The sequence below is a fragment of the Streptomyces capparidis genome, assembly GCF_054782095.1.
Map to the genome: position 1 here is coordinate 56,855 of NZ_BAAGTD010000034.1, position 41,351 is coordinate 98,205.

At 75.6% G+C, this 41,351-nt stretch carries 39 protein-coding genes (1 of these 39 cut by a window edge); 19 read left to right on the top strand and 20 right to left on the bottom strand.

The window, feature by feature from the left end; translation table 11 throughout:
• Positions 1-772: the 5' end (the start) of a molecular chaperone DnaK gene (gene dnaK, locus ACYVO2_RS24840; protein WP_461010189.1), read on the bottom strand. It extends 1,124 nt beyond the left edge of the window; 772 of the gene's 1,896 nt are visible here — the first part of the coding sequence; its start codon is at positions 770-772; its stop codon lies off the left edge, out of view.
• A gap of 162 nt (positions 773-934) precedes the next feature.
• The gene (locus ACYVO2_RS24845; RefSeq protein WP_461010190.1) at positions 935-1,378 is read right to left on the bottom strand and encodes a J domain-containing protein; all 444 of its coding nucleotides are present in this window, start codon (positions 1,376-1,378) and stop codon (positions 935-937) included.
• Positions 1,379-1,755: 377 nt separating this feature from the next.
• On the opposite strand from ACYVO2_RS24845, the gene ACYVO2_RS24850 reads away from it, so the two are divergent.
• On the top strand, positions 1,756-2,847 hold the full coding sequence (locus tag ACYVO2_RS24850) for an acyltransferase family protein (protein WP_461010191.1): 1,092 nt from the start codon (positions 1,756-1,758) through the stop codon (positions 2,845-2,847).
• Between the two features lie 49 nt (positions 2,848-2,896).
• Here ACYVO2_RS24850 and ACYVO2_RS24855 read toward each other — a convergent pair whose 3' ends face one another.
• The 3 genes from ACYVO2_RS24855 to ACYVO2_RS24865 all read right to left on the bottom strand — a co-directional run bounded on the left by ACYVO2_RS24855 (position 2,897) and on the right by ACYVO2_RS24865 (position 6,033).
• Positions 2,897-3,916: a CNNM domain-containing protein gene (locus ACYVO2_RS24855; protein ID WP_461010192.1), complete on the bottom strand. Its 1,020-nt coding sequence runs from the start codon at positions 3,914-3,916 to the stop codon at positions 2,897-2,899.
• Positions 3,904-5,259, bottom strand: coding sequence for a hemolysin family protein (locus tag ACYVO2_RS24860; protein ID WP_461010193.1), 1,356 nt, complete (start codon positions 5,257-5,259; stop codon positions 3,904-3,906). Before ACYVO2_RS24860 ends, ACYVO2_RS24855 begins: the two co-directional genes overlap by 13 nt.
• A 282-nt stretch (positions 5,260-5,541) precedes the next feature.
• Positions 5,542-6,033, bottom strand: coding sequence for a MarR family winged helix-turn-helix transcriptional regulator (locus ACYVO2_RS24865; RefSeq protein ID WP_461010194.1), 492 nt, complete (start codon positions 6,031-6,033; stop codon positions 5,542-5,544).
• Between the two features lie 146 nt (positions 6,034-6,179).
• On the opposite strand from ACYVO2_RS24865, the gene ACYVO2_RS24870 reads away from it, so the two are divergent.
• A complete protein-coding gene (locus ACYVO2_RS24870; RefSeq protein WP_461010195.1) occupies positions 6,180-6,578 on the top strand; it encodes an HGxxPAAW family protein in 399 nt (132 codons plus the stop codon).
• Here the strand turns inward: ACYVO2_RS24870 and menE are convergent.
• Both menE and ACYVO2_RS24880 read right to left on the bottom strand, forming a co-directional pair.
• Positions 6,556-8,055: an o-succinylbenzoate--CoA ligase gene (gene menE, locus ACYVO2_RS24875; RefSeq protein ID WP_461010196.1), complete on the bottom strand. Its 1,500-nt coding sequence runs from the start codon at positions 8,053-8,055 to the stop codon at positions 6,556-6,558. The two genes, ACYVO2_RS24870 and menE, sit on opposite strands and share 23 nt — an antisense overlap.
• A gap of 128 nt (positions 8,056-8,183) precedes the next feature.
• Positions 8,184-9,662, bottom strand: a complete 1,479-nt coding sequence (locus tag ACYVO2_RS24880) for an aldehyde dehydrogenase family protein (RefSeq protein WP_461010197.1) — start codon at positions 9,660-9,662, stop codon at positions 8,184-8,186.
• Positions 9,663-10,101: 439 nt separating this feature from the next.
• Here ACYVO2_RS24880 and ACYVO2_RS24885 point away from each other — a divergent pair, with 439 nt between their 5' ends.
• Entirely contained in the window at positions 10,102-10,479 is a 378-nt protein-coding gene (locus tag ACYVO2_RS24885) for a DUF742 domain-containing protein (RefSeq protein WP_461010198.1), read from the top strand.
• A gap of 123 nt (positions 10,480-10,602) precedes the next feature.
• Entirely contained in the window at positions 10,603-11,523 is a 921-nt protein-coding gene (locus tag ACYVO2_RS24890; protein WP_461010199.1) for a DUF6807 domain-containing protein, read from the top strand.
• Positions 11,524-11,846: 323 nt separating this feature from the next.
• Here the strand turns inward: ACYVO2_RS24890 and ACYVO2_RS24895 are convergent, their stop codons facing one another.
• Both ACYVO2_RS24895 and ACYVO2_RS24900 read right to left on the bottom strand, forming a co-directional pair.
• Positions 11,847-12,368 carry an MSMEG_6728 family protein gene (locus ACYVO2_RS24895; protein WP_461010200.1) on the bottom strand — a complete coding sequence of 174 codons (522 nt, stop codon included), beginning with the start codon at positions 12,366-12,368 and terminating at the stop codon, positions 11,847-11,849.
• A 73-nt stretch (positions 12,369-12,441) separates the two neighbouring features.
• Positions 12,442-13,323: a carbon-nitrogen hydrolase family protein gene (locus ACYVO2_RS24900; protein ID WP_461010201.1), complete on the bottom strand. Its 882-nt coding sequence runs from the start codon at positions 13,321-13,323 to the stop codon at positions 12,442-12,444.
• 314 nt (positions 13,324-13,637) lie between these two features.
• Between ACYVO2_RS24900 and ACYVO2_RS24905 the strand changes: the two genes are divergently transcribed.
• Positions 13,638-14,504 (top strand): carbonic anhydrase, encoded by an 867-nt coding sequence (locus tag ACYVO2_RS24905; RefSeq protein WP_461010202.1) that lies wholly within the window; start codon positions 13,638-13,640, stop codon positions 14,502-14,504.
• Positions 14,505-14,691: 187 nt separating this feature from the next.
• Here the strand turns inward: ACYVO2_RS24905 and ACYVO2_RS24910 are convergent, their stop codons facing one another.
• The 5 genes from ACYVO2_RS24910 to ACYVO2_RS24930 all read right to left on the bottom strand — a co-directional run bounded on the left by ACYVO2_RS24910 (position 14,692) and on the right by ACYVO2_RS24930 (position 19,940).
• The gene (locus ACYVO2_RS24910) at positions 14,692-16,008 is read right to left on the bottom strand and encodes a glycoside hydrolase family 6 protein (RefSeq protein WP_461010227.1); all 1,317 of its coding nucleotides are present in this window, start codon (positions 16,006-16,008) and stop codon (positions 14,692-14,694) included.
• 871 nt (positions 16,009-16,879) lie between these two features.
• Positions 16,880-17,302 (bottom strand): hypothetical protein, encoded by a 423-nt coding sequence (locus ACYVO2_RS24915; RefSeq protein ID WP_461010203.1) that lies wholly within the window; start codon positions 17,300-17,302, stop codon positions 16,880-16,882.
• Positions 17,303-17,752: 450 nt separating this feature from the next.
• Entirely contained in the window at positions 17,753-18,598 is an 846-nt protein-coding gene (locus ACYVO2_RS24920; RefSeq protein ID WP_461010204.1) for an SDR family NAD(P)-dependent oxidoreductase, read from the bottom strand.
• 160 nt (positions 18,599-18,758) lie between these two features.
• Positions 18,759-19,388, bottom strand: coding sequence for a histidine phosphatase family protein (locus ACYVO2_RS24925; RefSeq protein WP_461010205.1), 630 nt, complete (start codon positions 19,386-19,388; stop codon positions 18,759-18,761).
• A gap of 141 nt (positions 19,389-19,529) precedes the next feature.
• Positions 19,530-19,940 carry a MerR family transcriptional regulator gene (locus ACYVO2_RS24930; protein ID WP_461010206.1) on the bottom strand — a complete coding sequence of 137 codons (411 nt, stop codon included), beginning with the start codon at positions 19,938-19,940 and terminating at the stop codon, positions 19,530-19,532.
• A 28-nt stretch (positions 19,941-19,968) separates the two neighbouring features.
• On the opposite strand from ACYVO2_RS24930, the gene ACYVO2_RS24935 reads away from it, so the two are divergent.
• Positions 19,969-20,766 carry a methyltransferase domain-containing protein gene (locus tag ACYVO2_RS24935; RefSeq protein WP_461010207.1) on the top strand — a complete coding sequence of 266 codons (798 nt, stop codon included), beginning with the start codon at positions 19,969-19,971 and terminating at the stop codon, positions 20,764-20,766.
• An 18-nt stretch (positions 20,767-20,784) separates the two neighbouring features.
• Here the strand turns inward: ACYVO2_RS24935 and ACYVO2_RS24940 are convergent, their stop codons facing one another.
• Positions 20,785-21,006 carry a three-helix bundle dimerization domain-containing protein gene (locus ACYVO2_RS24940; RefSeq protein ID WP_461010208.1) on the bottom strand — a complete coding sequence of 74 codons (222 nt, stop codon included), beginning with the start codon at positions 21,004-21,006 and terminating at the stop codon, positions 20,785-20,787.
• A gap of 273 nt (positions 21,007-21,279) precedes the next feature.
• On the opposite strand from ACYVO2_RS24940, the gene ACYVO2_RS24945 reads away from it, so the two are divergent.
• Entirely contained in the window at positions 21,280-22,707 is a 1,428-nt protein-coding gene (locus ACYVO2_RS24945; protein ID WP_461010209.1) for a nitrosuccinate lyase, read from the top strand.
• A 105-nt stretch (positions 22,708-22,812) separates the two neighbouring features.
• Here ACYVO2_RS24945 and ACYVO2_RS24950 read toward each other — a convergent pair whose 3' ends face one another.
• Positions 22,813-24,153: a M14 family metallopeptidase gene (locus ACYVO2_RS24950; protein ID WP_461010210.1), complete on the bottom strand. Its 1,341-nt coding sequence runs from the start codon at positions 24,151-24,153 to the stop codon at positions 22,813-22,815.
• A 415-nt stretch (positions 24,154-24,568) separates the two neighbouring features.
• Here ACYVO2_RS24950 and ACYVO2_RS24955 point away from each other — a divergent pair, with 415 nt between their 5' ends.
• On the top strand, positions 24,569-24,766 hold the full coding sequence (locus ACYVO2_RS24955; protein ID WP_461010211.1) for a hypothetical protein: 198 nt from the start codon (positions 24,569-24,571) through the stop codon (positions 24,764-24,766).
• Positions 24,763-25,029, top strand: coding sequence for a DUF4235 domain-containing protein (locus ACYVO2_RS24960; protein WP_461010212.1), 267 nt, complete (start codon positions 24,763-24,765; stop codon positions 25,027-25,029). Before ACYVO2_RS24955 ends, ACYVO2_RS24960 begins: the two co-directional genes overlap by 4 nt.
• Positions 25,030-25,115: 86 nt before the next feature.
• Here ACYVO2_RS24960 and idi read toward each other — a convergent pair whose 3' ends face one another.
• The 3 genes from idi to galE all read right to left on the bottom strand — a co-directional run bounded on the left by idi (position 25,116) and on the right by galE (position 28,255).
• On the bottom strand, positions 25,116-25,718 hold the full coding sequence (gene idi / locus ACYVO2_RS24965) for an isopentenyl-diphosphate Delta-isomerase (RefSeq protein ID WP_461010213.1): 603 nt from the start codon (positions 25,716-25,718) through the stop codon (positions 25,116-25,118).
• 153 nt (positions 25,719-25,871) lie between these two features.
• A complete protein-coding gene (locus ACYVO2_RS24970) occupies positions 25,872-26,813 on the bottom strand; it encodes a cation diffusion facilitator family transporter (protein WP_461010214.1) in 942 nt (313 codons plus the stop codon).
• A gap of 455 nt (positions 26,814-27,268) precedes the next feature.
• Positions 27,269-28,255: a UDP-glucose 4-epimerase GalE gene (gene galE / locus ACYVO2_RS24975; RefSeq protein WP_461010215.1), complete on the bottom strand. Its 987-nt coding sequence runs from the start codon at positions 28,253-28,255 to the stop codon at positions 27,269-27,271.
• Positions 28,256-28,599: 344 nt separating this feature from the next.
• On the opposite strand from galE, the gene ACYVO2_RS24980 reads away from it, so the two are divergent.
• The 7 genes from ACYVO2_RS24980 to ACYVO2_RS25010 all read left to right on the top strand — a co-directional run bounded on the left by ACYVO2_RS24980 (position 28,600) and on the right by ACYVO2_RS25010 (position 35,855).
• Positions 28,600-30,462: a DUF5941 domain-containing protein gene (locus ACYVO2_RS24980; protein WP_461010228.1), complete on the top strand. Its 1,863-nt coding sequence runs from the start codon at positions 28,600-28,602 to the stop codon at positions 30,460-30,462.
• Complete coding sequence (locus tag ACYVO2_RS24985) at positions 30,459-31,196, top strand: phosphocholine cytidylyltransferase family protein (protein ID WP_461010216.1); 738 nt, start codon at positions 30,459-30,461, stop codon at positions 31,194-31,196. The genes ACYVO2_RS24980 and ACYVO2_RS24985 overlap by 4 nt, the downstream gene beginning before the upstream one ends.
• Positions 31,184-32,254 (top strand): iron-containing alcohol dehydrogenase family protein, encoded by a 1,071-nt coding sequence (locus tag ACYVO2_RS24990; protein ID WP_461010217.1) that lies wholly within the window; start codon positions 31,184-31,186, stop codon positions 32,252-32,254. The genes ACYVO2_RS24985 and ACYVO2_RS24990 overlap by 13 nt, the downstream gene beginning before the upstream one ends.
• Entirely contained in the window at positions 32,223-33,017 is a 795-nt protein-coding gene (locus tag ACYVO2_RS24995) for a CDP-alcohol phosphatidyltransferase family protein (RefSeq protein ID WP_461010218.1), read from the top strand. Before ACYVO2_RS24990 ends, ACYVO2_RS24995 begins: the two co-directional genes overlap by 32 nt.
• A 196-nt stretch (positions 33,018-33,213) precedes the next feature.
• Positions 33,214-34,059, top strand: coding sequence for a glycosyltransferase family 2 protein (locus ACYVO2_RS25000; RefSeq protein ID WP_461010229.1), 846 nt, complete (start codon positions 33,214-33,216; stop codon positions 34,057-34,059).
• A gap of 91 nt (positions 34,060-34,150) precedes the next feature.
• On the top strand, positions 34,151-35,080 hold the full coding sequence (locus tag ACYVO2_RS25005; protein ID WP_461010219.1) for an ABC transporter permease: 930 nt from the start codon (positions 34,151-34,153) through the stop codon (positions 35,078-35,080).
• The gene (locus ACYVO2_RS25010; protein ID WP_461010220.1) at positions 35,073-35,855 is read left to right on the top strand and encodes an ABC transporter ATP-binding protein; all 783 of its coding nucleotides are present in this window, start codon (positions 35,073-35,075) and stop codon (positions 35,853-35,855) included. The genes ACYVO2_RS25005 and ACYVO2_RS25010 overlap by 8 nt, the downstream gene beginning before the upstream one ends.
• Before the next feature lie 82 nt (positions 35,856-35,937).
• On the opposite strand, the gene ACYVO2_RS25015 is transcribed toward ACYVO2_RS25010, so the two are convergent.
• The gene (locus ACYVO2_RS25015; RefSeq protein WP_461010221.1) at positions 35,938-38,097 is read right to left on the bottom strand and encodes an MMPL family transporter; all 2,160 of its coding nucleotides are present in this window, start codon (positions 38,095-38,097) and stop codon (positions 35,938-35,940) included.
• Between the two features lie 96 nt (positions 38,098-38,193).
• On the opposite strand from ACYVO2_RS25015, the gene ACYVO2_RS25020 reads away from it, so the two are divergent.
• From ACYVO2_RS25020 to hpnD, 3 genes are all read left to right on the top strand, one after another.
• Positions 38,194-38,817 carry a TetR/AcrR family transcriptional regulator gene (locus tag ACYVO2_RS25020; protein WP_461010222.1) on the top strand — a complete coding sequence of 208 codons (624 nt, stop codon included), beginning with the start codon at positions 38,194-38,196 and terminating at the stop codon, positions 38,815-38,817.
• A gap of 634 nt (positions 38,818-39,451) precedes the next feature.
• Positions 39,452-40,306 carry a squalene synthase HpnC gene (gene hpnC, locus ACYVO2_RS25025; protein ID WP_461010230.1) on the top strand — a complete coding sequence of 285 codons (855 nt, stop codon included), beginning with the start codon at positions 39,452-39,454 and terminating at the stop codon, positions 40,304-40,306.
• An 8-nt stretch (positions 40,307-40,314) separates the two neighbouring features.
• Positions 40,315-41,286: a presqualene diphosphate synthase HpnD gene (gene hpnD, locus ACYVO2_RS25030; RefSeq protein WP_461010223.1), complete on the top strand. Its 972-nt coding sequence runs from the start codon at positions 40,315-40,317 to the stop codon at positions 41,284-41,286.
• Positions 41,287-41,351: the final 65 nt, after the last annotated feature.

The following is a 41,351-nucleotide window of genomic DNA, read 5'->3' on the forward strand; positions in this document are numbered from 1 at the left end:
TGACGGTGGTCTCGGTGGCGGCCGACAGCTCGATCTTGGCCCGCTCGGCGGCCTCCCGCAGCCGCTGCGTGGCCATCTTGTCCTTGGTGAGGTCGATGCCGTGGCCGTCCTTGAACCGCTTGGCCAGGTGCTGGACGATCCGCTGGTCCCAGTCGTCGCCGCCGAGGTGGGTGTCGCCGTTGGTGGCCTTCACCTCCACGACGCCCTCGCCGATCTCCAGCAGCGACACGTCGAAGGTGCCGCCGCCGAGGTCGAAGACGAGCACCGTCTGGTCGTGCATCCGGTCCAGGCCGTAGGCGAGCGCGGCGGCCGTGGGCTCGTTGATGATCCGCAGCACCTTCAGCCCGGCGATCTCCCCGGCCTCCTTGGTGGCGGTGCGCTGGGAGTCGTTGAAGTACGCCGGGACGGTGATCACCGCGTCGGTGACCTCCTCGCCCAGGTACGCCTCGGCGTCCCGCTTCAGCTTCTGGAGCACCCGCGCGGAGATCTCCTGCGCCGTGTACCGCTTGCCGTCGATGGTGCCGGAGTCCGGGAAGCGCCACTGCGACTCGCCCATGTGGCGCTTGACGGACCTGGCGGTGCGGTCCACGTTGGTCACGGCCTGCCGCTTGGCGACCTCGCCCACCAGCACGTCGCCGTTCTTGGCGAAGCCCACCACCGACGGGGTGGTCCTGGCGCCCTCGGTGTTGGTGATGACGGTGGGCTCGCCGCCCTCCAGCACGCAGACCACGGAGTTCGTCGTGCCGAGGTCGATACCCACTGCTCGTGCCATGGTCCTCTCCTCACCCTGCGGTCCGCGTCCACGTGCGAAGGACCTGTGCGGGCGCGTGTCCCGTTCTTCCGGTGTGCGGGGGTGTGCGCCGTACTCCCATAGTGCGCAGTGCCCGGGGGAACCGCGCGGCGGAGCCTGCCCGCCGCCCCGCCCGGCCCCGGGTCACCGCCGCCGCGCCGCGTCCCGCAGCCACCGCAGGAGGTCGAGCAGTGTGACGCCCTCGAGCGGATCGTCGCCCCTGCCGGGTCCGGCGGGCCCGGCCCGGCCCGCGACGGTCAGGTCCACCAGGGGCGGCCGCGGCCCGCCCGGCCGCGCGGGGCGGTCCGCCGCGGTCCGGCGCGTGACGCGCACCGACACCCGCACCCCGCCGCGCGTCCGCCCGCGCCGCCGCGCGTCGTAGGCGGCCCGCCGCGCCGGGTCCCGCAGCACGGCGTAGGCCGCCACCACGTCCTCGAACTCCCGCCGCGCCCCGGGCCGTGACGGGCGGGCGTCCGGGTGCAGGGAGCGGACCAGCCCCCGGTAGGCCGCGGTGATCTCCCCGGGCGAGGCGGAGGGCGCCACCCCGAGCACCGCGTAGTGGTCCCGCGGGGGATCGGCTTCCGGCATCGCCGCCACCTCCTGCCGTGCGGGCGGGCGCCGGGCGCGCGGCGCGCCGCCCCTCGGACGACCGGCCACCCACCGGGGCCGGACCTTGGCAGTACCCCGCGGGGCCGCCGGTAACCGGCGGCCCTCGCCGCCCTCCGCGGCCCGGCCCGCCACCGGCGGCGGAGCCCCCGGACGGGGCCGCTCCTCCCGCTCCGGTGGGCGTGCTCATCCGGAACAGGGCATTCCGTCGCCGGTCTCCGTACCACTAGGGTGATTGCTCGAACGTACGCGCGGCAAGGAGTGGGCGGGACCGGAGAGCGAGGAAACCGGACGGCCGGAGCCCCCCGTCGCCGCGCGCGGAGGGCGCTGCCGGCCGTCCCCACCGAGGAGGCGGTTGGATGACGGCGGGCCCGGGGACGGCGCGCGAGACGGGTCGGGACCCGTTCTTCGACAACGCGAAGCTGCTGGCGATCGTCCTGGTGGTGATGGGACACGCCTGGCAGCCGCTGAAGGACAGCAGAGCGGTCTCGGCGGGCTACCTGTTCGTCTACACCTTCCACATGCCGGTGTTCATCCTGATCGCCGGACACCTCTCGCGCTCCTTCGAGTACCGGCCCGGCCAGACCAGACGCCTGATCACGGGCATAGCCGTGCCGTACGCGGTCTTCGAGACCGTCTACACCCTCTACGGCAACGCCGTGGACGACCGCGGCAACGACATAAGCCTGTTCCAGCCCTGGTACCTGACCTGGTTCCTGATGGCGCTGCTGGCCTGGCGCGTCACCGCGCCTGTGTGGCTCGCCATGCGCCGGCGCGTGGCGCTCGGCGCGTCCGTGGCCGTCGCGCTCGCCGGGACGGCCTCCGAGATCGGGTCCGCGTTCAGCCTGGACCGGGTGCTCCAGTTCCTGCCGTTCTTCGTCGCCGGGCTGCTGCTGCGCCCCGGGGACTGGGAGCGGCTGCGCGCCCCGGGGGCGCGGGCGGCCGCGGTGCCCGTGCTGCTCGGCGGCGTCGCGCTCGCCTACTGGGTGCAGGACAAGGGCGTCAGCTCCGAGTGGGCGGTGCGCTCGCGGAGCTGGGGAGAGCTGGGCGTGCCGTGGACCACCGGCCTGCCGGCCTCCCTCGGGCTGCTCGCGGGGTCGTCGCTGCTGGTGGCGGCGTTCCTGGCGTGGGTGCCGCGGCGGCGGACCTGGTTCACGGCGCTCGGCGAGGGCACCTTGTACACCTATCTGCTGCACGGCCTGGTCATCCGGACGGCGGCCTGGGAGGGCTGGTACGACCGCCCGTTCTGGCACACCCCGGCCGGCGAACTCGCCGTCACCGCCCTCGCCGTGGCCCTCGCCCTGGCCCTGAGCTCCCCACCGGTACGCCGCGCCCTGCGCCCCCTGGTGGAGCCCCGCCTGGACTGGGCCTTCCGCCGCACCCCGCCCGCCCCGCCGGCCCCGGCCGCCCCGGCTCCGGCTCCGCGGACGGCGGAGGCTGCGGGCCGGTGAGGCGGCGGGCCGGTGAGGCGGCGGGCCGGGGTGGCCCGCCGCCGGACGGTCAGGCGGGGTGGGGGGCGATCAGGCGGCCGGTCAGGTCGTCCAGGCTGATCAGGCCGGTGAGGCGGCCGTCGGGGGCGTGGACGACGGCCAGGGAGGCGCGGGCCCGCCGCAGGGCCTCCACGGCCTGGGCCGCGGTGGTCTCCGCGGTGAGCCGGGGCACCGGCCTGGCCAGCTCGCGGGCGGTGGCCGCGCGCCCGCGGGCACGGGCGGCCAGGGCGTCGCGGGCGTGCACCGAGCCCAGCACCGTCTCGCCGTCCCGCACCAGCAGCCGGGTGCGGTCGCTCGCGGACGCCGCCGCCAGGACGCGCTCCGGGTCCGCGTCGGCGGGCACGGCGGCGATCCGGCCGGCGGGGGTCAGCAGCCCGGCGAGGGGTGTCTGCGGCTCGGTGAGGGAGCGGGTGAGCAGGCCCGAGTCGGCGGGGCTGATCAGGCCCAGCCGCCGGGACTCCTGCACCAGGTGGGTGAGCTGCTCCCGGTCGTGCACGGTGGCCAGCTCCTCGCGCGGGGTGACCCGGCAGGCCCGCACCAGCGCGTTGCTCACCGCGTTCAGCGCGCGGATCAGCGGGCGCACCAGGCGCACCAGCGCCCGGAACGGCGGCGCCAGCAGCATGGCCGTGGACTCCGGGCGGGCCAGCGCCCACGACTTGGGGGCCATCTCGCCGACCACCATGTGCAGCATCACCACCACCCCCATGGCCAGCGCGAACGCCACGCCGTGGCTGAGCCCGGCGGGCAGGCCGGCGGCGCGCAGCAGCGGGTCCACCTGGTGGGAGACGGCGGGCTTGGACACGCTGCCCAGGCCCAGGGTGCACACGGTGATGCCGAGCTGGGCGCCCGCCAGCATCAGCGACAGCTCGCGCATCCCGGCGAGCGCGGCGCCCGCCCCGCGCCCGCCCTCGGCGGCCGCCCGCTCCACCCGGTGGCGGCGCGCGGCGACCAGCGCGATCTCGGCGGCGACGAAGAAGGCGCTGCCCGCGAGCAGCGCCGCGGTGACGGCGGCGGCGGTCAGCGGAGCCACGCGGCCTCCTCCCCGCGGACGGCGGCGGCCACGGCGGGCCGCGGCAGGTCCAGGCGCACCCGCTCGGGCACGCGCCGGTCCACGGCGAGCACCCGCAGCCGGGCCGGGCCGCCGTCGGCGAGCTCGAGCAGCACCTGGTCGCCCAGGCGCGGCAGCCGGCCCAGTTGTTCCATGACCAGGCCCGCCACCGTGTCGTAGCCCGGCCCCTCGGGCAGGGCCACGCCGGTGGCCTCGGCGACCTCGTCCACCCGGCGCCCGGCGTCCACCAGCCAGCCCGCGCCGTCGGCGACGGCGGGCTCGGTGACCTCGTCCGACTCGTCGGCGATCTCGCCCACCAGCTCCTCGGCGATGTCCTCGAAGGTGACGATCCCGGCGAGGCCGCCGTACTCGTCCAGGACCACGGCGAACTCCTCGTCCGCCGCCCGCATCCGCTCGGCCGCGTCCGGCAGGGGCAGGGTGTCGGGCAGCAGCAGCGCCTCGCGGGCCAGCTCACGGGCCGTGGCCCGCGCGGCCCGGTCCGCGGGCAGCCGCATCAGCTCGCGCACGCCGACCACGCCGAGCACGTCGTCGGGGCGCCCGCCGAGCACCGGGTAGTGCGAGTGGCCGTGGCGGGCGATCAGGTCGGCGACGTCGGCGCCGGTGGCGCGGGCGGGCACGGAGCGCACGTCCACGCGGGGCACGGCCACCTCGGCCAGTCGCCGCTCGGAGAACTCCAGGGCGTGGTCGAGCAGCCGCGCCGTCTCCCGGGGCAGTCGCCCGTGCCGGTGGGACTCGGCGATCAGGTGGTCCAGCTCCTCCAGGGTGGCGCCGCCGTGCGGCGAGGCCACCGGCTCCACACCGACCCGGCGCAGCAGCCGGTTCGCCGCCGCGTCGAACACCGTGACCAGGGGTCCGGCGACCTTCAGGTACACCAGGGTCGGCCCGGCCATGGCCTTGGCGAGCCGCTCGGGGACGGCCAAGGCCAGGTTCTTCGGCGCCAGCTCGCCGAGCACCATCTGCACGGCGGTGGCGAGCACGAACGCCAGCGCCAGCGCGATCCCGCCGACGGCGGCACCGGGGACGCCGACGCCGGTCAGCAGCGGGGTCAGCAGCGCGGCGACGGAGGGCTCGGCGAGGAAGCCGACGGCGAGGCCGGTGACGGTGATGCCGAGCTGCGCGCCGGACAGCGAGAAGGACAGGCGGTCCAGGACCCTCAGCGCGCGGGCGGCGCGCCGGTCCCCGGCCCGCGCCTGCCGGGAGAGGGCGCCGCGGTCGGCGGCGACGAAGGCGAATTCCTGCGCGACGAACCAGCCGGTTCCCGCGGTCAGGAGGAGGACGGCCGAAAGGCCGAGTGCGGCGTTCATCGGTCACCATCCCGCCGGGCGCCGCTGCCGGAGTTCTCTGGGCGGGATGGTCCGGGACTATGGCCGGGGGAGTCCGTCGATGTGGCGGACAACAGGGCTCCTGTCTTGCGGGCACCCGGGCGGGTGCGGTGACGGGCGCGGCACACGGCGTGAGCGCCGGCGCGCGCGGACGACGGGTGAACGCCGCGGACGGGCCGCGGTGTTCCCGGGGGTCTCCCGGGCGGGTCTCCCGGGTGGGGGCGGGGCCGGTTCGGGTGTTGCTGCTCCCACCCGGAGATGGGCTCAGGCGCCTCCGCCGTCCCCGCCCGCGTTTCTGATCTCCTCCAGGGACACCCGCATCTCGGCCGTCGCGCGGGTGAACCACTCGGTGAGGACGGCGATCTCGCCGGGCGTGTAGTCGCCGAACAGCCGGTACAGGCGCTCGTAGAACGGTGTGAAGATCGCGGTGACCCGTGCGGCGGCCGACTCGTCGGGCACCACGCGCACCCGCCTGCGGTCCTGCGGGTCGGTGGTGCGCCGCGCGTACCCGGCGCGCTCCAGGCGGTTGAGGACGCCGGTGACCGCGCCCGTGGTCAGGCCCGCGCGCCGGGCCAGCTCACCGGCGGTGAGGGGCTGCTCGGCGGCCATGACGTAGCCGAGGCAGGTCAGGTCCGTGATGTTGAGCCCCAGGCGCTGGGCGATCTCCTGCTGCCCGACGTGGCTGAGCGCGATGAGGTCGTCCATCGCGGCCACCGCCTGCTGCGGCGTCGCCTCGGGGCGGGGCTTGCGGTCCACTCCCCAACTCCTTAGCATCTAAGACAATAGTTTTAGCTTACGAACTAAGACTTTCTGGCCGTGGCCGAGCTCCGGCCACGGCCGCGCGGCCGGGCGTCCCCGGCCCGGCCCGGCCGCCGACGATACCGACCCGGTGAGGAGTCCCCATGAGCGGCAGCCACGCAGGACACGACCACGGCCACACCGTCGCGGGGTGGACCGGCACCGCCGTGGCGCTGGTGGGCTTCACCGTCTCGGGGGCGGGCGTCGTCGCGGGCTGGGTGCCCGGCGTGTGGCTCGGGCTCGGCGTCGTCGCCCTCGCCGGGCTCGTCACCTGGGCGCTGCACCTGACCGGATGGGGCAAGCCCGGCGGGCCCCGACCGCGCGGGGAGCGCCCCTGGCGCGTCCGCGACCCGGGGGCCGCCCGCGGGCACGCCGGCTGCGTCGGCTGCCGCATGGCGGGCCGCGGCCGCCTCCGCCCCGCCCCGGCGGGCGGGGGCGCTCCCGGCGGCCGGCTCCACGGCTCCCGCCCCGGCCGCCAGGTCAGTCCCGGTACAGCGCCCTGACCCGGGACTTCAGCAGCTTCCCCGACGCGGTGCGCGGCAGGGCGTCGGCGATCACCACGGACTTGGGGATCTTGTACTTGGCGAGCCGGCCGGCCAGTCGCGCCAGCACCTCGCCGACGTCGAGGGCCGCCCCCTCGCGCGGGACGACGACGGCGCGCCCGACCTCGCCCCACGTCTCGTCCGGCACCCCGATCACCGCGCACTCGGCGATGTCGGGGTGGGCCAGCAGGGCGTGCTCCACCTCGGCCGGGTAGACGTTCTCCCCGCCCGAGATGATCACGTCCTTGCCGCGGTCCACGATGGTCACATAGCCGTCCGCGTCGACCCGGGCCACGTCGCCGCTGCGGAACCAGCCCTCGGCGAACGCCTCCGCGGTCTCCTCGGGACGGCCCCAGTAGCCGCGCATCACGTTCGGCCCGCGCACCAGCACCTCGCCGGTCCCGCCCGCGGCCACCGGCGCGAGGCCGGGGCCGGCCACCCGCACGTCGGTGAAGAAGTGCGGCACCCCGGCCGAGCCCGCCTTGCTCACCGCGTGCGCGGCGTCCAGGAACAGCACGCCGGGCGCGGCCTCCGTCATGCCGTAGCCCTGGAGGAACGTCAGCCCCCTGGCCTGGTAGGCGGCGATCAGCGGCAGCGGCACGGGCGAGCCGCCGCAGGTCAGGATCCGCAGGCTGCTCAGGTCCGCCTCGGGCCAGCGCGGGTGCCGGGCGATCTGCTCGTACATGGTGGGCACGCCGAACATGAAGGTGACGCGGTGCCGCTCCACCAGCTCCAGGGCGGCGCCCGCGTCGAAGGCCCCCGCCAGCACGCAGGCCCCGCCCTTGAGCAGCACGGGCAGGGTGAGCATGCCGAGACCGGCGATGTGGAACAGGGGAGCGGCGACCAGGGCGACCTCGTCGCCGGTGAGGTCGGTGTCGACCAGGACGTTGCAGGCGTTCCAGGTGAGGTTGCCGTGGGTGAGCACCGCCCCCTTGGGCTGCCCGGTCGTCCCGGAGGTGTACATGATCACGGCGGGGTCGTCCAGCGCCACCGGCTCGTCGAGCGGCTCGGCCGGGGCCGAGGCCAGCAGCTCCTCGTACGCCCCGCCCCCCGCCGGGAGGCGGACCGTCGTCCCGGGGGCGTCCGCCGCCTCCGCCACCGCGGTGTGCGACGGCGCGCACAGCAGCGCGCGGGCGCCGCAGTCGGCGAGCTGGTGGCCGACCTCGACGCCGGTCAGCCGCGCGTTCAGCGGCACGAACACCGCGCCGAGCGCGCCCGCGGCGAACAGCGCCTCCAGGAACGACGGGTGGTTCGGGCCCAGGTAGGCCACCCGGTCGCCGCGGCCGACCCCGGCCGCGCGCAGCGCTCGGGCCAGGCGGGCGGTGCGCTCGTGCAGGTCGGCGTAGGTGTGCTCGGCGCCCCGGTGGACCAGGGCGGTGCGGTGCGGGCTCTTGCGGGCCCGGCGCGCCGGCCACGAGCCCAGTCCCTCGTCGCGCATCGTGACCTCCCGTCACGGTGGGTGCGCCCGGGCGGCCGGGCGGCGTCCCCCTCCAGGATTCCCCGCCGCGCCCCGTCCTCGAACGGCGGCCGCGCGAAACCGGCCGCCGGGGGTACCGCCCGCCGGGGTCAGGCGAGGGAGACCACCACGGACTTGACCCTGGTGTAGGCGTCCAGCGACTCCGGGCCGTACTCGCGGCCGTAGCCCGACTGCTTGACCCCGCCGAACGGGACCGCCGGGTCGAGCAGCGCCCAGTCGTTCACCCAGACGATGCCCGCCTCCAGTCGCGCCGCCACCCGGTGGGCGCGGGCCAGGTCGGTGGTGTGCAGGCCCGCCGCGAGGCCGTACGGCGTGCCGTTGGCCAGCTCCACCGCCTCCTCCTCGGTGTCGAACGGCTGCACGGTCAGCACGGGGCCGAAGACCTCCTCCCGCACCACGCGCGAGTCGCCGGGCAGGTCCGCGATCACGGTCGGCCGGTAGTAGTGGCCGCCGCCCAGCTCCAGCCGCTCCCCGCCGGTGAGGATCCGGCCGCCCTCCTCGCGGGCGATCCGCACGTACTCCTCCACCTTGGCCAGGTGCCGCTCACCCGCCATCGGCCCGACCACGGTCGCCGGGTCGAACGGGTCGCCGACCGGCACCCCCGCGACCGCGTCCGCCAGGGCCCGGAGCACCTGCTCGTACCGCGGGCGCTGCACCAGCAGCCGCGGGCCGCCCATGCAGAACTGGCCGGTGTTGAAGACGAAGCCCTTCACCGCCGAGCCGATCGCCCGCTCCGGGTCGGCGTCGGCGAAGACGATCTGCGCCGCGTTGCCGCCCAGCTCCAGCGTGACCGGCTTGAGCGCCCGGCCGGCCCGGCTCGCCGCGTGCCGCCCGACCGCCGTGGACCCGGTGAAGGACACCTTGTCCACGCCCGGGTGCGCCAGCAGCGCCCCGCCCACCACGGCGCCGCTGCCCGTGACCACGTTCACCACCCCGGCAGGGACGCCCGCCTCGGTGAGGATCTCCGCCATCAGCAGGGCGCTGAGCGGGGTGTCCTCGGCGGGCTTGTGCACCACGGTGTTGCCCGCGGCCAGCGCCGGGGCGATCTTGGAGCTGCTCAGGATCAGCGGGAAGTTGAACGGTGTGATCGCCGCGACCACCCCCAGCGGCTCGCGGCGGGTGTAGGCGTGCGCCGGGGCGGGGATCTGCCGGGTGGCGCCCTGAAGGCCCTGCGCCAGCGCCGAGCAGTACTCGTACTGCTCCGCCGCCGTCGCCACGTCCACCGCCCGGCACAGCGTGACCGGCTTGCCGACGTCCACGCTCTCCACCGCCACCAGGTCGTCCTCGCGGCGCCTGATCAGCTCGGCGACCCGGTGCAGCACCCGGGCCCGCTCCCGGCCCGGCGTGCCCGCCCACGGGCCCGCGTCGAACGCCCGGCGCGCGGCGGCCACCGCGTCGCCGACGTCGTCCGCGTCCGCCTCGGCGACCGTGGTGACCACCTGCCCGGTGGACGGGTCCGCCACCTCGCGGCGGCCCCCGGCGCGGGCCTCCCGCCACTCGCCGCCCATGAACAGCAGACCGGGCCGCGGGTTCGGCCGGCCGGGGCCGGCCGGTCGGGGACTGGACATGGGCGCGCTCGCCTTCCCGGCGCGGGCCTCGCCGCACCGCGTGCCAGCGCCGGGCCGCGCGGCGGCCCGGCGGAACTCGTGACGGCCTCGGGGCAACCCGGCCGCGCTCACACGGACGGGAACGGGGGCGACGTGGGGCGCGCCCACGCGCGACCAACAGGTTTCCCGATCGAGCGCCGCCTTGTCGCCCGCGACACAAGGGTTGGCCGGCAAACAGGGTTTTTCCCGTCATGTCCGACGATAGGGCGGAGGTGGCCCGCCCCGGGAGCGGCCCCGCCGCCCGGGCCCGTTCCCCGGACGCGGGAGCCGGCGCCCGGAGAGGGCCCCGCTGAACGCCGTCCCCCGTCCCGTCCGTATCACCTCGGCCGTACCCGACCGGAAAGCACACGATTGGAGGCCGGGGCGGGCCCCGGTGCCGCCGGTCCCGCCCCCACCCGCCATGGACGCAACGGAGCCCCACCTCGACCGGCCGGCGGAGAACGGACCGCTCGGGCCGTCCACCGCCACCGCCACCGCCACCCGGGGCCATGGCTGCTCCGAGGGCGGCGCGTTCGACCTCGTCACCCTGGTGGTGAGCGAGAGCGGACCCGAGCCGGGCATGCCGTCCGAGCACGCCCGGATCCTGCGGCTGTGCCGGCGCCCGACGGCCGTCGCGGAGCTGGCCGCCGAACTTGCGCTGCCGGTGGGCGCGGTGCGGAGCGCGCTCGCCGACCTGCTCGACGCGGGGCGGATCAGCGCCCGCCACCCCGGCCGCAGGCCCCCGCGGGACGACCCGGACACGCTCGCGGAGGTCCTCCTCGGACTGCGCAACCTCTGACCGCCCGGTGACCGCCGTCCGGATCCGCCGCCCGCTACCCGCCCCGCCCCGGCCGGTGAGAACGTAGCCTCCCCAACGGCACCAAACACCACACCGGCCCCACCGGCCCCAGGAGGTCCAGGCATGACCCTGCGCGTGACCCACGTCATCGGCGAGCGGATCTCGGTCGAGGACGAGGACAGCGGCGTGGAACTGCTCGCCTACGTCTACCGGCCCGAGGCCGCCTGGGAGGCGCCCAAGCCGTACGCGCACCCGATCCGCACCCGCGCCGGGCACATCGTCACCGGCTACCGCCCCAACGACCACCGCTGGCACAAGGGCCTCCAGATGACCGCCTCCCACCTGTCGGGCCAGAACCTGTGGGGCGGCAACACCTATGTGCCGGGGCAGGACTACCAGGCGCTGCCCGACCGCGTCGGCTCCATGACCCACGAGGGCTTCGAGGAGATCACCACCACCGCCGACGGCGGCGCCGTCATCGCCGAACGCCTCATCTGGCGCCCGCACAGCGGCGAGCAGTGGGCCACCGAGTACCGCAGGGTGGAGGTGCGGGACCTGGCCGAGGACAGTTGGGCGCTGGTGTGGTCCAGCTCCGTCACCAACCGCCGCGACGAGCCGCTGCGCTTCGGCAGCCCCACCACCGCGGGCCGCGAGATGGCCGGGTACACCGGCCTGTTCTGGCGCGGCCCCCGCTCCTTCCAGGGCGGCCGCGCGTTCGGCCCCGACCTGGAGGGGCCCGAGCTGATGGGCGCACGGTCCCCGTGGCTCGCCTACACCGGCGAGCACGACGAGGTGGACGGCCACGCCACCCTCGTCTTCGAGCACGCCCCGGAGAACGACCACACCGGCAAGTGCGGCGGCCACCCGGCGCACTGGTTCGTCCGCACCACCCCCACCGCCTCCGTCGCCCCGTCCCTGGCCTTCTTCGACGAACTGGAACTCGCCCCGGGCGCCACCCTCGACCGCCGCTACCGCATCGTCGTCGCCGACGGCGCCTGGGACCGGGCGCGCATCACCGCCCACCTGGAGGAACACACGTGGTGACGGCCCCTCCCGGGCGGGCGGCCCCTCCCGGACGAGCGCGACTGCGCTGGGCACCGCGGGCCCGGGCGGCGCACCGCCGGGCGGCCCGGCAGGTACAGGGCCCGGCGCGGCCGGCTGCCGCCCTCGAGGCTTCCTGGCCTCCCGGCCCTCCAGCTTCCTGGCCTTCCGGTCTCCCGGTCTTGCGGTCTTGCGGTCTTGCGGCCGTCTGGCCTTCTGGTCTCCTGGCCTTCCGGCCGCCTGGTTTTCGGCCTTCCGGCTTCCCGACCGTTCGGCTTCCCGACCGTCTGCCTTCCGGCCGTCCGGCGTCCCGGCCGCCCAACCGCCTAACCGCCTAACCGCCCAGCCGCCTGACCGCCCGCCTCCCCCTCCATCCGTCCGGCCGGCGCCCGGTCCGAGGGCGGCCAGACGTACGGCAGGTCGTCCGGGACGTCGGGGAACAGGGGGCCGTAGTGGTCGGGCGCCTTGCGGAGCAGGGCGGACTGGTGGCTGCGGTGGAAGGCGGGGTCGCCGAGCCACGGCGGGAGGTCGCCCGCGGCGGCCAGGGCCCGCTGGGAGCGCGGGGCGGGGCGGCCGGCGAGCGCGGCGAAGCCCGCCCGCAACTGGCCCTCGCAGGTGTCGCGGTGGCCCGCCTTCCGCCAGTGGCGGCAGATCACCGTGCCGTACGCCACCAGCGCCTCCTCGTACCCGGCCCACATCCGCACGGCCGGGTGGTGCCGCCAGCCGTAGCCGGGCACGGTCAGGCCGCGCAGCACCTGGAGGGCCTCGACCCGCTGCTTGCCCAGCCGGCGCACGTCCAGCGCGCGGGCCGTGGTGGCGAAGTCGGGGTAGGGGAGGAAGGTCTGCACCACTCCCCAGTGTCCGCCCGGGTCACCGCCGCCGCAGCACGGGATCCGGCCGGCCCGGGGCGGCGCGGCCGGTTCACCCCGCGGGCAGGCCGGCGCCGCGCGCGCCGAGGGTGCGGCGGATCCGGGGCGGGGCGCCGGCGGCGGGCAGGTGCGCCAGGTCGCGCAGCATGGTGTGGGTCTCGCGGGCGGCGCGCAGTCGTTCCGGGTCGAGGTCGGCGGCGACGAGCCCCGGCTCCGTCGGCCCGGCCTCCGCCACCAGCCGCCCGTCCGGCCCCCACACCGCGCTGCCGCCGCAGGTCCGCCAGCCCCCGGTGGTGCCGACGTGGTTGGCCAGCACCGTGTACATGGTGTTGTCGAAGGCCCGGGCCGGGAACCACATCCGGGACTCGTGGTAGCCGTTGCCGACGCTGAACAGGGCGCCGACCAGATAGGCGTGGCAGTCGTCCAGGGCGGCGGCGCGGGCGTGCTCGGGGAAGCCGGAGTCGTAGCAGACGCCGAGCCCGAGCCGCCACCCGTCGAGCTCCACGGTGCAGCCCGCCGTGCCCGCCCGGTAGACGGCCCGCTCCGGCGGAAAGAGGACCTGCTTGTCGTACCGGGCGGCGAGCGCGCCGTCGGTGTCCAGCACGAGCGCCGACACCCGCAGTACCCCCGCCTCGTGCGTGGCCGCGCCCGCGACGGCGACCACGCCGCCGTCCCGGCACGCCTCCGCCAGCGGCGCGAGCCGCGGGTCGTCCGGCTGGACGGCGCACCGCCCGGGGTCGGCGCGGATCAGCTCCGGCTCGTACCCGGTGAGGAACTTCTCCGGCAGGACGACCACCCGCGCCCCGTCCGCCGCCGCCCGCCGCACCATGGCCGCGGCGGTGGCGGTGTTCGCGGCGACGTCCCCGGGGACCGGCGTCGCCTGCGCGGCGGCGACCCGCAGGGGCCGGGACGGGAGCTGATCCGCAGGTTTCACGGAGAGCAACCTACCCCTGCCCCGGTCCGCCCGCCCGCACGGGTGGGAACCGCGGCGCCGGGCGACCGGAATGGGCGGGTTCGCAGGCATTGGCCACCGGCCTTGAACGGGCGATTACCTTCGTTTGCTGTTTCTTGTCCGTTGCTTGTCTACCCGGTGGCGGGCGAGGGCGAAAGGTGGTGCCCGGCACCCGCACGGGGTGCCCGGGCCCCTTCGGGGGCCGGTCGACGGCTTCGCCGTGCCCGCGTGCCGGCACGCGGGCACGGCGAAGCCGTCGACGCCTCTCACCCTTCACTCACCGAGGTGTACCAGCGATGTCTCGTGTCATGCGCATGACGGCCATAGCCGGAGTCGCCGCCCTGTCGGTCCTCACGGCCACGTCCTGCGCCGACGACGGCGACCAGAGGCACACGGCCGCGGCCCCCGCCGCGGGCGCCGCCGCGCCGTCCAGGCCCGCCGCCCAGGGCGACCCCGGCGACAGGGCCGCCGCCAAGAAGGACACCCCCCACTGGAGCTACGAGGGAGCCGAGGGCCCGGCGAACTGGGCCACCCTGGCCGAGGACTTCGAGGCCTGCGAGAAGGGGCGCGAGCAGTCACCCGTCGACCTGGACGAGAACACCGCGGTCGCGGTCGACAAGACCGTCACCGTCGATTACCGGCCGGTGACCGCGGAGCTGGTCAACAACGGCCACACCATCCAGGCCACCGTGTCCCCGGGAAGCCGCATCGTCATCGACGGCACCTCCTACGACCTCAAGCAGTTCCACTTCCACCTCCCCAGCGAGCACACCGAGGAGGGCCGGCACTCCGCCATGGAGATGCACTTCGTGCACGCCGACGCCAAGGGCGGACTCGCCGTCCTCGGCGTGCTGATGGACGAGAAGGCGGGCACGTCCGCCTTCGGGGACCTGTGGCGGCGGCTCCCCGGGAGGGAGGGCGCGACGACGAGGATCACCCGCGCCTTCGACCTGACCGCGTTCCTGCCCGGCGACCGCGACCAGTACCGCTACCAGGGCTCGCTGACGACCCCGCCCTGCACCGAGGGCGTGAAGTGGACCGTCCTGAAGAACCCCGTGCCGGTCTCCCCGGACCAGGTCGCCCGGTACAAGGAGCTGTTCCCGAAGAGCAACCGGCCCGTCCAGCCCCTCAACGACCGCGAACTCGACCTCGCCCGGCAGTGAGCCGGTGAGCCTCGGCCCGGCGGACCGCTCACCGGCACCGCGCCCCTCCCCGCCGCCCCGGCGCCGACGGCTCGTCACCGGCTCCGGCCGCACGACGACGTGCGGGCCGAGGGAGTCGTCCCTCGGCCCGCACGGGGCGGGTCTCCCCGCCCGTCACCGGGCGGGGGTCACCAGGGTCCTGCGACGATCACACCGGCGGGTACGCGTTCTTCAGCAGCTCCTGGAACTGCGCGGAGAACCAGTGCCCGGCCAGCGGGGCGTTCGCCAGGGAGCCCGACATGTTGAAGTTGTTGCGCACGTTGCCGGTGTACGTCGGGTCGCACATCCGGTCGAAGCCCTTGCCCTCGTCGTTGTCGATCTGGCGGCTGGCGCCGTCCGACTCACCCGGGGGCTTGATCCACGCGTAGGCGTCGATCCCCGTGGCCGGGGCCGCCTTCGGCCGCTCGCCGAGGCCGGCGCCGGACTGGTTGCACCAGTTGCCGAGGTGCAGGCGGCGGTCGTAGCGCCCGCCGTCCACGTAGGCGTTGGCATCGGTGCGCGGACCCGGGCCGGTCGGGCGGGCGGTGCCGCCCCAGCCGTTGCGGGAGGTGTCGATGATCACGCCGACGTTGCTGTTGAAGCCGGCGCTGACCGCCTCCTGCCGGAACGCCTGGGCGTACGACAGCTCGTCCGCGTACCGGTTCCAGTCGATCCACTTGGAGGCCTCGCGGACCGGGCGGCCGTTGATCACGTCGTTGACGGTGAAGTTGTTCTCCTTCAACGCGCTGTAGTTGGCCGTGTTGGCGACGAAGCCGTGGACGTTGTCCCGGGTGCTGCCGGAGGCGTTCGCGGCCTGGTAGAGCAACTGGGCGGTCGGGCGGAAGTTGTCGTCCCAGCCGATCCAGCCGTGGTGGCCGATGTCGACGTAGTTGTAGACGTTGCCGATGGCGCCGAACTTCGCCAGGGCGTAGCCCACGCCGTTGACGTAGTTGCCGTTCGCCTTCATCGTGTCGCACTGCGGTGTGGCCGTGGCGCGCGGCGACACGTTGGTGATCAGGTTCGGCAGCGAGTCGATCTCGACGACGTTCACGATCCGCAGGTTCGCGTACTTGCTGTCCCTGAGGATGTTCGCGATCGGGTCGATGAACTCGCTCTTGTACCTGCCGAGCTCCGTGGGCCCGAGCTCGCCGTTGGAGGCGAGGGCGGAGCAGTCGCGGCCGGGCAGGTTGTAGGTCACCATCTGGAAGACCAGCGGCTGGCCGGCGGCCTGCCGCACCGCCTCGTCCAGGTGCGCCCGCAGGCTCCTGGAGGTGGCGGTGCCGTTGATCGCCGCGATCCGGTCCAGCCACACGGCGGTGGGCTGGTTGGCGACCTTGCTGCCGTTCGGTTCCGCGCGGGCCTTCGCGGCCCAGTCCGGGTTCACGTAGACCTTGGCACCCTGGTACGGGTTGTCCACCCGGGCCTGGACGCCGACGTCACTGCCGGAGGCCGAGGAGGTCGCGGCGCCGATGAGGCCGCAGGCCATCGTGAGGGTGGCGGCGGTAGCGGTGAGACCACGGCGAAGGCGCCGGCTCGGCGTCTTGCGTGGGGGGTCGGATCTCACTTGGCTGTGCTCCTTTCAGCGTCCTCACGACGTGGGGGTGTCGGAGGGTGGTGCGCGCGATCGGTGGCACGTGCTGCGGGAGCGCTCCCATATGACATAGGACCGTAGCAGTGGTGTAACGCGGTTGAGAAGGGTCGGTAATGTACGTAGTTCCGGTCTCTGGGTGGCGCCGGGAGCCTGTGGGGCAGGAAAAGTGCTGGTGGGAGTGGTGTGGCAAGGGGAATAAGTCGTTCCGGGATTGTCGCGTGTGCATGCCTCGCGATGTGGGAGCGCTCCCAAACGGATTGTGGCCATCCGCCCACCAGGCGCCCATCCCACCACACCGCCCCTGCTCTGGCCACACCTCGGCGGCGGGTGTTTCGCGGCGCGGCGCGGGCGGGACGGGGGATCCGGCCGCCGGGGGGAGGGAGGGGCGCGGCGCGCGCCGGGGCGGGGTCGGGCGGAACCGGGTGAGGGCCGCGGGGGCCGCGCCCGGGCGATCGGCGCTCGCGGTGGGGGCGTTCGGCGGGCCGGATCCCGGGGGGACCGGTGGCTGGGTTCGATCGGTGTGCGGCAGGTGGCGCTGTGCCCGGCCGGTTCGTGTCCCGGTGGGGCTCGCCGGGGCGGCGGAGGACTGGTCCCCGTGCCGGCCGGCCGTGTCCGCGTCCGCCGGCGACGGTGCGAACGAGCCCTCCGGGCGACGGCCGTCCCGGATGCCCGCCCTGCCGCCGGCGCGCTCCGGGGCCGACCGGATCCTCTCCGGCCCGGCCGGCCCCGCCGCGCCAGGGCGTTCGAGGGTGCCGGGCCGCAGTGGTCAGAGGCGAAGCGGGCCGTAGGTGCCGTCGTGGAAGGTCAGGAGGGTGGGTTCGGCCTCGTACTCCTCGCGGAAGTACCCGCCGTAGCCGGGCTCCTCGACGTGCGGTGCGAGCAGGTCCAGGACGGTGACGAGCTCCCCCAGGTCGTCGTCGAGCCAGTAGTTGCGGCTGAACAGCCCCCAGGAGTGCAGCTCCCCCTCGGCCGAGAAGCCCCGGGGCTGCCGCAGCAGGGTCGCGAACTCCCCTCCGGGCAGGCGGCTGTCCGGGTCGGGGGCGAGCAGGGGGTAGGCGTGCTCCTCCGCCTCCGGCTCCGCCGGGCGCTCCGGGGTCAGGCCCAGGTGCCAGCGCAGGGCGCCAAGCACCGCGTCCGGGGTGTCGTCGCGGAGGAAGCAGGTGAAGACGACCTCGTAGTAGGAGCTCACGGGCGCATTCTGCACGGCGGGACCGACACGGCGGCGGGGGAGGGGGACGCGGCCGCGCTGATTCAGGGGTGGCCGCGACGCTTCACCCCGTGGCGGTGCGTGCCGCGGGCCGCTTCCCCGCCCCGGCCCGCTCCCGTCCCCAGCCACCCGCCGCCCCCCGGGCGCCGGGCGAGGGAGCCGGGCCGGTGGAGGACCGGTGGGCGAGCCGAGCAGAGCCCGAAGCCTCGCCTCCGGGGACGTCACCGCACCCGCCCCGCCCAGGGGGTGTCCGACCGTCCGCGTCGGATCGGCGCGCGGCGCCTCCTCCCGCGGCATCGCAGGGCGGGGGATCTCCCGCGCACCGGGCGTACCTGACGTGATCCGGCAACGCGGCGGGGCACCGTGCCGGGCGCCGCGCGCCCGGCGGGGACGGTCGGACGCCCCCGGGCCGTCCCGGCGCCCGGCCGCCCGTCAGATCATCCGTTTCCCGCCCCCCGCCAGAATGTTCTGCCCCGTCACCCAACGCCCCTGGTGGGACGCCAGGAACACGGCGATGTCCGCGATGTCCTCCGGTTCCCCCACCCGGCCGAGCGGGCTGAGTCCGCCGAGGGCGGTGGCCGTCCCGTCGTCGAGCCAGCCGGTGCTCACCGGGCCGGGGGAGATGATGTTGACGGTGATCCCGGCCGGGCCCATCTCCACGGCCGCCGACCGGCTCAGGCTCTCAAGGGCGTGCTTGGTCGCCCAGTACGACACCTCGTCGGGCGCCCCGGGCGAGGCGTCGCTGCTGATGTTCACCACCCGCCCCCAGTCGGCGCCCCGCGCCAGGTGCCCGCGGTGGAACTCGGCCATCAGCAGGGCGGGCGCCCGTGTGTTGACGGCGTGGTGGGCGTCGAGGGAGGCGGCGGTGAGCGGCCCGCCCTCCCGGCCGAGGGTGCCGCCGGGCTCGGGTGCGAAGGTGTCCGGAACACAGTGCGCGGCGTTGTTGACGAGGATCTCCACCGGGCCGAGCACCTCCTCCACCCGTCCGAGCAGCGCGGCGCAGGAGCCCGGGTCGGCCAGGTCCACCTCGAACAGCTCGGCGCGCACCCCGAGCCGCCGCACCTCGTCGCGGACCTCTGTGCCCGGGGACGCGGTCGCCTCCGCGTACCCGCGGGCCGCGCCCTCGTCGCCGGGTCGGGGCCCCGGCCCGGGCAGGGAGCAGAGGGCGAGCGCGACGCCCTCCCGGGCCAGGGCGCGGGCGATGGCGGCGCCGATGCCGAGAGGGCTGTTGGCCCCGGTGACCAGGGCGGTACGGCCGTGGAGCCGGGTGTCGGGCACGGGTGTCTCCTTTTCACCGGTCGACATGTCGATGAACCAACCGGGAGTCGGCGGGCGGTGGCGGGCGCGGCCGGAGAGGGTGGGGCCGCGGGCCGCTCGGGTCGTCGGCTCCTCGTGGCCGGGACGGCAGCCGCCCCGCCACCGGGCCGGCGCCGAGCGGTCAGGTGGCGAGGTGGCCGGTGTCGCCGAGGACGGCGACCTGGCGGTTGTGGAAGAAGTCGTCCTCGTGCAGCACGGTGATGCTGCCCGAGGGCGCCCGGAAGCTCACGGAGCCCAGCGACTCGTACGGCATCCCGATCCAGGCCGTCACGACGAAGGTCAGCGCGAAGCCGTGGGTCACCACGATCTGGTGCTCGCACGGGCGCCGCAGGATCTCCTCCGTGGCGTCGTGGACGCGCCGCGCGAGGTCCCCCCTGGTCTCGGCGCCCCGCACGCCCTCGTGGTGCCCCATCCGGTCCCCGTCGGCGGGCGGCGGGACGAACCGCCGGTCCAGCCACTCCTGCGGCCTCCCCTCCGCCTCGCCGTACGACTTCTCCCGCAGCCTGCGGTCCAGGACCGGCGCCACGCCGAACAGCCCGGCCACCTCCTCGGCCGTCTCCCGGGCGCGCCGCAGGTCCGAGGAGAACACCTCCACCTCGGCGCCTTCGGGGATCCGGGCCCGCAGCGCCCGGGCGGCCCGGGCCGCCGCGCGCCTGCCCGCGGGGGTGAGCCGGGAGTCGTGCCACCCGCCGACCACCCCCTCCACGTGGTGCGTGGCCTCAGGGTGGGTGACGACGTACACGCTGCGCATTCGGCGGGCGCCTTTCTCGGGACGGGCGGGCGAGCCGCCGGGCGGCGGCCGCGGGGGCACGTGGGGGTCACGCGCGCCGGGGCGGCCCGTCCCGGCGCGCGCCGGGCGCTTTCCGGTCCGGCCGGGCCGGACCCGCGGTCCTCAGCCGCGGGCGCCCGCCGCCATGGCCCGCCGGGCGTGCGGACAGGCGCTCAGGTCCTCGTGCGGGCAGGCCAGCGCGTGCTCGACCAGCCGCAGCGACGCGCGGGCGCCGGCGATGCGGCGGCGCAGCTCGGCGGCCTGGTGCTCCAGGGCGGCCCGGCGGGCGGCGGCGCCGCCGTCCCCGGTGAGCAGGCGGCGGATCTCCGCCAGGCCCAGGCCCGCCTCCTTGGCGCGCAGCACGGCCGCCACCCGGTGCGCGTCACCGGGCCCGTAGCGGCGGCGCCCGCCCGCGTCCCGCCGAGGGGAGAGCAGCCCGACGGACTCCCAGTGGCGCAGCACATGGGCGGGCAGGCCGAACCGGGCCGCCAACTCGCCGATGCCCGTCTCCGCGGGCCGGTCGCTTGACTTCATGTCGACATTAAGTCGCACCGTGGGGATCATGTCCACGCGACCGCAGACCCCGCGCGACCACGCGCACCACGACGCGCCCGACGGCGTCCCGCCCCTCGCCGCCCTGCTCGACGCCGCCGAGGCGGCACCGGGCGCCGCCACCCCGCGGGCCCGCTCCCTCGACCTGCTCGGCCTGCCCCCCGGCGCGCGCGCCGTGGACGCCGGGTGCGGGACGGGCCTGGCCGCCGCCGAACTGGCCGCGCGCGGGGTGCGGGTGACGGGAGTGGACGCCGACCCGCGGATGACCGCCCTGGCGGCGCGGCGCCACCCCGGGGTGCGGTTCCTGACCGGCGACGCCCGCGCGCTGCCGTTCGCCGACGGCGGGCTGGACGGCTACCGGGCGGAGCGGCTGCTGCACGACCTGGCGGACCCGGCCGCCGCGGTGGCCGAGGCGCGGCGGGTGCTGCGGCCCGGCGGGCGGATCGTGCTGCTCGGCCAGGACTGGGACGCCATGGTGGTGGACGCGGACGACGCGGAGCCGACCCGGACCATCGTCCGCGCCCGCGCCGACGCCGTCGCCTGCCCCCGCGCGGCGCGCGCCCACCGCAGACTGCTGCTGGACGCGGGCTTCGGGCAGGTGGTGACCGAGGCCCGGGTCGAGCTGTTCACCGACCCGGCCCCGGCCCTGCCCATGCTGGCGGGGCTCGCGAAGGCGGCGGCGGACGCGGGCGCGGTCACCCGCGCGCGGGCCGGCGCCTGGCTGGACGACCAGCGCGCCCGGGCCCGCCGCGGCGCGCTGCTCGTCGCGGTGCCGGTGTTCGTCGCGGCGGGACGCAAGGAGATGTGACCGCCGGGGCCGCCCGGCTCAGACGCCGACGGCCGTCCTCCGCCGCCCGTCCAGGCGCGCCCGCGCGGCCCGCTCCACCAGGATCGGCACGAAGTCGCGGACCGGGCGGCCCTCGAAGCGGCGGTGGGCGTCGGCGATGGCGCCGTCGATCTCGGCGGGGGTGCGGGTGTCGCGGTAGGCGGTGCGCAGGCGCTGGGCGACCTGGCGGATGGCCTCGGCCTCGTGGTTCTCGGCGCGCATGGGCGTCTCCTCCTGTCCGTTCCGTGGAGTGAGATCTGACGAGGAGTCCAGGGGCAAGCGTGCGCCGCGCGGGTTAAGGAAAGGTGAACACCGTGCGGGGAGGTGTGGGCGGGATGTCCGGATCGCGACGCGCGGCGGACGCGCCGAGGGAGTGTTCGATCTTCTCCGGACCGCCCTGGCAGAATGCTGGCGGGCGTGAGAGGGACTTCTCGGTCCGCCCCTGCGGCGCGCGGCGGAAGTCCGCGAAGCCGCCGGGAAGGAGCAGTGACCTCCATGACCACCCCTGCCACGGGAGCGGTGCCGGACATCGACGCCGCCCTGCTGTCGCCGGTGCGCGCCGCCGTCCCCGTCGAGGCGGAGCTGTCCGACCGGGCGTGGCTCCGGGCGATGCTCGACGCCGAGGCCGCCCTCGCCAGGGCGCAGGCCCGCCTGGGCGCCGTGCCCCCGGCCGCGGCCGCCGCCATCACCTCCGCCGCCCGGGCCGACGCCCTGGACCTGCCGGCCCTGGCCCGCGACGCCCGGGAGTCCGCCGACCCGGTGGCGCCGCTGGTGCGGGGCCTGACCGCGGCCGTCACGGCGGCCGACCCCGGCGCGGCCGAGTACGTGCACCAGGGCGCGACCGGCCAGGACATCCTGGACACGGCGACGATGCTGGTGGCGGCCAGGGCGCTGCGGCTGGTCCGCGCCGACCTCGCCCGCACCGCCGCGGGCCTGGCCGCCCTGGCCGGGCGCTACCGGGACACCCCGATGGCGGGCCGCGCCCTGACCCGGCACGCGGTGCCCACCACGTTCGGCCTGAAGGCGGCGGGCTGGCTCCAGGGCGTGCTCGCCGCGGACGGCAGGCTGGCCGCCCTGGCGCTGCCGGTGCAGCTCGGCGGCGCCGCGGGCACCCTGGCCGGGTACGCGGAGCGGGCCCGCGACGGGCTGCCGGGGCGGCCGGCCACCGCGGAGGAGTACGCGCTGCGGCTCATCGGCGCGTACGCCGCGGAGCTGGGCCTGGCGGAGCCGCTGCTGCCCTGGCACACCGCGCGCGGCCCGGTGGCGGAGCTCGCGGGTGCCCTGGCCGTGACGGGCGGGGCGCTGGGCAAGATCGCGGTGGACGTGCAGTCGCTGACCCGCACCGAGGTCGCCGAGGTGGCCGAGCCCGCGGCGGCGGGGCGCGGCGGCTCGTCGGCGGCGCCGCGCGGGCGCGACCCGGTGCTGGCCACGCTGGTGCGCTCCGCCGCCCTGCAACTGCCCCACCTGGCGGCGTCGGTGACGGCGTGCATGCTGAGCGAGGACGAGCGGTCCGCCGGTGCCTGGCACGCCGAGTGGCAGCCCCTGCGCGAGTGCCTGCGCCTGGCGGGCGGCGCCGCGCACACCGCGGCCGAGCTCGCCGAGGGGCTGACCGCCGACCCGGGCCGGATGCTGCGCAACCTGGACGCCACCGGCGGGGCGGTCGTCACCGAGCGGCTCGCCGCGGTGCTCGCGCCGCGCCTGGGCAGGGCGGAGGCGGGGAAGCTGATGGCCCGCCTGGCCGAGCGGTCGGCGCGGGAGGGCCGCCCGCCCGCCGAGCTGCTCGCCGGGGCGCCGGAGGTGGCCGCGCACGTCGGGGTGAAGGAGCTGGACGGGCTGCTCGACCCGAGGGAGTACCTGGGCGCGGCCGGGCCGCTGGTGGACCGGGCGCTGCGGCACTACCGGGAGCGGGCCGCCGCCCGCTGAGGACGGCGGCGGGGCCGCGGGGAAGGCTCCCCGCGGCCCCGCCCCCTGACGGGTGCCGGCGTGCCCGCCCGGCGCGAGCGCGTCAGGCGCGGCGCGTCACACCGGTCACGCGCAGTACTGGGCCTGCTTGCCGATCACCCGGTACATGCAGTCCGCGTACTCCAGCAGCATCAGCACGGCCTCGCGGTTGCGGCTGGTCTCGCGGTTGATCACCTCGTCCGGCGGGTAGAAACCGCCGCCTGCCGACGAGGACGGGTACATCTCGAAGGTGTAGCCGAAGATCTTCTGGTTGCCCCACAGCCAGTCGTCGATGCTGCCGTCCGTGATGTACAGGTCACTGGACTGCTCGGGGGTGTAGCCGTTGGTGGCGGCCATCCGCTGCCCCAGCGTGGCGAAGGTGTTCCGGTCGTCGGTGGTCAGGCCGGGGGCGGTGTCGTTGTACGTGTAGCCGTACGGCCACAGGATCAGCTCGCTGTAGGTGTGGAAGTCGATGGCGGCCTTGATCTGCTGCTTGCCGCCGACGACGCGGCTGCGCACGAAGTTGGCCACGACCTTCGTCTCGGGCGCCGACTCGGCCGACGGGCCGCGGTAGGTGTCGCTCGAGGGGGAGCCGGAGGAGCCGCCGCAGCAGCCCCACTGGTAGTTCCAGTTGCGGTTCAGGTCGGTGCCGACGTAGGAGGAGCCGGAGTTGGGCTGCCGGTTCTTGCGCCAGCTCCGGTAGGAGCCGGTGGCGATGTCGTACTCGCTGCCGTCCGGGTTCATCGTCGGGACGATCCAGATCTCCCGGCCGTCCACCAGGCCCTTGATCCGGCTGTCCGAGGCGTACTTGGTGGTGAGCTCGCGCACCAGGTAGATCGCCATCTCCACGGTGAGGTGCTCGCGGGCGTGCTGCTGGTGGGTGAACAGCACCTCCGGCTCGCTCTCGTCCGCGGCCACATTGTCGCTGATCTTGATGGCGGTGATGTTGCGGCCGCCGTAGGAGGTGCCGATGACCCGGCTGCTGGCGATGGCCGGGTTGGCGGAGACCAGGCTGTTCAGCACCGAGGTCATCTCGGCGTAGTTGTGGTAGTTCGAGTCGCCGGACGGGAAGTCGAGCACCCCAGCCCCGCCCTCGCCGCCGCGCGCCGGGGGCGCGGGCAGGGCGGTGACGTCGTGGCCGAGCGCACGGACCCGCCGCACCTCGGCGTCGTTCGCGGTGATCACCACCGAGTGGTCGTGCACCTCGTCCACGGCCACGCCCGTGCGGGCTATGCGGGTGCGCTCGGCGGCGGTGTCCGCGCCGGAGACCGTGTACTGGCGGAACGTTTCCCCGGTCGCGGCCGCGTCCGCCGCCAGGGCCCGCGGTGACGGGGGTGAGGCGTCGGCCTGCGCGGCGAACGACGTGAGGGCGAGCGCGAGCAGAGCGGCGGTGACCGTTGCTCGTCTGCCGCGTTTGGCGAGTCGCATGAAGCGTCCTCCGGTTGGTGTCCTCTGGGACGGGTGAGGGCGTGCGGGTGCGCGGGACGATGATGGGTGCCTGGCATGATCGCGTCAAGAGTGCATTCGTGTGCCGGGGGTTCTTCGACCGGATCCGGCCGCCGCGCCCGGGGGCGGGGGAGGGGCGGGGAGGGAGCCTGCGGGCGGTCCACGGTGCGATCGTCCACCGCCCCGCGCCGTGCGGCACCCCGAGCCCGGCGGCACTGCGCCACTGGGGCGACCCCGGCCCGGGCGGGCCTCGCGGAGCCGTTGCCCCCGGCGACCACCCACCGCCCCGGCGCGGGGCCGATCGGGTGGCTCGGGCCATAACCGGGCAACCGGGAGGTTTGGGGGGCACCGCGCGGGTCAGGCGTCCCTCGTAGCCGACTGCCGGGAAGGACACCCCATGGGAACTCTGGCCTTCGCCCTGCTGCTGCCGATAGGGATGCTCGGCATGCTGCTGGCACTGGGGCGCTACGAGGACGGCATGCTGGCGTCCGGATCCGCGTCCGGACGGCGGGGTCAGCACGGCGTGCACCGGCGGGTGCGGCGGTGGGCGTGGCTGCCGCTGCCGCACCGCCGCCAGGAGAAGGAGGCGCGGTGAAAGCCGGAAAGGTGCTCTACAAGCCCGTGGGCATCGCGCTCGGCGCGGCCAGCGGCGCGCTCGCGGGCGTGGTCTTCAAGCAGGTCTGGAAGCAGCTCGGCCACGAGGACGAGGCCCCGGGCCCGACGGACCGGGAGTTCGCCTGGCGCGAGGTGCTGCTCGCCGCCGCGCTCCAGGGCGCGATCTTCGCGGTGATCCGGGCCGCCGTGGAACGCGGGGGCGCGGAGGGCGTGCGCAGGCTCACCGGCTACTGGCCGGGCTGAGGCCGTACGCCCGGGCCACCCCGTTGCTGCCCGAGGGCGGTGCCGTACGCGGCGCCGCCCTCACGCGCGTCCGCCGCCCGGCGCGCTCACCAGCCGGCGGGCCCGGTGAGCTCCCGCACCGCGGGCAGCGCCGCCGCCAGCACGGTCGGGAACCACGCCGAGAACGTCGCCGACGCGCGCAGCCCCGCCAGCTCGCCCGCCGTCACGAACGCCGTCTCCCCGACCTCCTCCGGGTCCGGGCGGGGCGCCGTGGCCGCCAGCCCCACGAACAGGTGGTTGTACTCCTGCTCGACCAGGCCGGACAGCGGGTCGGGGTGGTTGTAGCGCACCGTCCCGGCCTCCCTCAGCAGCGACGGCGCCACCCCCAGCTCCTCGGCGGTGCGCCGGGCCGCGGCCACGAACGGCGGCTCGCCCGGGTACGGGTGCCCGCAGCAGGTGTTCGACCAGACCCCGGGGGAGTGGTACTTGCCCGGCGCGCGGCGCTGGAGCAGCAGCCGGCCCGCGGAGTCGAACAGGAAGACGGAGAACGCCCGGTGCAGCAGGCCCGGGGCCCGGTGCGCGGTGAGCTTCTCTGCGGTGCCGGTGGTGGTGCCCTGCTCGTCGACCAGTTCGAGCAGGATGGTCCCGCCGGTGCCGTCCCGCGGCGGGGCCGCGGGGCCTGCGGGGCGGAGGGGCGAGGGCGTCTCCATCGAGTTCCTTAGCGGGAGGGGGCGCGGTGCACGGCGGGCGCCTGGACCGCGGGCGGTCCTGGTCCGCCTCCCTAGTCTGCATCACCGCCCGCCCCGCCCCCGGCCGCGCCGCGAGCGGCCGGGGGTGACCGGCGGCCGCTCCGGCGGCGCACGTCAGTGGCACAGGCCGGCCTCGTGCGCGGCGTGGCCCGCGGGCTCCAACTGGAAGGTGCAGTGCTCCACGTCGAAGTGGTCGCCGAGGCAGTCCTGGAGGTCGTGGAGGATCTTCTCGTGGCCGTGCTCGGCGAGCGCCCGCTCGTCCACGACGACGTGCGCCGACAGCACCGGCAGGCCGGAGGTGATGGTCCAGGCGTGCAGGTCGTGCAGGTCCTCCACGGCGGGCAGCGCCAGCAGGTGGGCCCTGACCTCCGCCAGGTCCACGTGCCGGGGCGCGGCCTCCAGCAGCACGTCGAGCGCCTCGCGCAGCAGTTGCCAGGTGCGCGGGACGATCATCGCCGCTATGACGAGGGAGGCGATGGGGTCCGCCCGGGTGAAGCCGGTGCCCCACACCACCGCCGCGGCCGCGATGACCGCGAGCGAGCCCAGGGTGTCGGCCAGCACCTCCAGATAGGCGCCCTTGACGTTGAGGCTCTCCTTGCGCCCGCCCGTGAGCAGCGACAGCGCGACGACGTTGGCCACCAGGCCGACCGCGGCGAAGGCGACGGCGGCCGCGCCCTCCACGTGCGAGGGGTGCAGCAGCCGCTGGACGGACTCGTAGGCGATGTACGCCCCGACGCCTATGAGCAGCACGGCGTTGGCCATGGCCGCCAGGATCTCGGCGCGCGCGTAGCCGAAGGTGCGCCGGTCGGTGGCGGGGCGGCCCGCGATGTGGATGGCGGCCAGCGCCATCGCGATGCCGGCCGCGTCGGTGGCCATGTGGCCCGCGTCGGCGAACAGCGCGAGGGACCCGGTGACGAAGCTGCCCACGACCTGGGCGGCCAGGGTGACCAGGGTCAGCGCCAGCGCGATCCGCAGCCGCCCCCGGTGCGCGGCCCCAGCGGTCGCGCCGTGCCCGTGATGGGCGTGGCCGTGGCCGTGTGCGTGCCCTGCGCCCATGGACGCGGTCTCCTCTCGTGCGGCGACACCGCGGTGACCGCCCCGGACGCGGCAGCGCCGGCGGAGTCTCCGAGATACCCCCTACAGGTATTGTCTCGCGACGCCCTCCCCGTGGTCGGCAGGGCGCGCCCGCACCAGTGAACAACGCCGGAAAGTTGACGGCAACTCAGCACTGACAACGGTTGTCATCACGCTGACCTGCGACGATGCCCTCACGCCCGGCGGGCGGGGCCTTCGGCGCGAAGCACCCCCGCGGCCCCTCCCGCACGCTCCGCGGCGGCCCCCGGCCGCAGTCGCGGGCGAGCGCTCACCCGGGCCGGCGGACCCGCCGGGACCCCGTCCCGCCGCCGGGGCGCGTCCCCGCCTCCCGCACCCCGGCGCGCACCGCCGCACGCCGAGCCGCCCCGGCGCCCACCGCCGGCGACCCGTGCCGCGCCCGGTGCCCCGGGCCGCCCCTACCGCCCGTCCGCCGCCGGGTGCCGCACCCGCCAGCCCGCCCACGCGGACTCCACCATCTCCCGCACCCCGTGCTCGGCCCGCCAGCCCAGCAGCGCGGCGATCCGCTCCGCCGAGCCCACCACCCGCGCCGGGTCGCCCGGCCGCCGGGGCGCGACCGCGGGCCCGGGCGCGGACAGCCCCGTCACCTCGGCGATCAGCTCCACCATCGCCCGCACCGACACGCCCTCGCCGCGGCCGACGTTCACCGTCAGCTCGGTGCCGGGGCCGCCGCGGGCCAGGTGGCGGGCGGCGGCCACATGCGCCGTGGCCACGTCCGCCACATGGACGAAGTCGCGCACACAGGTGCCGTCGGGCGTCGGGTAGTCGTCCCCGAAGATCAGCGGCGGCTCGCCCGCGCACAGCCGTTCGAACACCATGGGGACCAGGTTCACCGCCCCGGTGTCCGCCAGCTCCGGCGCCGCGGCCCCCGCCACGTTGAAGTAGCGCAGGCACGCCGTGGCCAGCCCGTGCGCCCGCCCGGCCGCGCGGACCAGCCACTCGCCCGCCAGCTTGGTCTCCCCGTAGGGGTTGAGGGGGGCGCACGGGGTGTCCTCCGTGACCAGGTCCACGTCCGGCAGCCCGTAGACGGCCGCGGACGACGAGAAGACGAACGCCGCCACACCCGCGTCCACGGCGGCGTCCAGCAGGATCCGCAGCCCCTCCACGTTCTCGTGGTAGTACCGCAGCGGCTGCGCCACGGACTGCGGGACCTGCTTGCGCGCCGCGAGGTGCACCACGCCGGTCACCCCGTGCCCGCGCAGGGCCGCCTCCACCGCGGCGCGGTCCAGCACCGTACCGGTGACGAGCGGCACACCGTCCGGCAGGCGCCCGGGCAGCCCGCCGGACAGGTCGTCCAGCACCACCACCCGCTCACCGGCCTCGGCCATGGCCCGGGTCACATGGGCGCCGATGTACCCGGCGCCGCCGGTAATCAACCACGTCATGGACGGACACCCTAAGACGGCGGCCCGCGCCCGCGGCCACCGGCGGGCCGGGCGCCACCGGACCGGAGGCGGGCGGCCCGCTCACCGGCGGCCCGCTCACCGGCGGATCACTCCCCGCCGGGCCGGGCGCCGCGCCCGCCGTTTTGTCCCCGGCGGGCCCACCACGCCATGATGATCACACCGGTCGGGGGCGCCAGCCAGCCAGGGCGCCGCCCCGGCCGCGCATCCGATACCCTCTCCCGTCATGCCCACGGGGGACCGGGCCGCAGCCGTCGCCACAGCCGTCGGCACGGCCACCGGCCGGCGCAGCCCCGCCCGCGCACGCCTCAGGGAGTGAGATCCGCCTGTCCACCGTCATTCTCATCGGTCCGCCGCCGGGCGGAGCGCCGCGTTCCGCCGACGGCGGCCGGCCACCCGCGCTCGAGGACGACCTGCGGGCGCTCGGCCTCCACCCCGTCGCGGCCGAATCCTGCGACGAGCTGGTGGCGCGCCTGGCCGCCCTGCCCGCCCGCGAGCGCGTCGCCGTGGTGGACCGCCGCTTCGTCGGTCACCGGCACGCGCTGCGGCTCGCCCTGACCGACCCGCGGTTCCCGGCCGCCGCCGTCCCCGGCGCCCTGCTCGCCGCGGCCGAGGCGCGCCCCGCCCTGCTCGCCGCGGCCGAGGCCGAGGCCGAGCGCGGCAAGCGGCCGGACCCCGAGCGGCTCGCGGACGCCCTGGCCGGGTCCTGCGCCGTGCACCGGCCCGCGCTCGGCACCCTGGTCGCCGCGGTGCCCGCCGACGAGGGCGAGCGCCGGGCCGCGCTCGCGGCCGTGGCCGCGGTGGACGAGGAGAAGGTCAGGCTCGCCTCGGCGGTCAAGAGCCGCGACGGCTTCTTCACCACCTTCTTCATCAGCCCCTACTCGCGCCACCTGGCCCGCTGGTGCGCCCGCCGCGGACTGACCCCCAATCAGGTCACCACGGCTTCGCTGCTGGTGGCGCTGGCCGCCGCCGGCTGCGCCGCCACCGGCACCAGGCCCGGCCTCGTCGCCGCCGGCGTGCTGCTGCTGGCCTCGTTCGTGCTGGACTGCACCGACGGCCAGCTCGCCCGCTACTCGTTGCAGTACTCCACCCTCGGCGCGTGGCTCGACGCCACCTTCGACCGGGCCAAGGAGTACGCCTACTACGCCGGGCTCGCGCTCGGCGCCGCCCGGGGCGGCGAGGACGTGTGGGCGCTCGCGCTCGGCGCGATGGTGCTTCAGACGGTGCGGCACGTCGTGGACTTCTCGTTCAACGAGACGCAGCGGCACACCGCGACCGCGGCGGGCGGCCCGCAGGGGCAGGCGGCCCCGGACGGCGCGCAGGCCCCCGCGGCCGCCGCGCTGTCCGCGCGCCTGGACCGCGTCGGCTGGACCGTGTGGGCGCGCCGGATGGTGGTGCTGCCGATCGGCGAGCGCTGGGCGCTGATCGCCGTCCTCACCGCCGTCACCACTCCCCGCACCGTCTTCCTCGTCCTGCTCGCCGCCATGGCGCTGGCCACCTGCTACACCACGGCCGGGCGCGTGCTGCGCACCCTGCCCCGCCGCTCGGCGGCCAAGCGGCCCGAGGCGTCGGGCCGGGCCCTCGCCGAGCTCGCCGACTCCGGCCCCCTCGCGCACCTGCTCACCCGGCTCGGGCACGCCATGTCCGCGCCGCTGGCGGCCGCCTCGGGAGCCGTCGCCATGGTGGGCACCGCCTGCCTGGCTCCGGAAGGGAGCTGGTGGCCGGTCCTCGCGGCCATCGTGTACGCGTCAGCCTCGGGAGAAGCCGTGTCCCGCCCCCTGACCGGCTCCCTCGACTGGCTCGTCCCCCCGATCTTCCGGGCCGCCGAGTACACGACAGTACTCGCGCTGGCCGTGCGCGCGGGCGACTCCGGGGTGAACAGTGCCTTGCCGGCGGCTTTCGGGCTGGTTGCGGCGGTCGCCTACCATCACTACGACACGGTGTACCGCATCCGCGGTGGCACCGGTGCGCCCCCGCGCCGACTGGTCCGAGCGATCGGCGGGCACGAGGGCCGGACGCTGGTGATCACTGCCGTGGCCGCCCTCGCGTACGGACACGAGGGCGCCCTCCGGGCCGTCCTCGCCGGTCTCGCCGCGGTGCTGGCCCTGGTGGTGCTCACCGAGAGCGTCCGGTTCTGGATGTCCGCCTCCGCACCCGCAGTACACGACGAAACAGGAGAACCCGCATGATCGGCCTCGTGCTGGCGGCCGGCGCCGGACGGCGTCTGCGCCCCTACACCGACACCCTCCCCAAGGCGCTGGTGCCGGTGGACGGCGACAGGACCGTCCTCGACCTCACCCTCGCCAACTTCGCCGAGGTCGGACTGCGGGACGTGGCCGTGGTCATCGGCTACCGCGGCGAGGCCGTCCGCGAGCGGAAGGCCTCGCTGGAGAAGAAGTACGGCGTCACCCTCCACCTCGTGGAGAACGACAAGGCCGAGGAGTGGAACAACGCCTACTCGCTGTGGTGCGCCCGCGACGTGATCAAGGAGGGCGTGATCCTGGCCAACGGCGACACCGTCCACCCGGTCTCCGTCGAGCGCACGCTGCTGGACGCCCGCGGCGGCGGCAGGCGGATCATCCTCGCGCTCGACACCGTCAAGAAGCTCGCCGACGAGGAGATGAAGGTCGTCGCCGAGGACGGCGCGGGCGTGCGCCGCATCACCAAGCTCATGGACCCGGCCGAGGCCACCGGCGAGTACATCGGCGTCACCCTCATCGAGCCGGAGGCCGCGGACGACCTCGCCGACGCGCTGCGCACCACCTACGAGCGCGACCCGCAGCTCTACTACGAGGACGGCTACCAGGAGCTGGTCGACCGCGGCTTCACCGTGGACACCGCCGCGATCGGCGACGTGCCGTGGATCGAGATCGACAACCTCGACGACCTCACCCGCGGGCGGGAGATCGCGTGCCGGTACTGACCCGACTCATCCCCTCACCCGTCGTCGTCGACATCCGCGCCGGAGCCCTCGCCGACCTGGCCGTGATCCTCGCGGACCAGCGCATCTCCACCTCGGGGCAGATCGCCGTCGCCATCAGCGGCGGCTCCGGCGCGGCCCTGCGCGACCGGCTGGCGCCGCAGTTGCCCGGCGCCGACTGGTACCCGGTCGCCGACGGCACCATCGACTCGGCGGTCAAGCTCGCCGACGCCATGCGCGGCCGCCGCTACGACGCCGTCGTCGGCCTCGGCGGCGGCAAGATCATCGACGCCGCCAAGTACGCCGCGGCGCGCGTCGGCCTGCCCATGGTGGCCGTCGCCACCAACCTCTCCCACGACGGCATCTGCTCGCCGGTGTCCATCCTGGACAACGACGCCGGACGCGGCTCCTACGGCGTGCCGACCCCGATCGGCCTGGTCATCGACCTGGACGTGATCCGGGACGCGCCCGTGCGGTTCGTCCGCTCCGGCATCGGCGACGCCGTGTCGAACATCTCCGCCATCGCCGACTGGGAGCTGTCCCACCGGGAGACCGGCGAGCCCATCGACGGCCTGGCCGCGGCCATGGCGCGCACCGCCGGGGAGTCGGTGCTGCGCCACCCGGGCGGCGCGGGCGACGACGAGTTCCTCACCGTGCTCTCCGAGGGCCTGGTGCTCTCCGGCATCGCCATGTCCATCGCCGGGCACACCCGCCCCTCCTCCGGCGCCTGCCACGAGATCTCGCACGCCCTGGACCTGCTCCACCCCAGGCGGGCGGCGCTGCACGGGGAGCAGGTCGGCATCGGGGCGGCGTTCGCCATGCACCTGCGCGGCGCGGTCGAGGAGTCCGGCCTGATCGTCGACTGCCTGGCCCGCCACGGCCTGCCCGTCCTGCCCGGCGAGATCGGCTTCGGCGACGAGGAGTTCGTCGCCGCCGTCGAGTACGCCCCGCAGACCCGCCCCGGGCGCTTCACCATCCTGGAGCACCTGGACCTCGACCACGACGCGATTCGGGACGCCTACACCGACTATGCCAAAGCTGTCAAAGCCCTCCGCGGCTGAGCTGCGCCCGGTCGTGCACCCGGCCGGGCTGAAGGACCGCCGCAGCGGCGAGCACTGGGCCGGGCGGATCTACATGCGGGAGATCTCGCTGCGGATCACCCGCCACCTGGTGCACGCGCGGGTGAGCCCCAACCAGCTCACCCACCTCATGGTGCTCACCGGTGTCGCCGCCGGCGCCTGCCTGCTGGTGCCCGGCCTGGCCGGCGCCGTGCTCGGCGCCGTGCTGATCCAGGTGTACCTGCTGCTGGACTGCGTGGACGGCGAGGTGGCCCGCTGGCGCCGGCAGACCTCCGTCACCGGCGTGTACCTGGACCGGATAGGCCACTACCTGGCCGAGGCTGCGCTGCTGACCGGCGCCGGGCTGCGGGCGGCCGACCTGTTCCACCGGGAGGGCTCGGCCACCCGGTGGGAGTGGGCGTTCATCGGCGCGGTCTGCGCCCTCGGCGCGATCCTGATCAAGGCGGAGACCGACCTGGTGGACGTGGCCCGCTCCCGCAGCGGCCTGCCCGCCGCGCAGGACGCCGCGTCGGTGCCCCGCTCCGCGAAGGTGGCCCTGGCCCGCAGGGCGGCCGCCGCGCTGAAGTTCCACCGGCTCGTCGGCGGCGTCGAGGCGTCCCTGGTGATCCTGGCCGCCGGGGTCGCCGACGCCCTCGCGGGGAACCTGTACTGGACCAGGCTGGCGGTGGCGGTGCTGGCCTGCGTGGCGGTGGTGCAGACGGTGCTGCACCTGGTGAGCATTCTGGCGTCGAACAGGCTGCGGTGAGCGCCCCATGAAGGACAGCGGCAGGACCACCCCCCTCGAGGCGACGGCGGCGCGGGACGGCGCCCCGGTCGGCGACCCGGCCGGCGCCCCGGCGAAGGACGGCGGCGACCCGCCGGCGGCCGTCCCCGAGCCCCCGCCCGCGGGCGGCGCCCCGGCCCCGCCCGGCACCTTCACCCTCGGCGCGGTCGTGCTCACCATGGGCGACCGGCCCCGGGAGCTGCGGACCCTGCTGGACTCCGTCGCCGCGCAGGAGGGCGCGCCGGTGCGCGTCGTCGTCGTCGGCAACGGCGCCCCGCTGCCCGAGCTGCCCGACGGGGTGCGCGGGATCGAGCTGCCGGAGAACGTCGGCATCCCCGCCGGGCGCAACGCCGGCGTGGAGGCGTTCGGGCCGCGCGGCGAGGAGGTGGACGCCGTGCTGTTCCTGGACGACGACGGCGTGCTGCCCCTGACCGACACCGCGGCCAGGGTCCGCGAGGCGTTCTCGGCCGACCCGCGGCTCGGCATCGTCAGCTTCCGCATCGCCGACCCCGAGACGGGCACCACCCAGCGCCGCCACGTCCCCCGGCTGCGCGCCTCGGACCCGATGCGCTCCTCGAAGGTCACCACGTTCCTCGGCGGCGCCACCGCGGTGCGCTCCGCGGTCTTCGCGGACGTCGGCGGCCTGCCGGACGAGTTCTTCTACGCCCACGAGGAGACCGACCTGGCCTGGCGCGCGCTGGACGCGGGCTGGTCGGTGGAGTACCGCGCCGACATGCTGCTGCACCACCCCGCGACCGCCCCCAGCAGGCACGCGGTGTACCACCGGATGGTCGCCAGGAACCGGGTGTGGCTGGCGCGGCGCAACCTGCCGTGGCCGCTCGTCCCCGCCTACCTCGGTTCGTGGGTCCTGCTCACCCTGGCCCGCAGGCCCTCCCGCCAGGCCCTGCGGGCGTGGTTCGGCGGGTTCGCCGAGGGCTGGACCACCCCGTGCGGAAAGCGCCGTCCCATGCGCTGGCGCACGGTGTGGCGCATGACCCGACTGGGCCGACCTCCCGTCATCTGACAAGCTCGGACCTGAGAGCATCGGGCGCACCCCAGCCGACTCGGCATACGCCCCTCTCGGCATACGCCCCTTGAGGATGAAAGTGTCAACTGTGAGCGAGACAACGCACGACGGTGCGGTCGCCCTCGGCGCCCCGCCGGCGAAGTCGCCCGACGACGGCCTGTCCCCGGCCGAGCTGGCGGCGAAGTACGGTCTGGCGGTCAGCGGGGCCCGCCCCCCGCTGCCGGAGTACGTCCGGCAGTTGTGGGGCCGCAGGCACTTCATTTCGGCCTACGCCCGGGCCCGCCTCACCGCGATGTACACCAAGGCGCGCCTCGGCCAGGTGTGGCAGGTGCTCACCCCGCTGATGAACGCGGGGGTGTACTACCTGATCTTCGGCCTGCTGCTGGGGACCGACCGGGGCATCGAGAACTATCCGGCGTTCCTCATCACCGGTGTGTTCATCTTCACCTTCACCCAGAGCTCGGTGATGTCGGGCACCCGCTCCATCGCCGACAACCTCGGCCTGGTGCGCGCGCTGCACTTCCCCCGCGCGTGCCTGCCGATCGCCTTCACCCTCATCCAGCTCCAGCAACTGCTGGTGTCGATGAGCGTGCTGGTGCTCGTCGTGCTGCTGACCGGCGAGGCACCCGGTCTGACCTGGCTGCTCGCCATCCCCGCCCTGCTGCTCCAGGCGCTGTTCAACACCGGGCTCGCCCTGGTGATGGCGCGGATAGGCAGCAAGGTCCGTGACATGACGCAGCTCATGCCGTTCATCACCCGGACCTGGCTGTACGCTTCGGGCGTCTTCTACAGCATCGACCACATGCTCGACGACGCCCCCCGCTGGGCGGAGATCCTGCTGGACCTGAACCCGGCGGCGATCTACATCGACCTGATGCGGTTCGCGTTGATGGAGTCGGTGGACACCGACTACCTGTCCCCGCACGTGTGGGGGCTCGCGGCGGGGTGGGCCGTGGTGATGGCTTTGTTCGGATTCGTTTACTTCTGGAAGGCTGAGGAGTCGTACGGCCGTGGCTGAGCAGAGCAGTGGTGAGCGGATCCCCACCGTCATCGTGGACAACCTGCACGTGATCTACCGCGTGCACGGCGCGGGCAGCGGCAAGGGCAGCGCCACCGCGGCGCTGAGCCGCATCGTCCGGCGCAAGACGTCCCCGACCGTGCGCGAGGTGCACGCGGTCAAGGGTGTGAGCTTCATCGCCTACCGGGGCGAGGCGATCGGCCTGATCGGCAGCAACGGATCGGGCAAGTCCACCCTGCTCAAGGCCGTCGCGGGGCTGCTGCCGCCGGCCAGCGGCAAGGTGTACACCGACGGTCAGCCGTCGCTGCTCGGCGTGAACGCCGCGCTGATGAACGACCTGACCGGCGAGCGGAACGTGATCCTCGGCGGTCTGGCCATGGGCATGAGCATGGACCAGATCAGGTCGAAGTACGACGACATCGTGAAGTTCTCCGGCATCAACGACAAGGGCGACTTCATCTCCCTGCCGATGCGCACCTACTCCTCCGGCATGGCGGCCCGCCTGCGGTTCTCCATCGCCGCGGCCAAGAGCCACGACGTGCTGATGATCGACGAGGCGCTGGCCACCGGCGACCGGGAGTTCCAGAAGCGCTCCGAGGCCCGGATCCGGGAGCTGCGCAAGGAGGCCGGCACCGTCTTCCTGGTCAGCCACAACAACAAGTCCATCCGGGACACCTGCGAGCGCGTGATCTGGCTCGAGGCGGGCGAGATGATCATGGACGGCCCGACGGACGAGGTCCTCAAGGCGTACGAGGCCAAGACCAACAAGAAGTGAGCACGCGGTGAGCAGGCTCCGCCGCCCGCGCGGGCGGCGGAGCCTTCGTGTGCGCGGCGGCCCGGGGCGGCGGGCCCGCGGCTCAGGCCTCGCTGAGCGCGACCCTGCCGTGCAGCCGGCGCAGGGGCCGGGGCGCGTACCACGCCGCCCGGCCGAGCAGCCGGAACGCCGCCGGGACCAGTACCCCGCGGATCAGCACCGCGTCGATGAGGATCGCCAGCCCGCTGCCGAGGCCGAACATCTGGATGAAGCTGACGTCGCCGGTGGCGAAGGCGAAGAAGCTCACCGCCAGCAGGCCCGCGGCCATGGTGACGATCCGGCCGGTGCGGGCCAGCCCCCCGGCCACCGCCTCCACCGGGTCCGCGCCCGCGTCGTGCAGCTCCTTGACGCGGCTGGTGAGGAACACCTCGTAGTCCATGGACAGGCCGAAGGTGATGCAGAACAGCAGCACCGTCATGGAGGTGTCCATCGGCTGCGGGGTGAACCCGAGCAGCGAGGCCAGGTGCCCCTCCTGGAAGACCCACACCATGGCGCCGACGGCCGCGCCCAGGCTGAGCGCGTTCAGCAGCAGCGCCCGCAGCGGCTGCACCACGCTGCCGGTGAACAGGAACAGCAGCACATAGGTGGTGATCACGATCCAGCCGAGCGCGGCGGGCAGCCGGTCGCCGATGGACGCCTTGGAGTCCACCAGGCGCGCGTCCGTTCCGCCGACCAGCACCTCGGCGCCCTCGGGCGGCTGCGCCGCCCGCACCCGGTGCACCAGCTCCTGCGCCGCGCCGGACTTCGGCGGGTGGGCGCCGACGACGCTCAGCCGCTGCGCGTCGGGCCGGCCGAGCGCGGCGGCGCCGGGCGGCGTGCCCTGCTCGGCGCCCGCCGCCCAGGAGCCGGCGCTTGAGTCGACGCGCACCACCCCGGGCAGCCGGGACAGCCGCTCCGCGTAGTCCGCCAGCGGGCCCGCGGCCACGGCGCCGGTGGTGACCACCTGCACGGCGTTCGCGTCGTCGCCGGGGAAGAAGGCCCGCACCTCCTCGGACACCTGGCGACTGGCCGCCGACTCGGGCAGCACCCGCTCGTCGGGCGTGCCGAAGGTGACCCCGAGCAGCGGGCTCGCCGCGAGCAGCAGCAGCGCCACCACGGGCCCCGCGGTCAGCAGCGGCCGCCGCATCACCGTGCGCGCCAGGTGCCCCCACAGCGGCGCGTCCGACCGCCGCGCGGCGCGCGCCCACGGCAGCCGCCCGCCGTTCACCCGGTGCCCGAGCACGGCCAGCAGCGCCGGCACCACCAGCAGGGCCGCGGCGGCGGCGACCACCACCACGCCGATCCCGGCGTAGGCGAAGGAGCGCAGGAAGTACGGCGGGAACAGCAGCAGCGCGGACAGCGCGGCCACCACGGTCGCCGCGGAGAAGGCGATGGTGCGCCCGGCGGTGCGCACGGTGCGCCGCAGCGCCTCGGGCACCTGCTGCCCGTCGGCGAGCTGCTCGCGGAACCGGCTGACCAGCAGCAGCGCGTAGTCGATGCCCAGACCCAGGCCGAGCGCGGTGGCGAGGTTGATCGAGAACACCGACACGTCGGTGAGGCTGCCGAGCACGAACAGCCCGGCGAACGTGCCGAGGATCGCGATCAGGCCGATCACCAGCGGCAGCAGCGCCGCGACCACGCTGCCGAAGGCGAGCACCAGCAGCACCAGCGTGACCGGCACGGCGATGGCCTCGGCGATCGCGAGGTCCTTGCCGACCTGGGCGGTCAGGTCGTGCCCGACGGCCGCGGTGCCGCCCGCGGTGACCTCGATCGCCCCGAGGTCGCCGGTGTACCGGTCGACGAGCGCCTCGGTGTTCTCCCGCTGCTTCTTCTCGTCGCCCCTGACGTGGGCCAGCACCAGGGCCTCGCCGCCGTCGCGCGACTTCAGGGCCCGGGCGCCGGAGTCCCAGTAGGAGACCACGTTGGCGACGGCCGGCTCGGCCTTCAGCTCGCCGGTCAGCCGCCGCCCCTCGGCGCGGGCGGCGGCCGTGTCGGGCCCGCCGTCGGCCCGCACCAGCAGCACCAGGTTGGTCTCCCCGCCGAACCGCTCCTCCACCAGGGCCTGCGCCCGGGCGGAGGGGGCGTCCGGGTCCTGGTCGCCGCCGGGCTGGAGCTTGCCGAAGGCCCCGAGGCCCACGGCCGCCATGGCGACCACCGCGAGCACGGTCGCGGCCAGTACCAGGCGGGCGCGCCGCAGCGCGAGCCCGCTGATCCGATCGAGCACAGGAGTACCCCCGTAGAAAAGTTTACGATGTGAACATCAGTCTGACGAGCGCAAGGTAACACTGTCAACATCGGGCAGCATGAGGGGGTGGACACCATGAGGAGCCGACGCGACCGCTACCACCACGGGGACCTGCGCAACGCCCTGGTCGCCGCCGCCACCGAGCTGGCCCGCGCGGGCGGGCCCGAGGCGGTGGTGCTGCGGGAGGCCGCCCGCCGGGTCGGGGTGTCCGCCACCGCCGCCTACCGCCACTTCGACAACCGCCAGGACCTGCTCCTCGCGGTCAAGCTGGCGGCGCAGGAGCGGCTCGCCGACGCCATGGCGGGCGCCGTCGCCGCGGGCCCGACCCTGCCGGACCGCGGCGAGGAGGCCGAGCGCAGGCTGCGCGCCATGGCCCGCGGCTACATCGGCTTCGCGCTCGCCGAGCCTGGCCTGTACCGCTCGGCGTTCCAGCACCAGGACCTGCCGCCCAAGGAGCCGGGCAGGCACCCGCGGGTCCGCTCCTACGCGATGCTGGCCGAGGTGCTCGACGAGCTGCTCGCCGCCGGGCGCATGCCCGCGTCCCGCAGGCCGTACGCCGAGATAGCCGCCTGGTCGCCGCTGCACGGGCTGTGCCTGATGTTCCTCGACGGCTCCCTCGCCCTGCCCGGCGACGAGCAGCGCGACGAGGTCGTCGAGCGGGTCCTCGACGTGGTCGCCACGGGACTGCGGCACACCTGAGCGCCCCCGCGTGCCGCCGCCCCCTCGCGCGGCACGCCGTCCGCCCGCGCCACCCGAAGCGGTGACCCTCCGGGGCCGCGTCACCCGGGCCGCGCCACCCGGACCGCCCCACCCGGGCGGCGCCGTCCGGCCCGCGTCGGCCATGGGATGCCCACGTCCCGCCCATGGGCGTCCCACGGTTCGTCCATGGGGAGTACCCGCCGGGTACCGGTTCGGTAGCGGGGCGGCGCCCCGGCGCACGGGCGCCCGGACACCGCCGTAAGCTGTAGCGGTACTGATCCAGTGGGTTCCGGACGCGCCGGTCCCGCACCCGGGACCACCACCGGATCGCGCAGGTCACGACCGGGTCTCCCGGGTCGCCGGCACCCCGGGCCGTGACGCGTCGGTGCGGCGTGTCCGACCGGTGCTGGCCACGACCGACGGTGTAGAACGGGGATGTGACGGCAATGGCCCGAGGGACCATCTCCAGCATTCCCGCCGGGACCGGAAGTCCGGTCCGGGGCGGGAACGCGGTCCACGCCCGCCCCGCGGGCCGTCCGCTGTGACGGTCGAGGAGGAGCGCGACAGGCCGGGTCCCTCCGGTGCCCGCGCTCCTCGCGCAGCCACCCGGGGCGCCGCGGCCCGGCCGGACGGCGTGCTGGCCAAGGCGGCGCGCGAGAACTTCCCCGTGGCCCCCTTCTTCCTGCCCGCCCGCGCCCGCGCCGACCTCATGGCCGTCTACGGCTTCGCCCGCCTGGTGGACGACATCGGCGACGGCGACCTGCCGCCCGGCCGGGACGACGCGGCCTGGCTCGGCCTCCCCTCGGGCACCGAGGACCGCCTCGCCCTGCTCGACGCGCTGGAGGCCGACCTCGGCCGGGTCTTCACCGGCACCCCCCGCCACCCGCTGCTGCGGGCGCTGGTCCCCAGCGTGCGGCGGCACGCGCTCACCCCGGAGCCGTTCACCCGTCTGGTGGAGGCCAACCGCCGCGACCAGACGGTGCGCCGCTACGCCACCTGGGAGCAACTGCTCGAGTACTGCGAGCTGTCCGCCAACCCGGTCGGGCACCTGGTGCTGCGGATGACCGGCGCCGCCAGCCCCGAGCGGATCCGCCGCTCCGACGCGGTGTGCACCGCCCTCCAGGTCGTCGAGCACCTCCAGGACGTCGCCGAGGACCTCGCCCGCGACCGGATCTACCTGCCCGAGCGCGACATGGCGCGCTTCGGCGTCACCGAGGCCGACCTCGCCCGGCCCACCGCGAACCGGGCCGTGCGCGACCTGGTCGCGTTCGAGGCCGCCAGGGCCGGCGAGCTGCTGGAGGAGGGCACCGCGCTCGTGGCGAGCGTGCGCGGCCGGCTCAGGCTGCTGCTGGCCGGTTTCGTCGCGGGCGGGCGAGCCACCCTCGACGCGATCGCCGCGGCGCACCACGATGTGCTCCCCGGACCGCCGAAGGCGGGCAGGTCCGCCGTGCTCCGCGAGGTGGCTGCGACCCTGCGAAGGAAGAGGTGAACCAGCCCGTGGACGCTCCCCGAGCCTCCGGCGGCCCGCAGCCGTCCCTGCCTGTTCAGGCGGCCTACGACTACTGCGAGACCGTCACCGGGCTCCAGGCACGCAACTTCGCCTACGGCATCAAGCTGCTGCCCCCGCCCAAGCGGCGGGCCATGTCCGCCATCTACGCCTTCGCCCGCCGCATAGACGACATCGGCGACGGCACCGCGGACGCCGAGGTCAAGGCGCGGCGCCTGGCGGAGAGCCGTACGCTGCTGGAGCGGATCCGGTCCGGCGCCGTCCGCGAGGACGACACCGATCCGGTGGCCGTCGCGCTCGCGCACGCCGCGAACCGCTTCCCCATCCCGCTCGGGGCGCTGGACGAACTGATCGACGGTGTGCTCATGGACGTGCGCGGCACGGAGTACGAGACGTGGGACGAGCTGCGCCGGTACTGCCGCTGCGTGGCCGGGGCCATCGGCCGGCTCTCCCTGGGCGTGTTCGGCACCGTGCCCGGCGCCCGCGGCGCGGAGCGGGCCCCGGAGATCGCCGACACCCTGGGCCTGGCGCTCCAGCTCACCAACATCCTGCGCGACGTGCGCGAGGACGCCGCCAACGGCCGGGTCTACCTCCCCCGGGAGGACCTGGCCAAGTTCGGCTGCCCCGACGGCTTCGGGCTTGAGGCGTTCGGCGGGGGCACGGTGCCGCCGGGCGCCGACTTCACCGGCCTGGTCCGCTTCGAGGCCCGGCGCGCCGAAGGGCTGTTCGACGAGGGCCTGCGGCTGCTGCCCATGCTCGACCGGCGCAGCGGCGCCTGCGTGGCCGCGATGGCCGGGATCTACCACCGGCTGCTCGCCCGGATCACCGCCGACCCCGCGGCCGTCCTGCGCGGCCGGATCTCCCTGCCGGGCCACGAGAAGGCGTACGTGGCGCTGCGCGGCCTGACCGGCCTGCACCCGCGGCAGGCCGCCCGCGCCACCGCCGGCCGGGGTCGCTCGTGAGAGTGCCGGACGGCGGGCCGGGCGCCGGGCGCGGCAGCGCCCCCGCCCCGGCGCGGGTCCCGGGC

Coding starts and splice junctions, on each gene's coding strand:
- ACYVO2_RS24845 (WP_461010190.1), bottom strand. CDS start 1,378: ATGCCGGAAGCCGATCCCCCGCGGGACCACTACGCGGTGCTCGGGGTG.
- ACYVO2_RS24850 (WP_461010191.1), top strand. CDS start 1,756: ATGACGGCGGGCCCGGGGACGGCGCGCGAGACGGGTCGGGACCCGTTC.
- ACYVO2_RS24860 (WP_461010193.1), bottom strand. CDS start 5,259: ATGAACGCCGCACTCGGCCTTTCGGCCGTCCTCCTCCTGACCGCGGGA.
- ACYVO2_RS24870 (WP_461010195.1), top strand. CDS start 6,180: ATGAGCGGCAGCCACGCAGGACACGACCACGGCCACACCGTCGCGGGG.
- menE (WP_461010196.1), bottom strand. CDS start 8,055: ATGCGCGACGAGGGACTGGGCTCGTGGCCGGCGCGCCGGGCCCGCAAG.
- ACYVO2_RS24880 (WP_461010197.1), bottom strand. CDS start 9,662: ATGTCCAGTCCCCGACCGGCCGGCCCCGGCCGGCCGAACCCGCGGCCC.
- ACYVO2_RS24885 (WP_461010198.1), top strand. CDS start 10,102: ATGGACGCAACGGAGCCCCACCTCGACCGGCCGGCGGAGAACGGACCG.
- ACYVO2_RS24890 (WP_461010199.1), top strand. CDS start 10,603: ATGACCCTGCGCGTGACCCACGTCATCGGCGAGCGGATCTCGGTCGAG.
- ACYVO2_RS24905 (WP_461010202.1), top strand. CDS start 13,638: ATGTCTCGTGTCATGCGCATGACGGCCATAGCCGGAGTCGCCGCCCTG.
- ACYVO2_RS24910 (WP_461010227.1), bottom strand. CDS start 16,008: ATGGCCTGCGGCCTCATCGGCGCCGCGACCTCCTCGGCCTCCGGCAGT.
- ACYVO2_RS24925 (WP_461010205.1), bottom strand. CDS start 19,388: ATGCGCAGCGTGTACGTCGTCACCCACCCTGAGGCCACGCACCACGTG.
- ACYVO2_RS24930 (WP_461010206.1), bottom strand. CDS start 19,940: ATGAAGTCAAGCGACCGGCCCGCGGAGACGGGCATCGGCGAGTTGGCG.
- ACYVO2_RS24935 (WP_461010207.1), top strand. CDS start 19,969: ATGTCCACGCGACCGCAGACCCCGCGCGACCACGCGCACCACGACGCG.
- ACYVO2_RS24940 (WP_461010208.1), bottom strand. CDS start 21,006: ATGCGCGCCGAGAACCACGAGGCCGAGGCCATCCGCCAGGTCGCCCAG.
- ACYVO2_RS24945 (WP_461010209.1), top strand. CDS start 21,280: ATGACCACCCCTGCCACGGGAGCGGTGCCGGACATCGACGCCGCCCTG.
- ACYVO2_RS24950 (WP_461010210.1), bottom strand. CDS start 24,153: ATGCGACTCGCCAAACGCGGCAGACGAGCAACGGTCACCGCCGCTCTG.
- ACYVO2_RS24955 (WP_461010211.1), top strand. CDS start 24,569: ATGGGAACTCTGGCCTTCGCCCTGCTGCTGCCGATAGGGATGCTCGGC.
- idi (WP_461010213.1), bottom strand. CDS start 25,718: ATGGAGACGCCCTCGCCCCTCCGCCCCGCAGGCCCCGCGGCCCCGCCG.
- ACYVO2_RS24970 (WP_461010214.1), bottom strand. CDS start 26,813: ATGGGCGCAGGGCACGCACACGGCCACGGCCACGCCCATCACGGGCAC.
- galE (WP_461010215.1), bottom strand. CDS start 28,255: ATGACGTGGTTGATTACCGGCGGCGCCGGGTACATCGGCGCCCATGTG.
- ACYVO2_RS24985 (WP_461010216.1), top strand. CDS start 30,459: ATGATCGGCCTCGTGCTGGCGGCCGGCGCCGGACGGCGTCTGCGCCCC.
- ACYVO2_RS24995 (WP_461010218.1), top strand. CDS start 32,223: ATGCCAAAGCTGTCAAAGCCCTCCGCGGCTGAGCTGCGCCCGGTCGTG.
- ACYVO2_RS25000 (WP_461010229.1), top strand. CDS start 33,214: ATGGGCGACCGGCCCCGGGAGCTGCGGACCCTGCTGGACTCCGTCGCC.
- ACYVO2_RS25020 (WP_461010222.1), top strand. CDS start 38,194: ATGAGGAGCCGACGCGACCGCTACCACCACGGGGACCTGCGCAACGCC.